General features: G+C 71.2%; 32 protein-coding genes and 1 pseudogene. 9 read left to right on the plus strand and 24 right to left on the minus strand.

Features of this window, described 5'->3' with window-relative positions:
- Nucleotides 1–244: 244 nt before the first annotated feature.
- From BU52_RS29985 to thyX, 3 genes are all read right to left on the minus strand, one after another.
- Nucleotides 245–1,930 (minus strand): ribonuclease J, encoded by a 1,686-nt coding sequence (locus BU52_RS29985; RefSeq protein ID WP_037940430.1) that lies wholly within the window; start codon nucleotides 1,928–1,930, stop codon nucleotides 245–247.
- Between the two features lie 152 nt (nucleotides 1,931–2,082).
- Nucleotides 2,083–2,985 (minus strand): 4-hydroxy-tetrahydrodipicolinate synthase, encoded by a 903-nt coding sequence (gene dapA / locus BU52_RS29990; RefSeq protein ID WP_037940434.1) that lies wholly within the window; start codon nucleotides 2,983–2,985, stop codon nucleotides 2,083–2,085.
- 211 nt (nucleotides 2,986–3,196) lie between these two features.
- Nucleotides 3,197–3,964 carry an FAD-dependent thymidylate synthase gene (gene thyX / locus BU52_RS29995; protein ID WP_037940436.1) on the minus strand — a complete coding sequence of 256 codons (768 nt, stop codon included), beginning with the start codon at nucleotides 3,962–3,964 and terminating at the stop codon, nucleotides 3,197–3,199.
- Between the two features lie 158 nt (nucleotides 3,965–4,122).
- Here thyX and BU52_RS30000 point away from each other — a divergent pair, with 158 nt between their 5' ends.
- Together BU52_RS30000 and BU52_RS30005 are read left to right on the plus strand one after the other, a co-directional pair.
- The gene (locus tag BU52_RS30000) at nucleotides 4,123–4,362 is read left to right on the plus strand and encodes a hypothetical protein (RefSeq protein WP_037940438.1); all 240 of its coding nucleotides are present in this window, start codon (nucleotides 4,123–4,125) and stop codon (nucleotides 4,360–4,362) included.
- Nucleotides 4,363–4,466: 104 nt separating this feature from the next.
- A complete protein-coding gene (locus tag BU52_RS30005) occupies nucleotides 4,467–5,021 on the plus strand; it encodes a hypothetical protein (protein WP_037940440.1) in 555 nt (184 codons plus the stop codon).
- Between the two features lie 20 nt (nucleotides 5,022–5,041).
- On the opposite strand, the gene BU52_RS30010 is transcribed toward BU52_RS30005, so the two are convergent.
- The 6 genes from BU52_RS30010 to eccD form a co-directional block, all read right to left on the minus strand.
- On the minus strand, nucleotides 5,042–5,485 hold the full coding sequence (locus BU52_RS30010; protein ID WP_037940442.1) for a tetratricopeptide repeat protein: 444 nt from the start codon (nucleotides 5,483–5,485) through the stop codon (nucleotides 5,042–5,044).
- A gap of 14 nt (nucleotides 5,486–5,499) precedes the next feature.
- Complete coding sequence (gene dapB / locus BU52_RS30015) at nucleotides 5,500–6,252, minus strand: 4-hydroxy-tetrahydrodipicolinate reductase (RefSeq protein WP_037940445.1); 753 nt, start codon at nucleotides 6,250–6,252, stop codon at nucleotides 5,500–5,502.
- Between the two features lie 25 nt (nucleotides 6,253–6,277).
- On the minus strand, nucleotides 6,278–7,657 hold the full coding sequence (locus BU52_RS30020; RefSeq protein ID WP_037940447.1) for a M16 family metallopeptidase: 1,380 nt from the start codon (nucleotides 7,655–7,657) through the stop codon (nucleotides 6,278–6,280).
- A complete protein-coding gene (locus BU52_RS30025; RefSeq protein WP_037940450.1) occupies nucleotides 7,654–9,873 on the minus strand; it encodes a polyribonucleotide nucleotidyltransferase in 2,220 nt (739 codons plus the stop codon). Before BU52_RS30025 ends, BU52_RS30020 begins: the two co-directional genes overlap by 4 nt.
- Nucleotides 9,874–10,233: 360 nt before the next feature.
- A complete protein-coding gene (gene rpsO / locus BU52_RS30030; RefSeq protein ID WP_004924725.1) occupies nucleotides 10,234–10,521 on the minus strand; it encodes a 30S ribosomal protein S15 in 288 nt (95 codons plus the stop codon).
- A 209-nt stretch (nucleotides 10,522–10,730) separates the two neighbouring features.
- Nucleotides 10,731–12,200: a type VII secretion integral membrane protein EccD gene (gene eccD / locus BU52_RS30035; RefSeq protein WP_037940451.1), complete on the minus strand. Its 1,470-nt coding sequence runs from the start codon at nucleotides 12,198–12,200 to the stop codon at nucleotides 10,731–10,733.
- A 164-nt stretch (nucleotides 12,201–12,364) separates the two neighbouring features.
- Here eccD and BU52_RS30040 point away from each other — a divergent pair, with 164 nt between their 5' ends.
- Together BU52_RS30040 and BU52_RS30045 are read left to right on the plus strand one after the other, a co-directional pair.
- A complete protein-coding gene (locus tag BU52_RS30040; RefSeq protein ID WP_037940453.1) occupies nucleotides 12,365–16,330 on the plus strand; it encodes a type VII secretion protein EccC in 3,966 nt (1,321 codons plus the stop codon).
- A gap of 50 nt (nucleotides 16,331–16,380) precedes the next feature.
- Nucleotides 16,381–16,887: a hypothetical protein gene (locus tag BU52_RS30045; protein WP_037940455.1), complete on the plus strand. Its 507-nt coding sequence runs from the start codon at nucleotides 16,381–16,383 to the stop codon at nucleotides 16,885–16,887.
- 463 nt (nucleotides 16,888–17,350) lie between these two features.
- On the opposite strand, the gene BU52_RS36910 is transcribed toward BU52_RS30045, so the two are convergent.
- Complete coding sequence (locus BU52_RS36910; protein ID WP_268747633.1) at nucleotides 17,351–17,479, minus strand: hypothetical protein; 129 nt, start codon at nucleotides 17,477–17,479, stop codon at nucleotides 17,351–17,353.
- Nucleotides 17,480–18,484: 1,005 nt separating this feature from the next.
- Here BU52_RS36910 and mycP (BU52_RS30055) point away from each other — a divergent pair.
- On the plus strand, nucleotides 18,485–19,834 hold the full coding sequence (mycP, locus tag BU52_RS30055) for a type VII secretion-associated serine protease mycosin (protein WP_037940460.1): 1,350 nt from the start codon (nucleotides 18,485–18,487) through the stop codon (nucleotides 19,832–19,834).
- Nucleotides 19,835–20,295: 461 nt separating this feature from the next.
- On the opposite strand, the gene BU52_RS30060 is transcribed toward mycP (BU52_RS30055), so the two are convergent.
- The 6 genes from BU52_RS30060 to BU52_RS30085 all read right to left on the minus strand — a co-directional run bounded on the left by BU52_RS30060 (nucleotide 20,296) and on the right by BU52_RS30085 (nucleotide 27,059).
- A complete protein-coding gene (locus BU52_RS30060; protein ID WP_051858716.1) occupies nucleotides 20,296–20,715 on the minus strand; it encodes a contact-dependent growth inhibition system immunity protein in 420 nt (139 codons plus the stop codon).
- Nucleotides 20,716–20,732: 17 nt separating this feature from the next.
- The gene (locus tag BU52_RS30065) at nucleotides 20,733–25,193 is read right to left on the minus strand and encodes a polymorphic toxin type 28 domain-containing protein (RefSeq protein ID WP_078903524.1); all 4,461 of its coding nucleotides are present in this window, start codon (nucleotides 25,191–25,193) and stop codon (nucleotides 20,733–20,735) included.
- A 23-nt stretch (nucleotides 25,194–25,216) separates the two neighbouring features.
- Complete coding sequence (locus tag BU52_RS30070; RefSeq protein WP_037940461.1) at nucleotides 25,217–25,714, minus strand: hypothetical protein; 498 nt, start codon at nucleotides 25,712–25,714, stop codon at nucleotides 25,217–25,219.
- Nucleotides 25,711–26,220 carry an SseB family protein gene (locus BU52_RS34355; RefSeq protein ID WP_157847934.1) on the minus strand — a complete coding sequence of 170 codons (510 nt, stop codon included), beginning with the start codon at nucleotides 26,218–26,220 and terminating at the stop codon, nucleotides 25,711–25,713. The genes BU52_RS30070 and BU52_RS34355 overlap by 4 nt, the downstream gene beginning before the upstream one ends.
- 162 nt (nucleotides 26,221–26,382) lie before the next feature.
- Entirely contained in the window at nucleotides 26,383–26,694 is a 312-nt protein-coding gene (locus BU52_RS30080; protein ID WP_037940464.1) for a WXG100 family type VII secretion target, read from the minus strand.
- Nucleotides 26,695–26,726: 32 nt separating this feature from the next.
- Complete coding sequence (locus BU52_RS30085; RefSeq protein ID WP_037940465.1) at nucleotides 26,727–27,059, minus strand: WXG100 family type VII secretion target; 333 nt, start codon at nucleotides 27,057–27,059, stop codon at nucleotides 26,727–26,729.
- 310 nt (nucleotides 27,060–27,369) lie between these two features.
- Here BU52_RS30085 and BU52_RS30090 point away from each other — a divergent pair, with 310 nt between their 5' ends.
- Nucleotides 27,370–27,681, plus strand: a complete 312-nt coding sequence (locus BU52_RS30090; protein WP_037940466.1) for a DUF397 domain-containing protein — start codon at nucleotides 27,370–27,372, stop codon at nucleotides 27,679–27,681.
- A 13-nt stretch (nucleotides 27,682–27,694) separates the two neighbouring features.
- Here the strand turns inward: BU52_RS30090 and mycP (BU52_RS30095) are convergent, their stop codons facing one another.
- Entirely contained in the window at nucleotides 27,695–28,939 is a 1,245-nt protein-coding gene (gene mycP / locus BU52_RS30095; protein WP_037940467.1) for a type VII secretion-associated serine protease mycosin, read from the minus strand.
- Nucleotides 28,940–29,016: 77 nt separating this feature from the next.
- Nucleotides 29,017–30,543 carry a type VII secretion protein EccB gene (gene eccB / locus BU52_RS30100; RefSeq protein WP_037940468.1) on the minus strand — a complete coding sequence of 509 codons (1,527 nt, stop codon included), beginning with the start codon at nucleotides 30,541–30,543 and terminating at the stop codon, nucleotides 29,017–29,019.
- Between the two features lie 354 nt (nucleotides 30,544–30,897).
- Here eccB and eccE point away from each other — a divergent pair, with 354 nt between their 5' ends.
- The 3 genes from eccE to BU52_RS30115 all read left to right on the plus strand — a co-directional run bounded on the left by eccE (nucleotide 30,898) and on the right by BU52_RS30115 (nucleotide 36,560).
- Nucleotides 30,898–32,052: a type VII secretion protein EccE gene (eccE, locus tag BU52_RS30105; RefSeq protein WP_407702069.1), complete on the plus strand. Its 1,155-nt coding sequence runs from the start codon at nucleotides 30,898–30,900 to the stop codon at nucleotides 32,050–32,052.
- On the plus strand, nucleotides 32,049–32,846 hold the full coding sequence (locus BU52_RS30110; protein ID WP_037940473.1) for a hypothetical protein: 798 nt from the start codon (nucleotides 32,049–32,051) through the stop codon (nucleotides 32,844–32,846). The genes eccE and BU52_RS30110 overlap by 4 nt, the downstream gene beginning before the upstream one ends.
- Nucleotides 32,847–33,197: 351 nt before the next feature.
- Nucleotides 33,198–36,560, plus strand: coding sequence for an SCO5717 family growth-regulating ATPase (locus tag BU52_RS30115; RefSeq protein WP_078903526.1), 3,363 nt, complete (start codon nucleotides 33,198–33,200; stop codon nucleotides 36,558–36,560).
- Between the two features lie 63 nt (nucleotides 36,561–36,623).
- Here the strand turns inward: BU52_RS30115 and BU52_RS30120 are convergent, their stop codons facing one another.
- The 6 genes and pseudogenes from BU52_RS30120 to infB form a co-directional block, all read right to left on the minus strand.
- Nucleotides 36,624–37,577, minus strand: coding sequence for a bifunctional riboflavin kinase/FAD synthetase (locus BU52_RS30120; RefSeq protein ID WP_037940477.1), 954 nt, complete (start codon nucleotides 37,575–37,577; stop codon nucleotides 36,624–36,626).
- 141 nt (nucleotides 37,578–37,718) lie between these two features.
- Entirely contained in the window at nucleotides 37,719–41,639 is a 3,921-nt protein-coding gene (locus BU52_RS36635) for a trypsin-like peptidase domain-containing protein (RefSeq protein ID WP_051858718.1), read from the minus strand.
- 296 nt (nucleotides 41,640–41,935) lie between these two features.
- Nucleotides 41,936–42,841: a tRNA pseudouridine(55) synthase TruB gene (gene truB, locus BU52_RS30130; protein WP_037940480.1), complete on the minus strand. Its 906-nt coding sequence runs from the start codon at nucleotides 42,839–42,841 to the stop codon at nucleotides 41,936–41,938.
- A complete protein-coding gene (rbfA, locus tag BU52_RS30135; protein WP_037940483.1) occupies nucleotides 42,838–43,287 on the minus strand; it encodes a 30S ribosome-binding factor RbfA in 450 nt (149 codons plus the stop codon). The genes truB and rbfA overlap by 4 nt, the downstream gene beginning before the upstream one ends.
- Before the next feature lie 47 nt (nucleotides 43,288–43,334).
- Nucleotides 43,335–43,628, minus strand: coding sequence for a DUF503 domain-containing protein (locus BU52_RS30140; protein ID WP_037940485.1), 294 nt, complete (start codon nucleotides 43,626–43,628; stop codon nucleotides 43,335–43,337).
- A gap of 194 nt (nucleotides 43,629–43,822) precedes the next feature.
- A pseudogene (gene infB, locus BU52_RS30145) lies at nucleotides 43,823–46,505 on the minus strand (translation initiation factor IF-2); the annotation flags it as partial.

Here is a 46,505-nt window from a genome sequence, read left to right on the forward strand (position 1 = left end):
ATCTTTCCGATCCGATTTCCTCGGTGCTTTCCAGGTCCACGCTTTCGCGTTTTCCTTTCCGGCGGATCCGACTTTATCAGAGATTCTGAGTCGGTTTTCCCGCCCCTCTCCGGACACTGCGTCCGGCACGTGAAGTGTCGGGGTGCCCGATCGGGGGAGCTGTAAACGTACTGGAGCGGGGCGCCTCGATGCAAATCGAGGCGCCCCGCTCCTGGTTCGCTCGTCGGCGGTGCCCGACGGGCCGTCAGACCTCGACCACCACGGGCAGGATCATCGGCCGGCGCCGGTAGGTGTCGGAGACCCACTTGCCCAGCGTGCGGCGGATGAGCTGCTGCATCTGGTGGGGCTCGACGACTCCGTCCTGGGCGGAGCGCTCCAGGACCTCCGTGATCTTCGGGATCACGTCGCCGAAGGCGGAGTCCTCGATGCCGGAGCCCCGGGCCTGGACATGGGGTCCACCCGTGATCTTGCCGGTGGACGAGTCCATGACGACGAAGACCGAGATGATGCCCTCGTCGCCGAGGATCTTGCGGTCCTTGAGGGCCGGCTCACCGACGTCACCGACGGAGAGCCCGTCGACGTAGACGTAGCCCGCCTGGACCTTGCCGGCGATCTTGGCCTTGCCCTCGACGAGGTCGACGGCGACGCCGTCCTCGGCGATGACGATGCGGTCGTGCGGGACGCCGGTCAGGGCTCCCAGTTCGGCGTTGGCGCGCAGGTGACGCCATTCGCCGTGCACCGGCATCAGGTTCTTCGGGCGGCAGATGTTGTAGAAGTACAGCAGCTCGCCCGCGGAGGCGTGCCCGGAGACGTGCACCTTGGCGTTGCCCTTGTGGACGACGTTGGCACCCCAGCGGGTCAGGCCGTTGATCACGCGGTACACCGCGTTCTCGTTGCCGGGGATGAGCGACGACGCCAGGATCACCGTGTCGCCGTCGACGATGCGGATCTGGTGGTCCCGGTTGGCCATGCGCGACAACGCCGCCATCGGTTCGCCCTGGGAGCCCGTGCAGACCAGGACGACTTCGCTGTCCGGCAGGTCGTCCAGGCTCCTGACGTCCACGACCAGGCCCGGCGGGACCCTGAGGTAGCCCAGGTCGCGGGCGATGCCCATGTTGCGGACCATGGAGCGGCCGACGAAGGCGACCCGGCGGCCGTACTCGTGCGCCGCGTCCAGGATCTGCTGGATGCGGTGGACGTGGCTGGCGAAGCTGGCCACGATGATCCGCTTGCGGGCACCGGCGAAGACCTGGCGCAGGACGCCCGAGATGTCGCGCTCGGGCGGGACGAAGCCCGGAACCTCGGCGTTCGTGGAGTCGGCCAGCAGGAGGTCGATGCCTTCCTCGCTGAGCCGGGCGAACGCGTGCAGGTCCGTGAGGCGGTTGTCCAGCGGGAGCTGGTCCATCTTGAAGTCACCGGTGTGGACCACCATGCCGGCGGGGGTCCGGATGGCCACGGCGAGGGCGTCGGGAATGGAGTGGTTGACCGCGACGAACTCGCAGTCGAAGGGGCCGATGCGCTCGCGCTGTCCTTCCGCCACCTGGAGGGTGTACGGGCGGATGCGGTGCTCCTGGAGCTTCGCCTCGATGAGGGCCAGCGTGAGCTTGGAGCCGATCAGCGGGATGTCCGGCTTCTCGCGGAGGAGGAAGGGGACGCCGCCGATGTGGTCCTCGTGGCCGTGGGTGAGGACGATGCCCTCGATGTCGTCGAGGCGGTCCCTGATGGACGAGAAGTCCGGCAGGATCAGGTCGATTCCGGGCTGCTCCTCCTCCGGGAAGAGCACTCCGCAGTCGACGATCAGCAGGCGGCCTCCGTACTCGAAGACCGTCATGTTGCGGCCGATCTCGCCGAGGCCGCCGAGCGGGGTGACGCGCAGGCCGCCCTCGGGGAGCGGCGGGGGCGGGCCGAGTTCAGGATGCGGATGACTCAAAAGACTCTCCTCACCACACGCGCCACGTACCGGTGGGGCACGTGGCGCGCATGACGTTCGTGCAGAAGCAGTTGTCGTATGGGGTGCGGGCACCGGTGGCCCGCGTATTCAGTTGTGAGGTATGTCTGCGCGAGCGGGCGCGCGAAGTCTGATTAGTGGAGTTGTACCCCGCCGGCGGCAAGATCGATCTTGAGCTGCTCGATCTCTTCGGGCGTGCACTCCGCCATGGGGGCGCGCAGGGGTCCGGCGGGGAGGCCCATGAGGGCGAGCGCCGCCTTGGTGGTCATCACGCCCTGGGTGCGGAACATGCCCGTGTAGACGGGGAGCAGCTTCTGGTGGATCTCGGTTGCCTTCTGGACGTCTCCGGAGGTGTACGCCTCGACCAGGGCGCGCAGCTCGGGGGTGACGAGGTGGCCGACGACCGAGACGAAGCCGACCGCTCCGATGGAGAGCAGAGGCAGGTTGAGCATGTCGTCGCCGGAGTACCAGGCGAGGCCGGAGCGGGCGATGGCCCAGCCCGCCCGGCCGAGGTCGCCCTTGGCGTCCTTGTTGGCGACGATGCGCGGGTGATCGGCGAGGCGGACGATCGTCTCCGTGCTGATCGGGACACCGCTGCGGCCGGGGATGTCGTAGAGCATGACCGGCAGCTCGGCGGCGTCGGCGACGGCCGTGAAGTGCCGGTACAGGCCCTCCTGCGGAGGCTTGTTGTAGTACGGGGTGACGACCAGCAGGCCGTGGGCGCCGGCGCGCTCCGCGGCGCGCGCCAGTTCGATGCTGTGGTGCGTGTCGTTGGTGCCGACTCCGGCCACGACGTGGGCCCGGTCGCCGACGGCCTCCACGATCGCCCGTACGAGATCCGATTTCTCCGCGTCGCTGGTGGTGGGGGACTCGCCGGTGGTCCCGTTGATGATCAGGCCGTCGTTGCCTGCGTCCACCAGGTGGGTGGCGAGCCGCTGAGCGCCGTCGAGGTCGAGTGCGCCGTCCGCCGTGAAGGGCGTGACCATGGCGGTGAGGACCCGCCCGAAGGGGGTCTGCGGAGTGGAGGTCGGAGCCATGGGTTACACGCTACTCGTTGCTCAGGTCGGGGTCTTCCCTCGGGGGAGCCGACAAGGTGGGGCAAAGGGGGAGCCCGGCACTGCCTGCTCGGGGGTTCAGGCAGTACCGGGCTCGTTTGATCAGGCTAGATGAACTTCATGAAATGCCGCAATACGGACACTTCATGCGGCTGATCCGCACATGTGTGCTCGCTGGTGAGAACGAGGCCCGTTACGGGGCCACGCGTCCGTTGGCGTTGAACGCGCTGTAGGTGAGCGGCATGAGCCGGGCCCACTCCGCCTCCATCTTCTCGCCGACCATCTCGATCTCCCGCTGCGGGAAGGAGGGGACCTTGGCCAGCTCGTGCTGGGTGCGCAGCCCGAGGAAGTGCATCAGCGAGCGGGCGTTGCAGGTGGCGTACATGGAGGAGTACAGGCCGACCGGGAGCGCCGCGCGGGCGACCTCGCGGGCCACGCCCTCGGCCAGCAGCTTCTGGTAGGCCTCGTACGCCTGGTGGTAGGACTCGCCCAGCACGTGTCGGACGGTCGCGTGCTGTGCCGGGGTGCCTTCGACGAAGACGTACTTGCCCGGACGGCCCTCCTGCACGAGCTTGCGCGAGGTGTCGGGGACGTAGAAGACGGGCTGCAGCTCGCGGTATCGCCCGGACTCCTCGTTGTACGACCAGCCGACCCGGTGGCGCATGAACTCGCGGAACACGAAGATCGGCGCGCTGACCAGGAACGTCATCGAGTTGTGCTCGAAGGGACTGCCGTGCCGGTCCCGCATCAGGTAGTTGATCAGGCCCTTGGAGCGCTCCGGATCCTTCTGCAGCTCCTCGATGGACTGCTCCCCCAGCGTCGAGACGCGGGCGGCGAACAGGACGTCGGAGTCCGAGGCGCTGGACTTCACGAGCTCGACTGTGACGTCACTCCGCAAGGTGACGTCGGTGCGCGTTGACGGCTTGGGATCGTCGGCGGAGGTCAAGGGGGTCCTTCCCATCGCGGCTGCTGTGCGGCGCCCACTCTACGGGGCACGCGCGGCGGTGAGGGAAGTGCCCTGCCGTGACGGGATTGGCCGACGTGGGCACCATATGGGGCATCCGTTCGTCTGTGTTGGTGACAGTGATGCGTTCGATCCCGAAGGGAGACACACCCCAGATGTCCGGTCGACGCGAAACCGTGCCGTTCGCCTTCGTCACAGAGGCCGACAGGTTCCGCAGCAACGTCACCCCACCGCCCCGTGAGCGGGCCTCCGTCGGCCAGTTGGCCGGGCGATGGCTGCTGGGACTCACCCTCGTCGCCGGTCTGGTGGGTTCCCTGGTCATAGGGACGCCCTCGCTCTCCACCGCCCCCTCCGGCACGGAGACACAGCAGTCACGGGCCTCGGACGGGCGCTGAGCCGCCACGACCGGCGCCATCCGGCCCTCGAGGGTGGTGACCGGAGACACGGATCGATAACCTCACCGGGCACTGCCCACGCATGGATCGAGTGAGGACCAGCCGTGCCCCTGCCCTTCCTGACGGCCGACCGCGCCTTCGACACGGCGGACGAAGTCGCCCTGCCGTACGACGACCGGGACCGCTGGCGGCGCCCGTACCGGCCCGGCCCCTGGCGGGTGGGGGCCTCGGCGCTCATGCTGCTGCTCGCCTCGTTCGTGCTGTTCGCCGGGGTCATCATCGCGGCGACGGGAACGCCGGCGTCCGCCGGGACGGTCTTCGGCATCGCGCTGGCCGTCGTCGCCTGCGCGCTGCGCATGCTGCGCATGGGCGTGTGGGTGAGCGCCCGGGGCCTGCGCCACGTGGCCTTCGTCAGCACGCGTACGACGTCCTGGGAGAAGGTCGTCTCGGTGCGCACGGTGCAGCAGCCGGTGCGCTGGCTGGGGCTGCCGCGGACGGTGCAGGGGCAGGCGCTGATTCTCGCCCGGCGGGGGCGTTCGGGGGAGGTGCCGCCGCTGCTGACCTCGCACAACGCGGACTTCCTGGGGCGGGACCAGCTCGCCTTCGACCGTGCGGCCGACACCGTGGAGGCGTGGGCCGCCGAGTACCGCGGCGGCTGAGCGCCCACTCCCCCGCGCGTTCAGGACGAGGTCTTGTGCAGCGCGATCGCCCGCTGCATGGCCTTACGGGCGCGCGGGGTGTCGCGGGCGTCGTGGTAGGCGACGGCGAGCCGGAACCAGCTGCGCCAGTCGTCGGGGGCGTCCTCCGTCTCGGCCTTGCGCCGGGCGAAGACCTGGTCGGCCGAGTCCCGGTCGACCCGGCCGCTGGGCAGACGCTTCAGCTCGTCGACGGGCAGGCCGCCCTCCGCGTCGAGTTCGGCGGCGAGCCGGTTGGCGTCGCGGACGAACTCGGTGTTCTTCCACAGGAACCACACGCCGATGACCGGCAGGATCAGCACCGCGGCACCGAAGGTGACGGTGAGGGGCGTGCCCGCCTGGATGAGCAGCACGCCGCGGCTGCCGACGAGGACGAAGTAGACGACCAGGACGGCGGCCGTGATGGCGTAGGAGATCTTCGCGCGCATGGGTCGGCTCGGGCTCAGTTCAGGTCGAGGAAGTGTTCCAGGCCGAAGGTCAGGCCGGGAGTGGTCACCACGCGGCGGACGCCGAGCAGGATGCCCGGCATGAAGCTGCTGTGGTGCAGGGAGTCGTGGCGGACGGTGAGGGTCTCGCCCTCGCCGCCGAGCAGGACCTCCTGGTGGGCGAGGAGTCCGCGCAGCCGGATCGCGTGCACCGGGATCCCGTCGACGTCGGCGCCGCGCGCACCGTCGAGGGCGGTGGTCGTGGCGTCCGGCGCGGGCGCGCTGCCGGCCTGCCGGCGGGCCTCGGCGATGAGCTGGGCGGTGCGCGTGGCGGTGCCGCTGGGGGCGTCCACCTTGTTCGGGTGGTGCAGCTCGACGACCTCGACGGACTCGAAGTACGGGGCGGCGATCTGCGCGAACATCATGGTGAGTACGGCGCCGATGGAGAAGTTCGGCGCGATGAGCACGCCCGTCCCCGGAGACCGGTCGAGCCACCCCTTGAGCTGCGCGAGGCGGTCGTCGGTCCAGCCGGTGGTGCCGACGACGGCGTGGATGCCGTGGCGTACGCAGAAGTCGAGGTTTCCCATGACCGAGGCGGGGGTGGTCAGCTCGACGGCGACCTGAGCGCCCCGCTCGGCCAGGGTCTCCAGCTTGTCGTCCCGGCCCAGGGCGGCCACCAGCTCCATGTCGTCGGCGGCCTCGACCGCCCGTACCGCCTCGGACCCGATCCGGCCCTTGGCTCCGAGGACCGCCACGCGCAGCTTGCTCATGTTCGTTGTTCCTTACGGGTGATCGTCAGGCGACGGCGTCGTGCAGTCGGGACGCCTGCTTGTCCTTGAGCGGGCCGATGACCGACAGGGAGGGCCGCCGTCCCAGGACGTCGCGGGCGACCGAGCGGACGTCGTCCGGGGTGACCGAGGCTATCCGGGCCAGCATGTCGTCGACGGACATCTGCTCGCCCCAGCACAGTTCGCTCTTGCCGATTCGGTTCATCAGCGCGCCCGTGTCCTCCAGGCCGAGGACCGTGGAACCCCGGAGCTGGCCGATGGCGCGCTCGATCTCGTCGTCGGGCAGCCCGTGCTCGGCGACCCGGTCGAGTTCGTCGCGGCAGATCTTCAGCACGTCGTGCACCTGCGAGGGCCTGCAGCCCGCGTACACGCCGAACAGGCCGCAGTCGGCGAAGCCCGAGGTGTACGAGTACACGCTGTAGGCCAGGCCGCGCTTCTCGCGGACCTCCTGGAACAGACGGGAGGACATGCCGCCGCCGAGGGCGGTGTTGAGCACGCCGAGAGCCCAGCGGCGCTCGTCGGTGCGGGCCAGGCCCGGCATGCCGAGGACGACGTGCGCCTGCTCGGTCTTCCGGCCGATGAGCTCGACACGGCCGGCGGTGCGCAGGGCGCGCCGGCCGCCGCGCGGGGCGATCGGCTCGACGTCGTGGTTCTTCAGCGCGCCGGCCTTCTCGAAGGCGGCACGGACCTGGCGCACGACCGTGTTGTGGTCGACGTTGCCGGCGCAGGCGACCACGAGGTGGGTCGGGTCGTAGTGCTTCTTGTAGAAGCGGCGGATGCGGTCGGCGGTGAGGGCGTTGACCGTGTCGACCGTGCCGAGGACCGGGCGGCCGAGGGGGTTGTCGCCGAACATGGTGTGTGCGAACAGGTCGTGCACACAGTCGCCCGGGTCGTCCTCGGTCATGGCGATCTCTTCGAGGATGGCGCCGCGCTCGACGTCGACGTCCTCCTGGCGGATCACCGAGCCGGTGAGCATGTCGCACACCACGTCGATGGCGAGCGGCAGGTCGGCGTCGAGCACGCGCGCGTAGTAGCACGTGTACTCCTTGGCCGTGAACGCGTTCATCTCGCCGCCGACGGCGTCGAGGGCGGAGGAGATGTCCAGGGCGGACCGGCGGGAGGTGCCCTTGAAGAGCAGGTGCTCCAGGTAGTGGGTGGCGCCGTTCAGGGCCGGGGTCTCGTCGCGGGAGCCGACGTGCGCCCAGATGCCGAAGGTCGCCGAGCGGACCGAGGGCAGCGTCTCGGTGACGATGCGCAGGCCGCCGGGGAGGGTGGTCCTGCGGACCGTACCGATGCCGTTCTCCCCCTTGATCAGGGTTTGGGTACGGGCGACGGCCCGCGCCTCCGAGGAGGTGCGGGCCGTCGCCTTGGCGCTACGGGACGTCACTTGTCGGCGTCGTCCTTCTTCGTCTCGTCGCCCTCTTCGCCCTCGATCACGGGGATGAGGGAGAGCTTGCCGCGGGAGTCGATCTCGGCGATCTCGACCTGGACCTTCTGACCCACGCCGAGGACGTCCTCGACGTTCTCCACGCGCTTGCCGCCGGCCAGCTTGCGGATCTGCGAGATGTGCAGCAGACCGTCCTTGCCGGGGAGCAGGGAGACGAACGCGCCGAAGGTGGTCGTCTTCACGACCGTGCCCAGGTAGCGCTCGCCGACCTCGGGCATGGTCGGGTTGGCGATGCCGTTGATCGTGGTGCGGGCGGCCTCGGCGGACGGTCCGTCGACCGCGCCGATGTAGATCGTGCCGTCGTCCTCGATCGTGATGTCGGCGCCGGTGTCCTCCTGGATCTGGTTGATCATCTTGCCCTTGGGGCCGATGACCTCGCCGATCTTGTCCACGGGGATCTTCACGGTGATGATCCGCGGGGCGTTGGGGGACATCTCGTCCGGCGTGTCGATCGCTTCCATCATCACGTCGAGGATGTGGAGGCGGGCGTCACGGGCCTGCTTGAGGGCGGCGGCCAGGACGGAGGCCGGGATGCCGTCCAGCTTGGTGTCGAGCTGGAGGGCGGTCACGAACTCCTTGGTGCCGGCGACCTTGAAGTCCATGTCGCCGAAGGCGTCCTCCGCACCGAGGATGTCGGTGAGGGTGACGTAGTGGGTCTCGCCCTCGATCTCCTGCGAGATCAGGCCCATGGCGATACCGGCGACGGGGGCCTTCAGCGGCACACCGGCGTTCAGCAGCGACATGGTGGAGGCGCAGACGGAGCCCATGGAGGTCGAACCGTTGGAGCTCAGCGCCTCGGAGACCTGGCGGATCGCGTAGGGGAACTCCTCGCGGGTCGGCAGAACCGGGATCAGGGCGCGCTCGGCGAGGGCGCCGTGACCGATCTCGCGGCGCTTCGGGGAGCCGACGCGGCCGGTCTCGCCGGTGGAGTACGGCGGGAAGTTGTAGTTGTGCATGTAGCGCTTGCGGGTCACCGGCGAGAGGGTGTCCAGCTGCTGCTCCATGCGGAGCATGTTGAGGGTGGTGACGCCCAGGATCTGGGTCTCGCCACGCTCGAACACGGCGGAGCCGTGCACGCGCGGGATGGCCTCGACCTCGGCGGCCAGGGTGCGGATGTCGGTGACACCGCGGCCGTCGATGCGCTTCTTCTCCCTGATGACGCGCTCACGGACCAGGGACTTGGTCAGCGAACGGTACGCGGCGGAGATCTCCTTCTCGCGGCCCTCGAACTCCGGCAGGAGCTTCTCGGCGGCGAGCTGCTTGACGCGGTCCAGCTCGGCCTCGCGCTCCTGCTTGCCGCCGATGGTGAGCGCCTGGGCGAGCTCGGGCTTGACGGCCGCGGTCAGCGCCTCCAGCACGTCGTCCTGGTAGTCCAGGAAGATCGGGAACTCGCCGGTCGGCTTGGCGGCCTTCGAGGCGAGGTCGGCCTGGGCCTTGCAGAGCACCTTGATGAAGGGCTTCGCGGCCTCCAGACCAGCGGCGACGACCTCCTCGGTGGGCGCCTCGGCGCCGCCCTTGACGAGCTGGATGGTCTTCTCGGTGGCCTCGGCCTCGACCATCATGATCGCGACGTCGCCGTCCTCCAGGGTGCGGCCCGCGACGACCATGTCGAAGACGGCGTCCTCGAGCTCGGAGTGCGTCGGGAAGGCCACCCACTGGTTGTTGATCAGCGCGACGCGGACGCCGCCGATCGGGCCCGAGAAGGGCAGACCGGCCAGCTGCGTGGACGCGGAGGCGGCGTTGATCGCCACGACGTCGTACAGGTGGTCGGGGTTGAGCGCCATGATCGTGGCGACGACCTGGATCTCGTTGCGCAGGCCCTTCTTGAAGGACGGGCGCAGCGGGCGGTCGATGAGGCGGCAGGTGAGGATGGCGTCCTCGGAGGGCCGGCCCTCACGGCGGAAGAAGGAGCCGGGGATCTTGCCCGCGGCGTACATCCGCTCCTCGACGTCCACCGTCAGGGGGAAGAAGTCGAGCTGGTCCTTGGGGTTCTTGGACGCGGTGGTGGCCGACAGCACCATGGTGTCGTCGTCCAGGTACGCCACGGCGGAGCCGGCGGCCTGCTTGGCCAGGCGGCCCGTCTCGAAGCGGATGGTGCGGGTGCCGAAGGAGCCGTTGTCGATGACGGCCTCGGCGTAGTGGGTCTCGTTCTCCACTAGCGTTTTCTCCGTTACTTGTCGTCTTTCGTCCCTGCCCGCCCGTGTGGCGGGGGGACGGTGGCGGAGAAGCGCTCCACTGGTGCGGGCCGGTCTTCGATCGAAGCACCCGGGGTTCACTCTCCCGGGGGCCACTACCGAGGACCGGCGGCGGCGAGGTGCGCTTCTCCTCGTGCTGGTGACGTCCGATGACGTCGGTCGGTGGTGCCCGTGGGACCGCATACCCGATGCGGCCTCGGTCATCACACTGAGTCGTCCCTCTTGCGTTGTGCTACCACACTACAAAGGCGCGGTGACAGTCCGCACGTACAGCAAAGGGAGCGGCCCCCTTGTCCGAGGGACCGCTCCCTTCACGGCGTCCTACTTGGCGCCCGCCGCACCGCGGCGGATGCCGAGGCGGTCGACCAGCGCACGGAAGCGCTGGATGTCCTTCTTGGCGAGGTACTGCAGCAGCCGGCGGCGCTGACCGACGAGGATCAGCAGACCACGGCGGGAGTGGTGGTCGTGCTTGTGGGTCTTGAGGTGCTCCGTCAGGTCGGAGATCCGACGGGACAGCAGAGCGACCTGGACCTCGGGGGAGCCGGTGTCACCCTCCTTGGTACCGAACTCGGAGATGATCTGCTTCTTCACTGCGGCGTCGAGCGACACGCGTACTCCTCATAGTCTGTGAGTGGCCACCGAGTGCCCCCGGTCTGCGTCTCGGGGGGTCTTCCATGACTCGGAAGGCGGGGATCCGCTGGGCGCGGCCTCCAGAGCGAGAACCCGCTCCGGGGGTGCGTACACGAACGGCCGTCACTCAGGGTACCAGGGCGTCGACCGGCCCCGACCCGGCCCCCTGCCCGCCGGGCAGTGCCGCCTCAGCCCGTCATGGCGCGTACGGCGGTGAGGACGCCCAGCGCCGCCAGGCACAGCGGCACCAGCGTGAGCAGGACGGCCGACTCGGTGAGGTCGAGGAAGCGGCCCCAGAAGGGCGAGAGTCCCTTGCGGGGGACGACCAGGCCGATGGCGGTGATCAGCACGGCCCCGGCCGTCACGGCCGCCGACAGCCAGAGCGTACGCAGGTCGAGTGCTCCGCGGTCGCCGTGCAGCACGAACTCGGTCAGGGCCTCGGCCGGCGGGTTCAGCGCCAGTCCCAGCACCAGGACCGTGACGGCGCCGATGCCGGCGACCAGGGCGCAGGTCACCTGGGAGGTGTAGCGGAACAGACGGGCACGGATCAGCATCGACAAGCCGGCGGCGAGCGCCAGCAGCCGGCCCCACACGTCGTCCGAGAAGCCCAGGACCGCGGCGGACGCCACGACGACGGCCGACGTGCCGCCCACCAGGCCCAGCAGCAGTTCGTGACCGCGCCGCGCCTGGGCGGCGATGCGCTCGGCGTCGAGAGCCCCGGCGTCCGGTGCGTGGGACGGGTCGGGATCGAACTCGTCGTCGAGAGCGGACCGCGGGGCGGCGTAGCCGATGGGCAGCCGCGCGAAGCGCGCCGACAGTCCGGGCAGGAACGCGACCAGGCCGACCGCGCACGGCGCGCAGACGGCGGCGGCATCGCTCGCGGAGGTCTCGGAGACGATGACGCCGAACGTGGCCAGGGTGCCCACGGCCGCGACGAACGTGGCGGCCACGAAGGGCGCGTCCGACCCGGGGGCGAGCGCGAGAAGCGTCACGGACGCCACCAGCACGGCCGCGCAGCCCAGCATGAACTGCAGCCTGCCGGGCCCCTGTCCGTCCGGGGCGGCGATGATCCCGGACCCGGCGGCAAGGAGCAGGGGCAGGGCGCCCAGCCCCAGGGCGGCCGCCGATGTCCGGTCGTCGTAGACCCGTGCGCGGACGCCCGCGAACGCGGTGAGCAGCAGGCCGAGACCTCCCGCGACGACGCCGGGCAGGCCGTGCATGTCGTGCCGCACGGGATCGGCGGACCACAGGACGAACGCGAGCAGCAGCAGGAGCAGGGCGCCTCCGGTCAGCCCCGACACACGCAACAGGTCGTCGCTCCACAGGTGCCGGTCACGGACGACGGCGGAGGCGACCGCGTCCGGCACGTCGTCGTGGACGGCCGGCGGCAGCGACCGGGCGAAGGGCCGCAGGCTGAGGACGTCCCCGTCGAGGATCCGCTCGTCGGCGAGCGTGCGGGCGCTCTCCAGGACCCTGCCGTCGCGCCGAACCAGGTGGTACCCCGTCGGTGTGCCGGCCGGCTGGGTCTGGCCGGTCAGCCGCAGGATCTCCGGATAGATGTCGGCCACGGGGATGTCCACCGGGAGCGCCACGTCGATGCGGCTGTCGGGCGCCACCACCGTGATCCGGCAGAACCCCGTCGCCGTGGTCGTACTCATCTTCACTGCCCCCCTGCTTCGCGGATGCGTACGCTGCGGGGCGCAACCCTACCGACAGGCGGTGTCGGTGACGGCACGTAGGATCGCCGCAGTGTGGAGGACGACCGTCACCACGGGGGTGCGGTGCGCAAACCGATCGTCCGCACAGGGGGACTGATGCCTCGGTGAGCCAGATCGTCGTCAAGCGCCCACCACGTACCCTGCCGCCCGAAGTGCCCTCCGTCGAGCTGCAGTTGGAGACGCCTCCCGAACTGCCGCGCGGGCAGCAGGAAGGCATGCTGATGCAGGTGCTGCCGACGCTCGGCATGGGGTCGTCGGTGGTGTTCTACTTCGCCTCCCCCAACGCCCATCCGTTCATGCGGATCATGGGCGTGGTCATGCTGGTGTCGACGGCGGCGATGGTGGTCGCCCAGATCGTCCGCCACCGGCGCGGTACACAGGGGCAAATGGCCGATGTGCGCCGGGACTACCTCCGTTACCTCGCGCAGACCCGCCGCAAGGTCCGTGGGACGGCGGGCCGCCAGCGGGACGCACAGCTGTATCTGCACCCCGCTCCCGAGCAGCTGTGGGCGGTGGTCGCCGAAGGCAGCCGGGTGTGGGAACGACGCGTCGGGGACGCCGACTTCGGGCAGGTGCGACTCGGCCTCGGCCCGCAGCAGCTTGCGACACCACTGTCCGCTCCGCACACCGCGCCGGTCGACGAGCTGGAGCCGTTGTGCGCGGGCGCCATGCAGCGCTTCCTTTCCGTGCACGGCCAGTTGGACGGCCTGCCGGTCGCCGTCTCGCTGCGCGCCTTCTACCACGTGACGGTCTCCGGCGATCCGGAGCACGCCTGGGCGGCCGCCCGCGCGCTGGTCGCCCAGGCCGCCACGCTGCACTCCCCCGAGGACCTCGTGCTCGCCGTCGTGACGGCGCCGGGCGCCGTGGACCGGTGGGACTGGACGAAGTGGCTTCCGCACTGCCAGGTACCGGGGGTGTTCGACGGGGCCGGCACGCGCCGCCTCTTCGGGGACGACCTCGGCGAGCTGGAACAGCTGCTGGCGGACCAGCTGGACGGCCGGCCCCGCTTCAGCAGGGAGGGCAGGCCGCTGCTGGACCAGCCGCACCTGCTGATCGTCCTCGACGGCGGAATGGTCCCCCCGACCTCCGCCTTCGCGGCCGCGGAGGGGCTGCAGGGCGTGACGATCGTGGAGGTCGTCGCCGGTGAGCTGGACCAGCCCCGCGGTGACCTGTCGGTCGTCGTACGCCCTGAACGGCTGTGGCTCGACTCGGGTGCCGGGATCGCGTACGAGGGTGAGCCCGACGGACTGTCCCTGCCCGCCGCCGAGGCACTCGCGCGGCAGCTGGCGCCGCTGCGCCTGGGCGGCGGGGACGACGACGAACCGCTGCTCGCCAACCTGGACTTCACCGAGCTCCTCGGGCTGGGGGACGCGGCGGCCGTGGACGTGGCGCGGACCTGGCGGCCGCGGTCGGCACCGGAGCGCTTGCGGGTGCCGATCGGCGTCGGCGAGGACGGCCGGCCCGTGATGCTGGACCTCAAGGAGGCCGCGCAGGACGGCATGGGCCCGCACGGCCTGTGCGTGGGCGCGACCGGCTCCGGGAAGTCGGAGCTGCTGCGCACGCTGGTGCTGGGCCTCGCGGTCACCCACTCCTCGGAGACGCTGAACTTCGTTCTGGCGGACTTCAAGGGCGGCGCGACCTTCGCGGGCATGTCGCGGATGCCGCACGTCGCCGCCGTGATCACCAACCTCGCCGACGACCTGACCCTCGTCGACCGCATGGGTGACGCGATCCGCGGCGAACTGCAGCGCCGACAGGAGCTGCTGCGCGCCGCGGGCAACTTCGCGGGCATCCACGACTACGAGAGGGCGCGTGCCGCTGGCGCTCCGCTGGAGCCCCTGGCCTCACTCGTGATCGTGATCGACGAGTTCAGCGAACTCCTCACCGCGAAACCCGATTTCATCGACATGTTCATCCAGATCGGACGCATCGGCCGTTCGCTGGGTGTGCATCTGCTGCTCGCCTCCCAGCGGCTGGAGGAGGGAAGGCTGCGCGGCCTCGACACCTATCTGTCGTACCGCATCGGCCTGCGGACGTTCTCGGCGGCCGAGTCCCGCGCCGCCATCGGCGTGCCGGACGCCTACCACCTGCCCTCCGTTCCCGGCTCCGGGTACCTGAAGTGCGGGACGGACGAGATGGTGCGGTTCAAGGCGGCGTACGTGTCGGGGCCGTACCGCGCGGGCGACCCGGACGCCGGACGCGGGAGCAGGATGCCCGTCGAGCGCCGGCCCGCGCTGTTCACCGCGGCCCCGGTACCCGTGTCGTACGCGGCTTCGGACCCGGACCGGGCCCGGGCGCCCGGGCGGCGGCAGGAGGACGACGCGCTGGCCGACACCGTCCTGGACGTCGTCGTGCAGCGACTGGAGGGGCAGGGGGTGCCCGCGCACCAGGTGTGGCTGCCGCCGCTGGACCGGGCACCGTCGCTGGACGGGCTGCTGCCCGCCCTGACCGTCTCCGCCGAGCGAGGGGTCCACCCGGCGGACCACCCCGTACCGGGCAGCCTGACAGTCCCGCTCGGTCTGATCGACAAGCCCTTCGAGCAGAAGCGGGAGATCCTCTTCCAGAACTTCTCCGCCGCGGCGGGCCACATGCTGGTGGTCGGTGGCCCCCAGTCGGGCAAGTCGACCCTGCTGCGCACCCTGATCACCGCCTTCGCGCTCACGCACACGCCCCATGAGGTCCAGTTCTACGGGCTGGACTTCGGCGGTGGCGGCCTGTCCGCGGTGGCCGATCTGCCGCACGTGGGCGGCGTCGCCTCGCGTCTCGACCCGGAGCGGGTGCGGCGTACGGTCGCCGAGGTCGCCGGCGTCCTCAACCGCCGCGAGCAGTTCTTCCGCGCCCACGGCATCGACTCGGTCGCCACCTACCGCCGGCGCCGCGCGGCGGGCGACCTGCCCGGCGAGCCGTGGGGCGACGTCTTCCTCGTCATCGACGGCTGGGGCACCTTCCGCAACGACTACGAGGGCCTCGAGGGCGTCGTCAACGACATCGCCGCCCGGGGCCTCGGCCACGGCGTCCACGTGGTGCTGTCCGCCTCGCGCTACATGGAGGTGCGCGCGGTTCTCAAGGACCAGATCCTCGGCCGCCTGGAGCTGCGGCTCGGCGACGCCATGGACTCCGAGTTCGACCGCAAGGTCGCCCTGAACGTGCCGACCGGGGTGCCGGGCCGTGGGCAGGTTCCCGCCAAGCTGCACTTCATGACGGCGCTGCCGCGGATCGACTCGGCCTCCACAGCGGACGACCTGTCCGACGCCACCGCCCAGCTGGTCCGGACGGTCAAGGACAACTGGCAGGGCCCGTCGGCCCCGACCGTGCGTCTGCTGCCCCGCAAGCTGCCCGCCGACCAGCTGCCCAAGGGCTTCGAGTTCCCGCAGCACGGCATCGCGATCGGCATCGACGAGGCCGGCCTCGAGCCGGTGTTCATCGACTTCGACACCGATCCCTTCTTCCTCGTCTTCGGCGAGAGCGAGTCCGGCAAGACGAACCTGCTGCGCCTGATCGCCAAGCAGATCGCCGAGCGCTACACCCCCGCCGAGGCACGCATCGTGGTCGGCGACTACCGGCGCACCATGCTGGAGGCGGTGCCGGAGAGCCACCTGCTGGAGTACGCCCCGATGGCGTCGGCGATGCAGGTGCACATGGACGCCGTACGGCAGTTCATGGAGAGGCGCGCGCCCAAGCCCGACATCACGCCGCAGCAGCTGCGCGATCGCAGCTGGTGGAGTGGTCCGCAACTGTTCATCATCGTCGACGACCACGAACTGGTCGCCACCAACTCCGGCAATCCGCTGTCACCGTTGGTGGAGCATCTGCCCTTCGCCCGTGACGTGGGCGTGAAGTTCATCATCGCGCGGAACTCGGCCGGCGCGTCCCGCGCGATGTTCGAGTCGTTCATGCAGCGTCTGAAGGAACTGGGCGCCCAGGGCGTGGTCCTTTCGGGCGACCCGAGCGAGGGCGACATCCTGGGCCATGTGCGCGCCCGGCCCATGCCCCCGGGGCGTGGCGTGTTCGTGTCGCGCAAGCGCGGTACGCCACTGATTCAGGTGGGCTTGCTTCCGCAACGGCATTAGGGTGATCGACTGATACGGGGACGTACGGGGAGAACGGGGAGGCTGCTGAGGTGAGTTCGAACGGGGGCGGCGGTACGGGCAGCGTGCCGGACACGGGGAAGGCGTTCGACACGTTGTCCGGTGTGAACCCGGCGATGGCGCTGGACATCCAGCACAGCGCCATGAAGGGCTTCAAGAAGCGCGTCGACGAACTGCTTCGGGAGCTGGACGACTCCGAGGCCGCCCCGGCCAAGGTCGGCCGGGACCGCCTGTCCCGCGCCCAGCTGGGCTCCGCGGAGTTCAAGGAAGCACAGTTCCTCTACGACTCGTACGCCGTCGTCCACGACGAGCTGGAGAAACTCTCCAAGGCCCTGGGCGCGCAGATCGAGGGCATGGGCCTGGCGGTACAGGCGTCCCGGGTGGGCTACGAGAACCTGGACGCCGACATCAAGGCGCGGATGAGGGCGGTCAACGCGGAGGCGGAGAAGTACTACGTCGTGGAGCGGGATCCGTATGTGGAGCGACCGGTCCCTACTGCCGACGAATCCGGGCCCACCGGTGAAGAGGGGACCTACTGATGGCCGAGCAGTCAGGCCGCGGAACGCCGAAACTCGCTCGCACGGACTTCGAGTCCATGACGCACGAGCAGTTGGCCGCACTCCTCGACTCGGCGAGTTCGGAAGGTGCCTCCCACCTCGCCACGAAGCTCGCCAAGGCCTCGTCGACGATCACCGGGATCGGCGACGACCTCATGACGTACGTCAAGGGGCTCGAGTGGCAGGGTGAGGGCGGCGACGCCTTCCGCGACTGGGGAGGGCAGAGCGCCGCCGCGACGCTCCGTCTGGGCCAGTACGCCGAGGTGGCGTCCCGCTGGATGGCCACGGTCGCCCAGGCGGTGGCCGAGGCCAAGGCGGCGATGCCGGCCACGTCCGAGACGACCCAGGCCAAGGCGGACCTCGCCGACGCGCGGAAGACCATCGCGGCGGCACAGGACCCGGGCGCTCGTAACGACCCGGACGCCCGCAAGCTGGCCCAGACGGCTCAGTCCGACGCGACGGCGGCACAGCAGCGGGTGGAGGCGGCGCGGGCGGAGGCGATCCAGCAGTTGCGGAAGCTGGCGCAGACGTACGAGTACTCGGCGCAGCAGGTGAACAGCGTGCCGCCGCCCACGTTTGCGCCGCCGGCCGCTCACATGACTCCCGCCGTTTGGTATACCCCGCAGGAGTACGTCGCTCCTGACACGGGCGGTTCCGGTCCGACGACCACGGTGAACCCCGGCCCCGCCGTCAACGGTGACAGGAGCGAAACACTCAACCCGGCGCAGCCCACCACGGCTCCTGGTCCTTCGCCCCTCGCCGCCCCGGCCGGCAGTGAGCAGGCTGCTCCACCACCGCCTGCTGCCATGAACATCGACGGAGTCACCTCCCTACCGGAGACACGGAATACGGCACCTCTCAACACAACTGTGCCGCCGAGCAGCAACGCACCACGCCCTGAGAGCCCGCACCCTGTGCAACCCCTCGTCGTCCAGCCGACCAGGAACGGCCGTGGTGGGTTGCCTGGCCCGCTTGGGCCTCCACCGACTTCAGCACAGGTTCGCCTCCCACTGCTTCCAGGACAGGCTGGCGGCAGTGGCGGTGTCCCCCGTCCTGCGCGTGAAACCGGCATCATCGGTGGCCGCCCGGTGACCCCCACTACCGCTCGGCCCCCAACTGGGCTTCCGCGAGGAACGGTCATTGGCGGCGACTCAGGGCAGGGGCGCATGCCGCTTGGGCGCGCATCCTCTCCCGGCATCCCCATGGGAGCCGCCCCTGTGACGGGGCAGAACGCAGCGCATGGATCCCGACGTCTCGCCTCGGAGACCGGTGGTGTAGTTGGTAGAGGGCTGGCTCAACCAGGCCGTACCGGTCCACGGTCGTTCACGCCCGGTGGCGCAGGCCTGATCCGCCCCCCGGGCGCCGCGGACCCGAACCAGGGTTCGGCAACCGGTCGCGCTGGAGGCACTGTGCACCCGGCCCACCAGTCGGTCTCCCGTCGAGACAACCAGAAGGATCAGAGTCAGCGACGGCCGAACCGCCTCGAGGAAGAGGAGGAGACCTGGGTCGGCAGTCGCCGCCGTTCGATTCCTCCAGTCGTCGACTGAGCCGTCGGATCACCTCGTTTCCAGGAAGGCACATGTACACCAGCAGCAGGCGCACGCGGCGGCCCTTCTCAATGGCAACGGCTGCCCTCAGCCTGCTGCTGGTCGGTGTTGCCGCCACCCCCGCCCACGCCGAGTCGGTACGTGACATGCAGTGGCACCTCAAGGCCATGCGCGCCGACGAAATGTGGAAGGTCAGCAAGGGCCGGGGGATCACCGTGGCAGTCATCGACTCCGGCGTCGACGACACCCTCGCCGACCTGCAGGGGCAGGTCTTGAGCGGGAAGGACTTCTCGAAGCAGCGCGGTGACGAGCACACCGACATCGACAACCACGGAACGGGCATGGCTGCGCTCATCGCGGCCACCGGAAGCCGTGGGTCCCTTCACGGCTCCTACGGCTTGGCGCCGGAAGCCAAAATCCTCCCTGTCCGGATGCGTTACAGCACAGAGGATTACGGGCAAGTCGACAGCCATGCGGCGTTCTCGGGCGCGATGACCAAGGCGATTCGCTATGCGGCGGACTCCGAGGCCCGCATCATCAACATCTCCATGGGCGCCGCGAACGCTCCGGGCAAGCAGAACGCCGGAACGCCGGAACTTGCCTCGGCCGTTCGGTACGCCATCGACAAGGGCAAGTTGATCTTCGCCGCCGTAGGAAACAGCGGAGACAAAGCCAATTTCAAGGTCTATCCGGCAGCCGCGCCTGGCGTCGTGGGCGTGGGAGCAACCGACAAGAAGGGCAGGGCTCTGGAACAGTCCCAGCGCGGCCCACAAGTAGACCTCGCAGCCCCCGGTGGTGACATCGTCAATGCCTGCTCGGGAGGAACCCAGGTCTGCACGGGGAGCGGCACGAGTAGTGCCTCAGCCCTGGCGTCAGCCTCCGCCGCGCTCATCTGGGCCCAGCACCCCGACTGGACCAACCACCAGGTGCTCCGGGTCATGCTGAACACCGCAGGAAAAGCCAAGAACGGCGCGGAGCGCACAGACTCCATCGGCTACGGCATCGTCCGTCCCCGCATCGCGTTGAAGGATCCTGGCAACCCCGGCCCAGCGGACGAGTACCCGCTACCCGACCTGGCAGTTGCCTCAGAACCTCCGTCGGCCGCAACCTCAGCATCCGCAGGCGCGGGAGGCGACGACGACGCAGTCGACAAGCCGAAGCCCGCGACTGCCGCTTCGGCCGACGATGACGGCATCAACGGTGCGTGGATAGCTATGGGCGTCGCAGCTGCTGCGCTTCTCGCAGCAGGCGTCGCTGTCCCCACCCTCCGCGCCCGCCGCCGACGCTCGACCCAGGTACCGGCGGCACCTCCCTTCCCACCGCCTCACTCCCCCTACGGCCCGCCACCCGGGTCCGGAACCGGGCAAGGCCCACAGCGCTGAGGCCACCGATTCCCAGCACAAAGGAACCGACGTGTCATTCGACGAGATGTGGGGCCAGGCCCGAGAAAGCGCCCTCGCACGGCAACAGAGCAGCACGTGCCTGAACCAGCTCGCCCCGTCTGGGGGCGGCTCAGCAGGAGGCGCAGCACCGCGACGCTTATGGAGTCGCCTGCGAAGCGGGGGATGACGGACAGGGGCTCATCTGTCACCGTCACATTCCAGGCGCCATCGAGGTTGATCTTCATCGTGGAATCACCCCTGCTGTCTGAGTTCCGACTTCCGCCTGAGTAACCCGCCCATCACAACGCATAGCAAGCCGCGATCGACATATTGGCCCCGAGGCTGCTTCCCCTCTGCCACCACCCTGTCATCCACCTCTCGCCCAACTTTCCCTGCCTGCCGTTGGGCTGCAAACACAATCAGAGTCTGCCGGCTGGATCAGCCGTCGTGCGATGAGGGTCTTACAGGATGTCCGACAGCGCTTCTCTGAATCGACTCACGTCATGTTGAACGTACGGCGACAGATCGGTGAGCATCCTCACCGTCTCGTCGAGGTGGCGGGCGAGTTCAGGGGCAGACCTCCACGCTTCTTCTTTCCTGGTTACCACTGCTGAGAGCAGGTCGTCGTCGAACCAACCGCTCGTCTCCTCTTCCCTTGCCGTTTCTCGCAGAAAATCCAGGGCCACAGGCAAGAGCCAACGCAGACCGACGTCCTGCCCCACGAGGCGACGCAGGTTCTCGACCGTCAGATCTTTGATCGGCTTCTTTCGCAGCTCGTAAACACTGCGTACCAGCGGTGTGGTGTCCGTTGGCGGATCCGGCCAACGGACCTCCTCAAGTTCTTCGACCGACTTGCCCCTGTCGACAAACCCTGCCAGCACTTTCTGCCTCCGCTTTCTTACTTACGATGCCCGATGGAATGTAGGAATCCATTCAGGCGATCCAGCTCGTCAATCACTTCTTTGCGCTTCGTGATCAGCACTTCCAAACCTCTGTCCGTCAACCCATCCGGCAGAGCTTCTAGCTCTCTTTCCAAAACTCGGCGCACCTTGTCCAGAGCACTTCTCGCCTGCTTTAGTTCGGCGATGTGATCGAAAGGCGTCCCGTCCGGCTTGCGAGCTACGACCTCACCATTCGCTTCTCTTCTGGCCGCATCGTAGTGATTGTGATTCGGCTGCGAATTGATGTCACCCAGGGGGTCTGCCCTCGTATTCTCGAATTTTTCGATAGCTCGCTGAGCGGCTGGAGTCAGCCCCAACTCACGGCAGCTTTCCACCGGGGCAAGCCCCAGCGGATCACTCCACGTAAGCGGATTGTAAACGTATGTGGTCGGATGCGGAGCCGGCTGCAAACCAAGCGGATCAGGCGTGAGATATCGCGCCGTTTCCGGGTCGTAGTGGCGGAAGTAGTTGTAGTGGAGCCCTGTTTCCGGGTCGTAGTACTGGCCGGGGAAGCGGAGGGGGGTGTAGGCCGTGCTGGAGGTTGGCCAGGCGGTGGTGCCCCAGAGGGTGCTGCGGGTGCGCCAGGCTATGTCGCCCTGCTCGTCGATGAGTTCGGTGGGGGTGCCGACCAGGTCGGTGACGATGGCGAAGAAGCGGGAGTCGATCTCGTGCTGGGGGGCGTTCGCGGCGGTGATGCGTTCCGACTGGGTGATGGGGTGGAGGCCCCGGTGGTTCCAGGTCAGGGTGACCGGGTTCGGGAGGGACGGGGATGTTGTCGTCTGTTCGCAGAGGGTCGTGCCGTCCCAGGTGAAGAGGATCTGCTCGGTGGCCGTTTCGCCGTCGTCGGCCAGGCGGAGTTTGGCCGTTCTGCGGCCCAGGGGGTCGTAGGTGTAGCGCCAGCGGGTGCCGTCGGGGGTGGTGACCGCGGTCAGGCGGTCTTCCGCGTCCCAGGTGTAGTGCCAGGTGTCCGGCTTGTGGGAGAGGCGGGGTTTCTGGCGGAGGGTGGTGCGGCCCAGGGCGTCGTGCTCGTAGCGGACGCGGCCGGCCCGGGTGATGCGGGTGCCCGCATAAGCGCGGGAACCGGTTGCTTCGCCGCCCGGATGCGACGTCGGCCACGACGCGGAGGTCTGGTTGCCGGCCTCGTCGTAGGCGTAGCGCTCCGTCCAGTTCGCGGCGTGCACGGCCGTCACGCGGCCCATCGGGTCCAGGTCGAAGCGGCGCGTGCCGGAGAGCTGGTCCTCGATGCCGATCAGGTTGCCGTCGGCGCGGTAGGTGTACGCGCGGTGTTGCAGCGGACGGTTTGCCGTGCCCGTTACCGATTGGGTGGTCAGGCGGCCCAAGGGGTCGTAGGTGTGGTCCAGGGTGAGCGTTTCGCCTATGCGGCGGGTCAGCTCGCGGTCGGCTGGGTCGTAGGTGAAGGCGATGGTGCGGCCCGAGGCCGTCATCTCGGTGCTGCGGCCGGTCGCGTCGTAGGTCCAGGTGGTGGTCGCGCCGGTGGGGGTCGTGCGGGCCGTGCGGCGGCCGAACTCGTCGTAGGTGTAGGTGAGGGTGCGACCGTCGACCGTTTCGGAGAGGACTCGGCCGTGCGTGTCCCGGTCGATCGTCAGGGTTGTGCCGTCGGGGCCGGTGGCCTCGATCAGTTGGCCGGTCGGGTCGTATGTGTAGGTGGTTACTCCGTCGGGTGTGTGTTTGGTGGTCACCTGGCCGAGCGCGTTACGTTCGTAGGAGAGGGTGTGGCCCAGCACGTTTCTGCGGGACGTCAGGCGGCCGGCCTCGTCGTAGGTGTAGGTGAGGGTGCGGCCGTCGAAATCGGTCTCCGTGGCCAGGCGGCCGGCGGGGTCGTAGGTGTAGGTCCAGGTCAGGCCTTGAGGGTTGGTGACCTTGGTGAGGTTCAGTTCTGTGTCGTGGTCGAACTCGTAGCGCACTCCGTCCGGGCCCGTGCGGGCCGTCAGCAGGTCGAAGTGCGTGTATGCGAAGTGTGTGACTCCGCCTAGTCGGTCGGTGTGGGTGGTGCAGTTGCCCTCGCCGTCGTAGGTCCAGGACTCGGTCGTGCCGTCGGCGGCGGTGCGGCGGGCCAGGCGGCCCTCCACCGTCCACTCGAGGCGGGTCGTCGCGCCCGTGGGGTCCGTGATCGTGACGGGGCGGCCGAAGGCGTCGCGTTCGTAGGACGTCGTCGCGCCGAGGGTGTCCGTGATGCGTAGGGGGAGGCCCGCGTCGTCGCAGTGGATCGTGGTCGTGTGGCCCAGGGGGTCGACCACGGCCGTCAGGCGGCCCTGCTCGTCGTGAGTGAAACGGGTGGTGTGGCCCGTCGGTGCCGTCAGTGAGGTTCTGTTGCCGTGGCCGTCGTACGTCTGGTGGGTGGTGGTGCCGTTCGGGTGCCGGACCGTTGTGGGGAGGCGGAGGTCGTTGTAGTCGGCCTGGGACTCGCGGCCGTCGGGGTGCACGACCGAGGTGAGGTTGCCTGCTGCGTCGTAGGTGAAGCGGGTGGTGTGGCCCAGGGGGTCGGTGCGGGACAGCAGGCGGTTGTAACGGTCCCGGTCGAAGCGGGTCACCGCACCCACCGGGTCGACCTCGGCCACCACCTGGCACAGTTCGTTGACGAAGTAACGGTAGACGTGTCCGTTGCCCGTGGTGGCTGTGGTGGTGCGCAGGCCCGTCTCGGGGTCCCGGTCGGTGTAGGCGATCCGCAGGCTCACGTGGCCTTCGGTGCCGCCCTCGGCGATGCAGCGGTCGCGGTCGTCGTACGCGTAGGCGTAGCTGCGGTCGTTGGTGTCGGTCCAGGAGGTGATGCGGCCCGCTTCGTCGTAGGTGAAGCGGAGCGGCAGGCCGGAGGAGTTCACCACCTCGGTGAGGTCGCCCGCCGTCGAGTAGCCGTAGCGGATCAGTTGCTGGTCGCTGCCGTCGGGGGCCCCACCGACCAGGTGAAGGGCGGTGATCCGGTGGTCTTCGGCAGTGATCCGGATGCGGTAGCCGCCGCTGTGGGAAAGGGCGGTGGGGGTGCCGTCCGTGTCGTGCTCGAAGGTGATGCGGTTGCCGTTGCGGTCGTCGATCCGGTCCAGGAGGGCGTGGTCGTCGGCATGCCGGGTGAAGTGCCAGGTGCGGCCGAGCGCGGGGGCCGTGATCGTGTAGCCCTCGGGCTCGGAGCGCAGCTCCCAGCGTGGTCCTTCCGTCGGCAGGCTTGTACCGTCCGGCGCCGGGTGGGGGAAGGCCAGGATCAGACCGTCCTCGTGGACGAAGACGATGCGGTCCGGCTCGATCTCGAGCCGCTGGTCGACGGTGGAGGACCAGGAGGGGCCGAGCCAGCGGCCGGCGCGGTAGCCGGACTCCGCCCGGCGTTTGAACACCAGGGGAAGTGTTCCGGGGAGGGTCACGTCGGTCTGCGGCAAGTACATCTTGCCGGTGGCCAGGTCCACCGGGTCGTCAGGGCTGTGCTGGGTGGCGTGGCTGTCGCTGTGGGTGCCGGGGTCGCTCCCGTCCAGGTGGGAGCCGGCCGTGCCCAGGCCCGTCGGGCTGCCGAGGGCGTTGCGGCCGTCCATGTAGCGGGCCAGGCTTCCCGCGCCCTTGTAGGCCGCTCCGCCGGCCAGGCTGGGCACCGCGTAGCCCAGCATGCGCGCGGGGTCCTTCTGGAATTCGTCCCAGGTGTGGGAGGCGCCCTGGTAGACGTCCTTCGAGAAGCCGACCGGGTTCCTGACCGCGCCGACGCCGCCGTCGATGACCATCGCTGCGTCGTGCACGTAGGCCTTCGGTTCGGTGAGCAGTCGGCCCGGGTTGACTGCGAGGCCGAACTCGACGAGGTCGTTCCAGCCCTCCTTCACGCCGTCGGTCATGCGCTGCCAGCCGCTCGGCCGTTTGGGGGCCTTCTCGGCGGCCTTGTGCAGCGTCCGCTTCGCGACGGCGGCCGCGTCCGCGACGTCGCCCTGAGCGGTGTTGATCCGCTCGATCAGTTCCGCCATGGCGGTCCTGCCCGGGTCGGTCTCGGGGGGCCGGGTGGGCAGCGTGGCCGCGTCGGTCTTGATCGCCGCGTTGTAGTCGTCCACGGCCTTGGTGTACTGGCGGGAGAGGTCGCGGGCGACGGGCGCCTCGTGGTCGAGGATCTGCTGGGTGAGGCGCTGGGCCCCGTCGAGCACTTCGCGGTAGGCGAGTACGGCGGCGCCCGCCTCCACGAAGGCGTCCATCGCCCCGTCGAGGTCCTTGGGCAGCTTCTTGACCGTCTTGCGGAACTCCTCGGCGGCCTCGCCCTGCCAGGGGTCGGTGTTGAGCTTGCGCAGTTGCTCCGCGCCCTCGCCGAAGTGTGCCGCCGCGCCGCCGAGTTTCTTGATCAGCCGGTCGAGCTCCGCGGGTTTGCCCGGGACCCAGTCCTGGACCGTGTCGTCGGGGCCGATCCATATACGGCGGAAGAGGAACCGTTTCTCCGACATGCTGGGTGTTCCCGCTCCTGCCGCTACTTCTGGGGTCCGTCAGGGGTTTGGTCCTGGCCGTCGCGCTCCACCGGCACCAGGCGGGCCTGAACCTCGCCCTTCTCGGCGAGTCCATGCTCCTCGAGGAACGCGGTGACGGGGTGGTCGTCCTTGAACTGTTCCTGCCGCTCGAGCATCAGGACCTTGTACCGGTTCTTGGTCTCCGTGACCAGGAAGTCGTTGATCGTGGCGCTCAGCGCGGTGACGATCAGGTCGGCGTCGTCGGCGATGCAGCCCAGGCCGTGGCACCACTTGTCGAGGAAGTCGTTGACCGCCTCGGTGACTTCGCCGGCTCCGGTGTTCTCCTCGGTGACCTGGAAGACGTTGTCGAAGCGCTGGTCCGCCCGTTCCTCGGAGATCTTCCGGGCGGCGGACGTCGACTCCTCCAGCGGCCGTGCGATCGACTGGAGGAACTGCACTTCCCACTTGAACTCGCCGCCGTCCGCGCCCCTGGGGATGAGCCATGCCTGTGTGTCGCTCATGCCGCGCTGCCCCGGGGTCGGTACGAGATGTGCAGCACGGGTTCTGTGACGGTGGCGGCCGAGGCGAGGCGCACGGTGTGCTCGGCGGCCGGGTCCAGCCAGACGTCGAGTCCGGGTGGCAGGAGGTCCAGGAGGTCGGCGCCCGTCGTCGAGAACCAGGCCCCGCCGTCTGTGAAGAGCTGGAACTGTTCCAGTGAGGTGAACACCGGTACCAGTCGGGCCGGGGAGGGGGTGGCGGGGTCGGCGGTGGGCGTGGCCAGGTCGAGGATGCGGGAGCGCGGCGGCGCGTCGCCGACCGGGGACTGTGGCGCAGTCATCGTCAAGAAGCCCGGTTCTTCCGGTCGTTCGCAATAGACGCGGGCTCGGAGGAACGCGTCGAAGACGTCCTGCGGGGACGCCTCACCGCTCTTCGCCCGTCGAACCGTCCCCGCCAGGCCCACCGTGTCGTCCGGCGGCTGCCGTACTCCCTCCGACTTCGCCGTGGTGGCATCACTGGTTGTTGTCATGTCGGCGCCGCCCCCGTTCGCACGCGTGTGCTCAAAGATCACATACGTCGTTCGCGGTGCGCAACGCGCCTTTGCCGTACGGGGCGTGGCGAAGCGCACATGCGAAGAGGAGGCGGGCCGGGGCCGGCCGCCTCCTCTTCCTCCGGCACAGTGCCGTCCGGCTCAGCCCATCAGCATGCGGAAGCGGGCCGCGTTGCCGTGGTCGGTGTCCTTGTAGCCGATGACCGACTCGTCCAGGAGCTGGGCGATGCGGGCCAGCTTCTGGCACATCTGGTCCATCTCCGAGCTGCTGCTGCGCTGGATCTCGGTGTAGGCGGTCTTCGCCTCGCCCTCCCAGGTATCGGCGACGGCCTTGACCTTGCGCATGAGGGTGTCGAGCTGCTCGCTCATCTCCTTGGCCGTCTTGCGCACGTCCTGGGCGGCCTGGGTGACGGTGTCGAAGTTGACGGCGGTGCGGTCGTAGTTGACGCTCACGGTGCGTTTCTCCCGGGTGGCGGCGGTGTCGGTCAGGCGAGGTCGGTGATGCGGCTGGTGACCTGGTAGGAGTTGTCCACCCGGCGGATCTCCGAGACGCGCTCCTGCTCGTGGGCGTTGAACCCCTTGACGCTCATCCGCATGACGTCCTCCAGGTCGACGAGGTCGTCCTGGAGCTTCTTCAGGTGCTGGTTGACACCACGCTGGACGGTGTCGAACTCCTTGCCCGCGGCGCCCTGCCAGCCCGCCTGGATCATGTCGACGACGGTGTTGAGGGACGTGACCCTGCTGCTGACGTCCTGGTGGAAGTCACGGATCTTGTCGGCGAGATCGGTCAGGTCCGAGTCGCTGTAGTCGACGCTCATGGTCTCTTGCCCCTCCTCATGAGTGCTGGACGGATGTCCAGGTGCTTGGCGGGCAAGAACCGCTGCCTCCCTGCGCGACGCGTGGTCGCAGCGCCGCGCCGCCCCCGTGCGGTACCACAACCGTGGCACCCGCAGCCACTTTAGTCACTTGGTGTGGGTGTTCCAACTGCAAAGCGGCCACAGGCCAGTTCCGGGCGGGTACTGTCCGCGGAAAGCACGTGATCCGGTCATCGGACGGACACCGCCCGTGGGGGTGCCCAGTACTGTGACCGTCGATCGTCCGTACGTCACGAAAGGACACCGCTCCGCCATGGCTGATCTGCCGGACCGGGAACGCGAGACGCCCGAGGAAATGAAGGCGCGCAAGGAGCGCGAGCGGGACGAGCTGTACGCGCTGGACATCTCCGGCGTCGAGTGGCACTCCGCTCCGGGCACGGAGGAGCACGAGGAGCGGGTGGAGATCGCCTATCTGCCCGCCGGCGCGGTGGCCATGCGGTCGTCCCTCGACCCGGGAACGGTGCTGCGCTACACGGAGGCGGAGTGGCGCGCCTTCGTCCTGGGGGCGCGGGACGGGGAGTTCGACCTGGAGCCGGCGCCGGGGGACGCGACCGCCGCCGAGTGATCGGGGGCGGGCGTCACGCCCGCCGCTCTCCCCGGCGGCGGCGCAGGTCGCGCAGCACCACCGCGGTGCCGGCGATGACCGTCACCAGGACCGCGGTGACGCCCAGCACGCGGATCGCGAGGCGTTCGCTCCGTTCCGCCGGGGTCTCCGCCAGGGAGAACGGGGCGACGTCGGGAGCCTGGACCCTGGTCACACCGGGGTCGGGGGTGGGGGTCGAAGGAGGGTCGGCGAGGCCGGACTCCTGGACGGCGCGGACCGGGTCGACCACGCCCCAGCCGACGAAGTTGTCGTGGCCGTTGACCGAACGCTCCGCCGTCTGCTCGATCCGCGTGACGATCTGGGCCGCGGTCCAGTGCGGGTACTTCTCCTTGAGCAGGGCGGCCACTCCCGCGACGAAGGGGGCCGAGAAGCTGGTGCCGCTGTCCGTGCACTGGCCGCCGCCCGGGACCGTGGAGACGATGTCGACTCCGGGCGCGGCCACTCCGACGAAGTCACCCGGCTGTGAGAAGGCGGCCCGTTCGTTGTTCCGATCGGAGGAGGCCACGGCCAGTACGCCGTCGAAGGCCGCGGGGTAGGTGTTCTTGACCTTGCCGTCCAGACCGTCGTTGCCCGCGGAGGCGACCACGACGACGTTCCGCGCGATCGCCTTGCGGACCGCTTCGGCCAGGGCGGAGGTGGCGGACAGGGGCTTGGTGGTGTCCTGGGAGATGTTGACGACGTCGGCGCCCCGGGCCACGGCGTGGTCGATGGCCCGGGCCATGGTGCCGGAGTCGCCGCTGCTGTCGGCGTCGTTCTGGCGGATGGGGATGACGGTGGCGTTCGGGGCCAGGCCGACGAACCCGGTCCCTTCGCGGGGCCGGGCGGCGATGATGCCGGCGACCTTGGTGCCGTGTCCCACCTCGTCGTTGGTGGGGTCGCCCCCGCTCTTGCCCCCGGTGAGCAGGTCCAGCCCTGCCGCCTTGTCGACGGCGGCCGTAAGCTGCGGGTTCTTGTCGTCGACGCCGGTGTCGACGACGGCCACGCGCACGCCCTTGCCCTTGTCGGTGCCCTGCCAGAGTTCGTCCAGCAGGACGCGCTGCAGTGACCAGGGACGTGCCTTGAACTGCTGTGTGCTGGGGTAGGTGCACTCACCGCTGCCGTCGAGGCGCACGCGCTCCTGGGGGCGTCCCGGCGCGTCGTGGGCGGGCACGGGGGGCCGGCCGCCGAGTGCGGTCAGGAGTACGGCGGTCGCCAGCAGGGCGGCCTTGGTCGGCGACACCGGTGCGGTCCCTTTCTTGTCCGTCGTCCATGGTCCGTGCGTGCGAGGGGGGCGGGGGTGCGCCCGGGGCCGCAGGCTCACGAACCCTGGGGCTGCCGTGCGCTGTTGGTGTCGAGGCGAGGTCCCTTGGCGAGGAACTCGGACCAGGCCAGCGGGATTCTCGTGGGCCGGACGTTCTGGTAACCCAGCTTGACCTGGGCCTCGCTGGGTTCGGGGCCGGCGTCCGCCTCCGTGCCGGCGTCGTCGGCACCGATGTCGGAGGTCTCGCTGTCGCTGTCCCCGTTCGCCTGGACGGCGTACCGCAGTCCGGTGTCCGTCACGAGGAAGAGGGAACCGGCGTCGGACGCGGTGCCCTGGATCTGGGTGTAGAGCTGGCCCGATCCGGGGGTGACGTAGGTGCTCGTACCGCCGGGCGTGATCTCGACCGGGTAGCCGCTGCCCGCCCAGGTGCTGAGGACCGTCGAGTTGTCCTTGCCCACGTCGCGCAGGACGCTGCACACCGTGTCCCGTCCGCCGTCGGCGGAGTTGACCTGGTGGGCCCGCCGGTCGGGCCAGTCGGTGGGCTGGCCGGCGAACGGCTCGGTGTCCGCGGTGAAGTCCTGCAGGCCCACGGTGCGGGCCTTGCCGTTCATGTCGAGCACGGCCGTCTGCGGTGAGGAGATCAGGAGCCAGGCGGTGAACTCGGTGACCGGCCGCACCTCACCGGGGAGGACGACGTAGTACTGGGTTCCCTCGCCGGTCTCCGTCCTGAGGACCGTGCCGACCTTGTTCTCGTCCGGCGACAGCTGCCCCGGGACGCCCGCGGGCTCGCCGACGCCGACCGGGAGCCGCGGGAAGCGGATCGGGGCGCCCTCGTGGAGGGTGGCGAGCCATTCCTTGCTGACGGTCTGGGGCTTGCGGGAGCCGACGAGCGCGACGGTCAGCGGGTCGTTCTCCGCCCCGGTGACGGCGTACGTGGTTCCGCGGGCGTCGACCAGGTGACGCTCACCGGTGCGCGTCTTCACGTACAGGATGTCACCGCCGGAGAGCCGGCCGGAGCCTTCGGTCTTCGTCCGGTCGTTGCCGGCGAGCACGAACGTGGCTTCCTGAACCGTGCCGTTGCCGTCCCCGCCGCCGGGCTGTGCGCAGACCGCCCACCGTTTGGCCCGGCCCGCCTCGTCCGCGGAGGGCAGGCGGTCCGGGGCGTAGGGAATGCCGAGGATGGGTCCGCGCGGCAGCTTGCCGGAGTCGAGGATCTTGTCGTCGACCTGGACGACCTTGTAACCGGCGTCCTTCATCAGCAGGCGTGCGGAGGCGAGGTTGAGCACCGGGTGCAGGCGGGTGGCGCCGTCCGTCCTCAGGACGACGTAACGGGTCGTCGACTGCTTGCCGACGATCACCCGCGTTCCCGGTTCGTCCCAGCCGGGCGGGGCGGTGGGCTTGAACATGCCCCAGGCGCCGAAGACTCCCAGCACCAGCACCCCGACGATCAGACTCGGTAAGACGGCCCTCAGCGGCCGGGGGGCTCCCTCCTCCGATCCCGACGGCGAAGGCTGGAGGAAGGCGGCAAGCATGCGCCGCTTCGCGAACGTGTAGGCGTTGAGTTCGTCCCGCCGTGATGCCATGAGTGACCGCAGCTCCCCGTTACCGCCCCCGGGGATCCGAATCCCGGGCCGTCCGTTGTCGGACCGGCCCCCTACTATGCCTGGTGATCGTCGGTGCGCGCGGAGCAGGTAGGGTACGGGCTCTTTGCGAGCCGCAGCAGTGCAGTTGCTCGGGCTGTTGTGACCAGAGCGGGGGATGCGGTGAGGGCTTCGGGGACGCGGGTGCGTGGCCCGGCGGGGGTGGCAGGGGCGTCGGCGGGCGAGCCCGGAGAGACGGGGAGGCCACCGGCGGGCGGGCGGTCCTCTCCGAGACCGCCGCACCTCAGGGCGCGTCCGGGACACGGTGGTTCGTTCCGGCTGCAACGACTTGTGCTGATGGAGATCGCCGCGGCCGCCCTGCTCGTCGGATGGGTGACCGGTCCGGTCGCGCTGGTGCCGGCCGCGGCCGTCGCCGCCGTGCTGCTGGCGCTCGCCCTGGTCCGGCGCCGTGGACGCTCGCTGCCCGAATGGCTCGCCACGGCACGGGCGTTGCGGGCGCGGCAGAAGCGAACCGTGGCTCTCGAGGTGCCGCCGGGGACCGAGCCGGGGCTGGTGCCGGTGCTCGAGTGCGCCCCGGCCCTGCGGACCCACTCGCACGGGGTGCGGGACCGGCGTCCGGTGGGGATCGTCGGGGACGGCACCTTCGTCACCGCGGTCGTGCACGTGGAGGCCGACTCCACCGCGCTGCGCGCCGAGCGGAGCCGGCAGCCGCTTCCACTGCGTCTGGTGCGTGAGGCCCTGGAGGTGGACGGCATCCGGCTGGAGTCGGCGCAGATCGTGCTGCACACCCAGCCCGCTCCCGCGCTGCATCTGCCCCGCCAGTCCGTGGCGGTCGCCAACTACGCGCCGCTGCAGGAACAGGTCGAGGCCCCGGCGGTGCGCATCACATGGATCGCCCTGAGGCTGGACCCCGAGTTGTGCCCCGAGGCCGTGGCCGCACGCGGTGGCGGGGAGACCGGGGCACGCAAGTGCGTCGCCCGCGCGGCTCGTCATCTCGCCAGCCGGCTGACCGGTGCCGGTTTCCGGGCGACCGTTCTGGACGAGGAGGAACTGGTCGCCGCCCTCGCCACGTCGGCGTGTGCCAATCCGCTGGTGACGGCGGAGGCCGGGCGGTCCGAGGCGAGGGAGCGGCGGACCGAGGAGTCCGGCCGCAGCTGGCGCTGCGACAACCGCAGACACACGACGTACTGGGTGCGCCGGTGGCCCGGAACCGGTGGCGGCGACGGCCCCTCGCTCCCCCAGTTCGTCGCACGGGTCACCGCCGTCCCGGCGCTCGCCACCACCTTCAGCCTCACACTCGCGCGCGGGGAGGGGCAGGCGGTGTCACTGTGCGGGCACCTCAGGGTGACCGGACGCAGTGACGACGAACTGGTGGCGGCCCGCCGCGCGTTGGAGGAATCCGCGCGGGAGGCCGGGGCGGGCCTGGCGCGCCTGGACAGGGAGCAGCTCCCCGCCATGCTGGCCACGCTGCCCCTGGGAGGTGCGCGGTGACGACGTCCACGACAGGGACGGCCGACGGCGCCCGGGCGCACGGTCCCGCCGAAGGGGACGAGCGGTCCGCGACCCGGCGGACGCCGGTCAGTCGGCTGCTCAGCGGCTTCGGCCTCGTCGGCCCCCGGCACGGGCGGCACACGCTGCCCGTGGACCAGGTGGACGCGCTCGCGCTGCCGATCGGCGACGACGGCGTCATCGCCGGTGTGGACGCCGACGGCCGGCCAGCGGTGCTCGGGCTCAACCGGCCGACACCGTACGACGTCGTCCTGATCGGCGGGCTGTGGACGGCGCAGGTGCTGGCGCTGCGGGCGGCGGCGACGGGAGCGCGGGTCGCGGTGGAGACGGGACGACCGCAGTCCTGGCTGCGGATGGTCCACGCCATGGGGGGCGGGCAGAACGGGCTCGCGGTGTACGACGTGGGACGGGTGCCCCCGCAGGGCGCGTCCGCGGGGACGCCCGTGCTGGTCGTGCGGGACTGCGGCATGCGACCGCCCCGGGGGCGGGTCGTCTCGGGGCCCTGGCAGTCGCTGCTGACGCTGCTGCCGTACTTGAGTCCTGTCGCTCCCGGGCTCCTCCGGCGGGCTCGGCTGGCGGGCGTCCAGCGGGTCTCCCCGGACGAAGCGGCCGAACTGGGCCGCACCCTGAGCCTGTCACGGGACGAGGTGGAGTCACTGCCCACCCTCGCTGACGGTGTGACGCTCTGGTGCGCCGACGGCGACCGGCAGTACGTGACGACCCGGCCCACCGATGCCGAGACCGGACTGCTGGGCGTGCCACGAAGGATGGACTGAGCGGGACGTAAGGCACCGAGCGAGACGCCGTCATCTCACCCTGCCTTCACTTCATGCCCACATGAGTGCCACTCTTGTCCGGTTTGCCTGCGGATGTCGGTCGACCGGCCGTCAGTTGTGTTCCGTCGTACGCCCCGAAGGAGTGAGGGTGGTGGCCGGACGGGCCTGCCGATGCGGGGCGGGTGGTGATTAGGCTGGGAGTGGGCGTGACGTCGGAACCCGTGAACCGGGCGGCGGCGTCCCGGGTGAGGGCGGGGGAAACCGGTGGAGCCGGAGGATCTCGCACGACCTCGAGCGGCTTCGGACCACTGCGAAGCACTTCGGACGACAAGCCGGTCGCCCCAGCGTGGCATGAGGGTGCACGACCAATCAGGAGGAACTGTGAGCAGCGATCGGGACGGGACGCGCGGGGGCTGGGCGACACCCGGCGATGACCAGCCCGACGCGGAGTCCGCCATCGAGACGACGGGCGAGTTCACCATCGACTACGCGCCGCCGGCCTGGTACACGCAGAACGCTTCGGGGAGTTCGGACTCGGGGGCGTCGTCCTCCTCCTCCGGCTCCTCCCATTCTCCCGGTTCGGCCGGTCCTTCGGCTTCGGCCGTTTCCGGCCCCTCGCCCGCCCCTTCTTCCCCGCCCGCTTCGGCTCCTCCCGCCGGCGGGCCCGTTCCGCCACTGCCCGGGCTGACTCCGCCGCCGCACGCGGTGGGGGCGTCCTCCGTTCCGGCGCCCGGCCCCTTCACGCCGCCTCCGCCCCCTTCCGGGCCGCCGGTGGCCGTGCCGCGGCTTCCGGTGGGAAGCGGGTTCGAGCCGCAGCGCCCTGAAGCGGCAGCGGCAGCGGAGGAGGAGCGCTCGGACACCGGTGCGGCGTCACCGGCGGCCGTGCCGAACATTCCGGTCGGAGGGTTCCAGTCGCAGTGGTCCACGCAAGAGACCCAGTCGGAGAAGCAGGCGCCGCCGGAACAGACCGGCGGGCAGAGCGACAACGGTGATCTTGAGAGCGGGGCCACGATTCGCTTCTCCGCCGCCGCGTTGAAGCGGGAGATCGCGGAGCGCGAGGCGGAGACCGAGACCATGGGCGCGGCCGCGGCCGAGGCTGACGCCGACGACGGGGGCGGCGAGAGCGCCGCCGGTGCCTCCGGGGACGCGTCGGACTCACCGGACGCGGCCGGTGACGAGGGCGTTTCCGGTGCGTCCGGCGAGGGTGAGCTCGGCGGATCCTCCAGCTCCGTGGACGAGGCCGCCGAGGACGACATCCTGGCTGCGGACGGGGACACCGAGGAGGCCGTGTCCTCACCGGCCGAGGCGGAAGAGGCCGCCGTTCCGGCGGCAACGGACGCCGAGCCCGAGCACGCGGCGCCCGACGAGGACGCACCGGCGGCTGTCGAGCCCGGGGACGCCGAGCCGGTGAACGACGCGGTGCCCGCGGACGAGGCTCCCGTCGACGCGGACGACGAGGACGAGGCGCCGCAGGACGCCGGCCCGGTGCCGTCGGACGCCCCGCCCGCCTGGACTCCCCAGGCACCGCAGGTACCCCCGGCCGCGTCGGCCTACCCGGCCGCCCCCGCACCCGCGAGCGAGTGGCCCGTACAGCCGCCGCAGGCGGCCCCTGCTCAGCCTCAGCCGGCGGCGGCGCAGGCCCAGCCTGCCGTGCCTGCTCAGCAGCCGCCGTTCCAGCCGCAGGCCCCGCAGCCCGCGCCCGCCGCGTGGAACGCCCCGCCCGCGCCCCCCGCCCAGCCCGCGCAGCAGCCCGCTCCGCAGGCGGGGTACGGCTTCCCCCAGCCCGGCCCGGCGGCACAGCAGCCCGCCCCGGCGCCCGCCCCGCAGGCCGGATACGGGTTCCCGCAGCAGGGCACCCCGGCGCCCACCGCACCGCCGCAGCCCGGCTACGGCTTCCCCCAGCCCGGCCCTGCGGCACAGCAGCCGCCCGCGCCGCAGCATCCGGAAACTCCCCCTACGCCCGGCCCGCAGGCCGGACAGGGCCTTCCGCAGCAGGGCACCCCGGCGCCCGCGGCCCAGCCGCCCGCCGGATACGGGTTCCCGCAGCAGGGCACCCCGGCGCCCACTGCACCGCCGCAGCCCGGCTACGGCTTCCCCCAGCCCGGCCCGGCGGCACAGCAGCCCGCCCAAGTGCCCGCCCCGCAGGCCGGATACGGCTTCCCGCAGCAGGGCACCCCGGCGCCCGCGGCCCAGCCGCCCGCCGAGACCCCGGCCGCCCCGGCCGCCCCGGCCGCCGGATACGGGTTCCCGCCCGCCGGGGCCGTCCCGACACCCCCGGGCCAGCAGCCGTCCGCGCAGCAGCCCGAGGCCCAGTCCGGCGGTCACGGTTCGGCGCAGCCGCAGCACCCGGGGATTCCGCAGCAGGCCCAGCCCCCACACGCCGGGCAGGGACCGCAGCAGCCCGTCGATCCCCGCGCCGGGGCCGCCTGGCCGCAGCCCATCCAGCACGACCAGCGCCAGCCGACCAACCCCGGTGCCGCACCGCTCGGTTACACCGCGGCGGTGGAGCTGTCGTCGGACCGGCTCCTGAACAGCAAGAAGCAGAAGGCGAAGAGCAGCCGTCCCGCGACCGGCGGTTCGCGTTTCAAGCTGGGCGGGAAGAAGGAAGAGGCCGAGCGGCAGCGGAAGCTGGAGCTCATCCGCACGCCGGTGCTGTCCTGCTACCGCATCGCGGTCATCAGCCTCAAGGGCGGCGTCGGCAAGACGACCACCACCACCGCGCTCGGCTCCACCCTCGCCACCGAGCGGCAGGACAAGATCCTCGCGATCGACGCCAACCCGGACGCCGGTACGCTCGGCCGCCGTGTGCGGCGCGAGACCGGGGCCACCATCCGTGACCTCGTCCAGGCGATCCCGTACCTCAACTCGTACATGGACATCCGGCGGTTCACCTCGCAGGCGTCCTCCGGTCTGGAGATCATCGCCAATGACGTCGACCCGGCCGTGTCCACGACGTTCAACGACGAGGACTACCGGCGCGCGATCGACGTGCTCGGCAAGCAGTACCCGATCATCCTCACCGACTCCGGTACGGGTCTGCTCTACAGCGCGATGCGCGGGGTCCTGGACCTCGCCGACCAGCTCATCATCATCTCCACGCCGTCCGTGGACGGTGCGAGCAGCGCCAGCACGACGCTGGACTGGCTGTCCGCGCACGGGTACGCGGACCTCGTCTCGCGGTCCCTCACCGTCATCTCGGGGGTGCGCGAGACCGGCAAGATGATCAAGGTGGACGACATCGTGGCCCACTTCCGGACCCGGTGCCGTGGGGTGCTCGTCGTACCGTTCGACGAGCACCTCGCCGCCGGTGCCGAGGTCGACCTGGACATGATGCGGCCGAAGGTGCGGGAGGCGTACTTCAACCTCGCGGCACTGGTCGCCGAGGACTTCGTCCGGCACCAGCAGTCGCACGGTCTGTGGACGTCCGACGGCAACCCGCCGCCGGTGGCCGCCCCGCCGCTGCCGGGCCAGCCGGTTCCCGGCCAGCCCCCGGTGCCTGGTCAGTCCGCGCCGGGTCAGCCGACGCCGTATCCGTATCCGTATCCCCAGCAGCAAGCCCAGCAGCAAGCCCAGCAGCAGCCCCAGCCTCAGCAGCCGCAGCCCGGGCAGCACCACGCCCACCCGGGGCAGCCCCCCGTGCAGCCGGGACAGCCCTACCCGCAGGCCCCGGGCCGGCCCTGGCCTCCCCAGCCCGGCGGGCCCGGCCAGCAGTAGGACCTGACCCGCGGAACACGAGAGCGGCCCCTCGCCAGGGGCCGCTCTCCGTGTGCGGACCGGCTACGGCTTCTCCGCCGCGGCCACCAGCTCCTTGCAGCGCTTGACGTCCTCGGCCATCTGCTCCAGCAGCGCCTCGATCGTGTCGAACCTGGCCTGCCCGCGCACGAAGGCCAGGAAGTCGACCGCGACGTGGAGCCCGTACAGGTCGAGGCCGACGCGGTCGATGGCGTACGCCTCGACCGTGCGCTCGGTGCCGTCGAACTGCGGGTTGGTGCCGACGGAGATCGCGGCCGGCATCGCCTCGCCCTGGGCGTGCAGCCAGCCGGCGTAGACGCCGTCGGCGGGGATCGCGGTGTGCGGGAGTGTCTCCACGTTGGCCGTGGGGAAGCCCAGGTCGCGGCCGCGCTGGGCACCGCGCACGACGACGCCCTCCACCCGGTGCGGACGGCCCAGGATCTCGGCGGCGCCCTCGACCTCGCCCTCGGCGACGAGACGGCGGGTGAGCGTCGAGGAGAACGGCTCGCCGCCGCCCGCCTCACCGGTCACGTACAGGTCGACGACCTCGACGTCGAAGTCGTAGACCTCGCCCTGCTCGGCGAGGAACGCCACGGTGCCCGCGGCCTTGTGGCCGAAGCGGAAGTTGGGGCCCTCGACGACCGCCTTGGCGTGCAGCTTGTCGACCAGGACCTTCACCACGAAGTCGGCCGCGGACAGCTTCGAGAATTCGGTGGTGAACGGCAGGATCAGGACCGCGTCCACCCCGAGGCCCGCCATGAGTTCCGCACGCCGGTGGTGCGGTGCGAGCAGCGGGGGGTGGCTGCCGGGGCGGACGACCTCGCTGGGGTGCGGGTCGAAGGTGACGACGACCGCCGGGACGCCCAGCTCCCGGGCGCGGTCCACGGCGTGCCGGATGATCAGCTGGTGTCCGCGGTGCACTCCGTCGTAGGAGCCGATGGTGACGACGCTGCGCCCCCAGTCCTGGGGGATGTCCTCCAAGCCACGCCAGCGCTGCACTGTGCCTGCTCCTTGTCGAAACCTTGTCGAACGAACCCGGGTCCGTGGACTTCTCTGCGCAGCTCTAAGGGTGCCATGCCGCACTTCGGCGGTCGGCATCGGCATGGTGGCTGTGTGACCGGGTGCACGTACGGGCCGGAGTCACGCGGGGACGCCGGGGCCCGCCAGGCTCTCGATCGTCCGGCGGGCGTCGGCCCCCACGAGGCCGGCCCATTCGCGCGGGACGCCGGCCAGCCAGCCGGCGACGACGGTGGCGAAGCCCGGGACGTGCCGGCACAGGTCGGTCAGGCAGCGGTCGAAGCGGGCGGCGCCGCCCGGGGTGCGGCCGAGGAGCAGCCCGGTGCGGTGGAAGAGGACCCGCGGCTCGGGGCCGGGGTTGCGGGCGGCGGCCCGCAGCACCGCCTCCAGGACGGCGGGGTCCCGCTCGCGGGCCAGCAGGGCGTCCAGCAGTTCTCGGCGCAGCGGGCGGGCGACGGGGGTGCCGGGAGCGGCGAGGACACCGGCGAGGACCACACGGAGCGGCTGCGGGCCGTCGTCCAGCAGGCCGGTGAGCAGGTCCCGCACCGCGGCACGGTCGGCGGGGCCGCCCTCGTCCAGGCGGCGGTCGGCGTACGCGGCCACGTGCCCGGTCAGCTCGGGCCTGCGTTCCACGGTCTCCCGGACGACCGCGGCGACCCGCCGGGCCATGGCGGGGGTGGCGGCGTCGGCGAGGGCGCTGAGGGTGTCGGCCGGGTCCGCCGCCCGCGCCAGTCTCGTGCGGAAGGCGGCGAGCACCGGCTCCGGGTGGGTCGCGAAGGCGTCGGTCAGCACGCTCGGCGGCAGGTGGGGGTCGCCGTCCGCGAAATGGGCCAGGGCGCGCGGGAGGTGCCGGTCCCTGCTGTCGGGGTCGCGGACGAGCAGGGCGAGCGCGCCGCCGTGCAGCTCGCGGTCGGCGCCGCGGACGAGCACGGCGAGCGCCGCGTACCTCAGCAGGGTGCGGTCGGTGCCCTCGCGCGCGTGCGGCGCGACCCGCAGGCCGTGGGCGACCGCCGCGGCGCGGCGTGCGGGACGGTCGTCCTTCGCCCAGCGGTCGACGGCCCGGCACATCGCGGCGGGCTCCTCCTCCGTCAGCACGGTGAGCAGTTGGCCGGCTCGTCGGTGCCCGCTGTCCACGAGGGCGTCGGTCAGCGCGTCCAGGGCCCCGTGCCGATGGGTGTGCAGCAGGGCCTGCGCGGCCGTCGCGACGGTGGCGTGCGGGGTGGCGGGCAGCGGCCGCTCGTCCTCGAACCAGCGGACCAGGTACGGCAGTACGGCGACGGTGTCGGCGGCGAGCAGACGGGCGGCGGCGTCGAGGAAGCGAGGGCCGCTCTCGCACGGAGGGCCGTCGGCGTGCACCAGCCGCCGCAGCAGGGCACACCGTGCCTGGAGCGGCAGCCGGAGCGCTGTCCAGAAGGCGGGGCCCAGTTCGGGCGGCACGGCCCGTCGCTGTTCCCGCCACGCCACGACGCGGTCGGCCAGCAGGCGCAGCACGTCCCTGTACGGGGTCGCGTCGGGCACGCGCGCGAGGACCCCGGTGAGCAGGCGGGCGGCCCACCACGAGCCGGTGTCGGCGTCGAGGGCGTGAGCAAGGTCCGCCAGGCGTGAGGCGAGACGGCCGGTGCCGTGCCGGCGGGCGAGGAGCAGCAGGGCCTGGACGACGGAACCGGCGCGGTGGTGGGGCACCGCGCCGGGGCCCCGGGGGGCGCGGTGGTCGTGGACCAGGGCGCTCAGGGCGCCGTCCAGGTCGAGGTGGATTCCGTGCAGCCAGTCGGCGAGCTCGTCGTGCGCGAACCGGTAGCCGGTCCCGGCCGGGACGAGGAGGCCCTCGGCGAGTACGGCCGCGGCCCAGCCGGTGACCCCGCCGAACCGGTCCGGGGCGGGCCCCGCCGGGAACACGGCCTCGAACGCGTCCGCGTCCAGCGCGCCGTGCCCGCTGCCGAGACCGCGACGGGCGGCCTCGTGCACCTGTCCGGCCACCTTGGCCGCCAGCCGGCGTACGGCGGTGCCGCGCAGTCCGTTCCCGGCGGCGAGACGGGTGGCGATGCGCAGGCACATCAGGTCCAGGTGGGCCGAGAGCACGTCGTCACGGTCGACCGGGACGTCGGGTGCCGCGTCGGCGAGGGCGGCTCGGATCCCGGAGAACAGCCGCAGGGTGAGGGGGTGGCCGGCGTCGGCGTCGGCCACCGCTCCCTCGGGGATGCCGTGACGGGCACGGGCTTCCCTCGCTTCCCCGGGGGTGAGGCCGTCGAGGACCACGCACGGTGGGAGCCCTTCGGGGCGGGGCCCGCCGGCGTGCAGTGCCTCCGTCGGGAACCCGGCCTCCTCCCAGTACTCGGCGCGGCACGCCACCACCAGCCGGGCTCCCGTCGCCGCCAGCCATCGCGTGGTTCCGGCCGTCCACTCGGCGCGGCGGTGGAAGAGGCCGGGCGGCATCTGCTCGGGGTCGTCGAGGAGCACCAGGAGGGGGTGGCCGGCGGTGGCGGCGAGCCCGGCCAGGCGGTCCGGGCCCACTTCGCCGAGGGCGTCCGGGGCGGCCGGGAACGGAACCCGGGACGCGGCGACGGCCGTGGCGGCCCGGTCCAGGGCGCGGCGGGCGGCCTCGGCGACCGAGCGGTCGTCCTCGCGCAGATCGGCGCCGCGCAGCCACAGCGTGGGCCGCCCGGCCCGGTGCCGGCGTGCGGCGAGCCCCACAAGCTCGGTGGTGCGGCCACTGCCGGGCGGCCCGACGAGGCCCAGCACGGCGGCCTCGCCCTGCTCGAACGCGGCGAACTCCGCGACCACGGCGGCCCGTTCGACGGGTTCCACGGCCCCCGGCAGCCCGCTGCGCCCTGCCGGGAGCGGCGTGAACGCCCGGACAGGGGCCGTGAGTTCTGCCGGCGCGGCGGTGGACCACGCCGAGGAGCCCGCGGGGTCGGACGCGGCGGCAGTGGGCGGCGCCGGGGTGGCCGCCTGTGCCGCGGGCGTCCCGGTGAGTCCTGAGAAGGCCGTGGCATGCCCCGCCGAGGGGCCCGCGAGCACGGACGGGGCGTCGGTCGGCTCCGCCCGGGCCGCCGTACGCCCCGCCGTGGCTGCCGCGAGCCCCGGCGAGGACGCGGCATACCCGGCCGGACGCCCCGCAGGTCCCTCCGAAGCAGCCGCATACCCGGCCGGCAGCCCCGCAGACCCCACCGAAGCAGCCGCATACCCGGCCGGCAGCCCCGCAGGTCCCTCCGGAGGGGCCGGGGGCACGGTCACGGCGGCCGTGGGTGACGTCGACGGGCCGGGGAGGCCGGGTGAGGCGTCCGCCCGTCCCGCCGAGACGGCGACGGGGCCCGTGGGGAGTGCCGTGAGCCCCGCCGATGTCGCCGTGAGCCCCGCCGATGTCGCCGTGAGCTCCACCAGCGCCGCGAGGTTGAGGTCCCTGCCGTACGCGGGGACCGTCGCCTCGTTCTCGGCGAGCAGTCCGGCGAGGGCGGGGGCCGCCGAGGGGAGCAGCACGGCGAAGCCGACGTCGCTGTCGGCCGACCGGAGCGCGGTACCGAGAACGCCGAGCACCGTGCCGGTGCGGGCGTCGAGCACGGGGCCGCCGGCCGCGCCGCCGCCGAGACGCAGCGCGTCCCGGCCCGCGGTGCCGACCGCCAGCTCCAGGGCGGTGTCCAGGGAGTACGGGCGGTCGGTCGCGGTGTAGGTCACGGCCGTCGTCCCCAGCACCCTGGCCTCACGCCATCCCCCTGCGGCGATCCGCACGTAGGTGCCGGTCCCCACACCCTGCCGTGCGGAGACGGGCAGAGGCGCCACACCGAGCCCTTCGCCGCGCACCAGGGCCAGATCCAAATCGGGCAGCGGCGTCACGGCGTCGGCGGTCACCACACGGTGACGGTCCCCGGCCGCGTGCAGCACGAGCCGGGGCAGGCCGTCGACGGCCTCGTGGCTCGTGATCACCGTGCCGCGGTGGTCGGCCACGAATCCGGTACCGCGCGGGCGGCCCGCGAGATCGGTGAGGCGGACGAGGCCGTCGGCGACGGTCTGGTCCCGCTCGTGGCGGGATCCGTTGTGTGACGGCATCCTCGAGCCTCCCGCCGTACCTCCGTGCCCCTCATCCGCGACAGTAGGGCCGGAATGATCAGCGAGACAGGTCGGCCGGCGAACGCGCCCCCTTCCGCTCCCCCCGTTCACTCCGAGCGCCCGCACCTACGGGTGAACAGTCAGGGGTGGATGGATACACCCTAGGGGTGGGGGAACCGAGGGGGGCCGTGGAGCGGCGGCATGGGCATCCCCGTGACGCCGCTCCACGGACGGGCCCGCGGTCCCGTTCCCCCCGCCGTCCCTTCGATCCGCCGCCCGGGCGAGCGGTCGCTCCGTCAGCCGAAGACGGCCAGGCTCTTGGCCTTGCCCCGGTGCTCCTCGACGAGCGCGATGAACCGCCCCCCGGGGGCGAAGACGGCCACGGCTCCGGAGCCCGCGTACTCCTCGGGCATGTCCAGCCGCACGCCGTTGGTGAGCAGTCCGGCCCGGCGTTCGTCGACGTCCCAGCGGGGGAACGCGGCGGCGGCCGCCTCTGCGATCGGCATCACCGTCAGCTCCTTCTGGAGCTCGTCCAGCGTCCTCGCGGAGTCCAGCTTGTACGGGCCGACGCGGGTACGGCGCAGTGCGGTGAGGTGGCCGCCCACGCCCAGGCCGGCGCCCAGGTCACGGGCGAGGGCGCGGATGTAGGTGCCGGAGGAGCAGACGACCGACACCACGAGGTCGAGCACGGGGGTTCCGTCCTCGGCGACCGCCTCCCGCACGTCGTACACGGAGAACGACGAGACGGTGACCGGCCGGGCCGGGATGTCGAACTCCTCGCCGTCCCGGGCGCGCTTGTAGGAGCGCACTCCGTTGATCTTGATGGCGCTGACCTTGGACGGCACCTGCATGATGTCGCCGGTCAGCTTGGCGACACCGGCGTCGACGGCCTCGCGGGTGACCCGGGAGGCGTCGGTGGAGGAGGTGATGTCTCCCTCGGCGTCGTCGGTGAGCGTGTTCTGCCCGAGCCGGACGGTGCCGAGGTACTCCTTCTCGGTCAGCGCCAGGTGGCCGAGGAGCTTGGTCGCCTTCTCGACGCCGAGGACGAGGACGCCCGTCGCCATCGGGTCGAGGGTGCCCGCGTGACCGACGCGCCGGGTGCGGGCGATGCCGCGCATCTTGGCGACCACGTCGTGCGAAGTGAAGCCCGACGGCTTGTCGACGATGACAAGGCCGTCGGGCGTGGTGTGCTTCTGGGTCATTCGGCGGTGTCGTCCGTCTCGTCGTCTTCCGGCTTGCGGTACGGGTCCGCTCCGCCGGCGTACGCGGCGCCCGCGGACGCCTCGCGCACCTTCGCGTCGGACTGACGCGCCTTGTCGAGGAGGTCCTCGATGGTGCGCGCGGTGTCCGGCAGCGCGTCCATGACGAAGGTCAGGGTCGGCGTGAACTTCACCCCCGCCGCCCGGCCCACCTCGGAGCGCAGGACGCCCTTGGCGCTCTCCAGGCCCGCCGCGGCGGCCTTCCGCTCCTCGTCGTCCCCGTACACGGTGTAGAAGACGGTCGCCTCCCTGAGGTCACCCGTGACCCGGGTGTCCGTGATGGTGACGTGCGAGCCGAGCCGCGGGTCCTTGATCCCGCGCTGCAGCTTCTGGGCCACCACCTCTCGGATGAGGTCCGCCAGCCTTTTCGCCCGCGCGTTGTCGGCCACTGGTCCGTCTCCCGTTCTTTCCTGTCTGCGTTCTGTAGCTGTGGTCGTCAGTCGTCTTCACCGTGGAAGCGCCGCCTGACGGACAGCAGCTCCACCTCGGGGCGACCGGCGACCAGCCGCTCGCACCGGTCCAGTACGTCACTCAGGTGCCCCGCGTCGCCGGACACCATGGCAAGGCCGATGACCGCCCTGCGATAGAGATCCATGTGATCCACCTCGGCCGCGCTCACCGCGTACTTGCGCTGCAGATCGGCGACGATCGGGCGGACGACGGAGCGCTTCTCCTTCAGCGACCGTACGTCGCCGAGGAGGAGGTCGAAGGACAGCGTCCCCACATACATGTGTGAAACCGGTTCACCCGCCGGTACGGGATCGATGGCCCCGCCACCGACTCGGGCAGGGACACCAGAACCGTACAACGAAGGGGGCGCGGCGATCGACGGATATTGCGCCCGCCGGACCGCGCCACCGGCCCCGTACACACGAGCCGGCCGGTGGGACCACGGTCCCACCGGCCGGTACTCACCGTGGGGTGTTACACCCGCGGCTTCTCGCGCATCTCGTACGTCGCGATGACGTCGTCCACCTTGATGTCGTTGAAGTTTCCGAGGTTGATACCGCCCTCGTAGCCTTCGCGGATCTCGGTGACGTCGTCCTTGAAGCGACGCAGACCCTCGATGTTGAGGTTCTCCGCGATGACCTTGCCGTCGCGGATGAGGCGTGCCTTGGTGTTGCGGCGCACCTCGCCGGAGCGGATGAGAACACCCGCGATGTTGCCCAGCTTGGACGAGCGGAAGACCTCGCGGATCTCCGCAGTGCCGAGCTCGACCTCTTCGTACTCCGGCTTGAGCATGCCCTTGAGGGCCGCCTCGATCTCCTCGATCGCCTGGTAGATGACCGAGTAGTAGCGGACGTCCACGCCCTCGCGCTCGGCCATCTGCGCGGCACGCCCGGCGGCGCGCACGTTGAAGCCGATCACGATGGCGTCGGAGCCCATCGCCAGGTCGATGTCGGACTCCGTGACCGCACCGACGCCGCGGTGCAGGACACGGATGTCGACCTCTTCGCCGACGTCCAGCTGGAGCAGCGAGGACTCGAGGGCCTCGACCGAACCGGAGGCGTCACCCTTGATGATCAGGTTCAGCTGCTGGATCTCACCGGCCTTGAGCACCTTGTCCAGGTCCTCCAGCGACACGCGGCGCGTGCGCTTGGCGAACGCGGCGTTGCGCTCACGGGCGGCGCGCTTCTCGGCGATCTGACGGGCCGTACGGTCCTCGTCCACGACGATGAAGTTGTCGCCCGCACCCGGGACGTTGGTCAGGCCCAGGACCTGGACCGGCGTCGACGGGCCCGCCTCGGCGACGTTGTTGCCGTTGTCGTCGAGCATGGCGCGCACGCGGCCGTAGGCGTCGCCCACCACCATCGTGTCGCCGACCCGCAGCGTGCCTCGCTGGACGAGCACGGTCGCCACGGCACCGCGGCCGCGGTCGAGCCGGGACTCGATCGAGATGCCCTGCGCGTCCTGCGTGGGGTTGGCCCGCAGGTCGAGCGAGGCGTCGGCGGTGAGGACGACGGCCTCGAGGAGGCTGTCGATGTGCAGACCCTGCTTGGCGGAGATGTCGACGAACATGGTGTCGCCGCCGTACTCCTCGGCCACCAGGCCGTACTCGGTCAGCTGACCGCGCACCTTGGTCGGGTCGGCACCCTCGACGTCGATCTTGTTGACCGCGACGACGATCGGCACGTCGGCCGCCTTCGCGTGGTTGAGCGCCTCGACCGTCTGCGGCATGACGCCGTCGTTGGCCGCGACGACCAGGATCGCGATGTCGGTCGAGCGCGCACCACGGGCACGCATGGCGGTGAACGCCTCGTGACCCGGGGTGTCGATGAAGGTGATCTTGCGCTCTTCTTCGTTGACCTCGGTCGCGACCTGGTAGGCACCGATGTGCTGGGTGATGCCGCCGGCCTCGCCCGCGATGACGTTGGTCTTGCGGATGGCGTCGAGCAGCCGGGTCTTGCCGTGGTCGACGTGACCCATGACGGTGACGACCGGCGGGCGGACCACCAGGTCCTCCTCGTCGCCCTCGTCCTCGCCGAACTCCAGGTCGAAGGACTCGAGCAGCTCGCGGTCCTCCTCCTCCGGGCTGACGATCTGAACCGTGTAGTTCATCTCGCCGGCGAGGAGCTGGAGCGTCTCGTCGGAGACGGACTGGGTCGCGGTGACCATCTCGCCGAGGTTCATCATGACCGCGACGAGCGACGCCGGGTTGGCGTTGATCTTCTCCGCGAAGTCGGTGAGCGAGGCACCGCGCGACAGGCGAATGGTCTCGCCGTTGCCGCGAGGCAGCATCACACCGCCGACCGACGGGGCCTGCATGGCCTCGTACTCCTGGCGCCTCTGCCGCTTCGACTTGCGGCCGCGACGCGCGGGACCGCCGGGACGGCCGAAGGCGCCCTGCGTGCCACCGCGGCCACCGGGACCGCCGGGACGGCCACCGAAGCCGGGACGGCCACCGCCGCCGCCGAAGCCACCACCGCCGCCGGGACGACCGGCGAAACCGCCACCGCCACCGGGACGACCGGCACCGCCACCGCCACCGGGACGACCGGCGAAACCGCCACCGCCGCCGGGACGACCGCCACCGCCACCACCGGGACGGCCCGCACCGCCCGGACCGCGGCCACCGGGGCCGGGGCGCGGGCCGGCAGCGGGACGCTGCGGCATCATGCCGGGGTTGGGACGCGGACCGCCGGGGCCGCCGCCGGGACGGGGACCGCCCTGCGGACGCGGCATCGAGCCCGGAGTCGGGCGCTGCCCGCCCGGAGCCTGCGGACGCGGACCGCCGCCCTGGCCACCGGGGGCCTGGGGACGCGGACCGGCACCGGGGGCACCGGGACCGCCGGGACGCTGGCCCTGCGGGCGCGGGGCCTGCGGGCGGGCCATGCCGGTGGAGCCACCGGAGGTGAAGGGATTGTTACCGGGACGGGGACCGGCCGGGCGACCGCCCGGACGAGCACCGCCACCGGGGCGCTGACCCTGGCCTGCCGGACGGCCCTGGCCGCCCTGTCCCCTGGCCGGGACCGGCGGGACGACCGCCGGGCTTGGGTGCGCCGGGACGCGCACCGCCGGGCTTCGGCCCGGACGGAGCCGGGGCCGCCGCCGCGGGCGGGGCCTGGAATTCCGGGGCCGCCGGAGCCGGACGCGGCGCGGGCCGCGG

The sequence above is a fragment of the Streptomyces toyocaensis genome, assembly GCF_000725125.1.
Classification (GTDB): domain Bacteria; phylum Actinomycetota; class Actinomycetes; order Streptomycetales; family Streptomycetaceae; genus Streptomyces; species Streptomyces toyocaensis.

Bases quoted from the DNA above. Each gene is read 5' to 3' on its own strand.
- dapA (WP_037940434.1), bottom strand. From the start codon at position 2,985: ATGGCTCCGACCTCCACTCCGCAGACCCCCTTCGGGCGGGTCCTCACC.
- thyX (WP_037940436.1), bottom strand. From the start codon at position 3,964: ATGGGAAGGACCCCCTTGACCTCCGCCGACGATCCCAAGCCGTCAACG.
- BU52_RS30000 (WP_037940438.1), top strand. From the start codon at position 4,123: ATGTCCGGTCGACGCGAAACCGTGCCGTTCGCCTTCGTCACAGAGGCC.
- BU52_RS30010 (WP_037940442.1), bottom strand. From the start codon at position 5,485: ATGCGCGCGAAGATCTCCTACGCCATCACGGCCGCCGTCCTGGTCGTC.
- dapB (WP_037940445.1), bottom strand. From the start codon at position 6,252: ATGAGCAAGCTGCGCGTGGCGGTCCTCGGAGCCAAGGGCCGGATCGGG.
- eccD (WP_037940451.1), bottom strand. From the start codon at position 12,200: ATGAGTACGACCACGGCGACGGGGTTCTGCCGGATCACGGTGGTGGCG.
- mycP (WP_037940460.1), top strand. From the start codon at position 18,485: ATGTACACCAGCAGCAGGCGCACGCGGCGGCCCTTCTCAATGGCAACG.
- BU52_RS30065 (WP_078903524.1), bottom strand. From the start codon at position 25,193: ATGTCGGAGAAACGGTTCCTCTTCCGCCGTATATGGATCGGCCCCGAC.
- BU52_RS30070 (WP_037940461.1), bottom strand. From the start codon at position 25,714: ATGAGCGACACACAGGCATGGCTCATCCCCAGGGGCGCGGACGGCGGC.
- BU52_RS34355 (WP_157847934.1), bottom strand. From the start codon at position 26,220: ATGACAACAACCAGTGATGCCACCACGGCGAAGTCGGAGGGAGTACGG.
- BU52_RS30085 (WP_037940465.1), bottom strand. From the start codon at position 27,059: ATGAGCGTCGACTACAGCGACTCGGACCTGACCGATCTCGCCGACAAG.
- BU52_RS30090 (WP_037940466.1), top strand. From the start codon at position 27,370: ATGGCTGATCTGCCGGACCGGGAACGCGAGACGCCCGAGGAAATGAAG.
- eccB (WP_037940468.1), bottom strand. From the start codon at position 30,543: ATGGCATCACGGCGGGACGAACTCAACGCCTACACGTTCGCGAAGCGG.
- eccE (WP_407702069.1), top strand. From the start codon at position 30,898: ATGGAGATCGCCGCGGCCGCCCTGCTCGTCGGATGGGTGACCGGTCCG.
- BU52_RS30115 (WP_078903526.1), top strand. From the start codon at position 33,198: ATGAGGGTGCACGACCAATCAGGAGGAACTGTGAGCAGCGATCGGGAC.
- BU52_RS36635 (WP_051858718.1), bottom strand. From the start codon at position 41,639: ATGCCGTCACACAACGGATCCCGCCACGAGCGGGACCAGACCGTCGCC.
- truB (WP_037940480.1), bottom strand. From the start codon at position 42,841: ATGACCCAGAAGCACACCACGCCCGACGGCCTTGTCATCGTCGACAAG.
- BU52_RS30140 (WP_037940485.1), bottom strand. From the start codon at position 43,628: ATGTATGTGGGGACGCTGTCCTTCGACCTCCTCCTCGGCGACGTACGG.